The sequence below is a fragment of the Pseudomonas sp. No.21 genome (assembly GCF_054558415.1).
In genome coordinates, this window is sequence record NZ_BAAJNO010000008.1 from 281,082 (window position 1) to 337,125 (window position 56,044).

The window sequence follows — 56,044 nt, forward strand, 5'->3', positions numbered from 1 at the left end:
AAAGGGCTGCCAGCTAATGAGCGCCTCCAAGTTCGGGTTCGCCCCAACCCGGCAGTGGCGTTGACTCCCCATCTGCGCTATCGCCTGACTATCGGCTCAACGCCCTTCATGCGTAATCACTACGTTGAGGGAGAGTCGAATGCCCTTCGCATTCCATACTCCGCTCCATTGGCATATGGGCAGCGATGCATGACGACACAGGCTTATAAACAGGTGAAGTGGTCGATGTTGCTGACAGACAGCACCAACACTCCGATAAAGGGGGTCACACCCGTACTCCATCTGTTACCGCGAACGCGTCTCGGGCAGGAGCCTTATAGTTCGCATCCTGCAAAAACTGATATCAATGGATGGGCTCGTGGCACCATAAATCTGGGGGCTTGCTATGGAGACTGGAGCACGACCTTTGTCGACTACTCGGGAACTTACAGGAATACGTGGAAAACTGACTACAACTACGGCTCATGGTACCTAAGGCTTAACGAAGACCCGAGTGTAGGAGTCGGCAGTCCAGAGAATTCCGTAGTTTTAGGGCATCTATGTCAACAGACTCTTATTAAGAGCGAGCGTTAATTCTTCAGCTTTGTGCGGGCTAAGAAGCCCGCACACTCCAACTAGGCTGGCGGATGAATCCGTCGCTCGGTCCAGTGTCCATAACGTACGACACCCCATGAGACCAGATGGGCCTGAAGGCTGTTGTACTCAAGGGCTCTGACAACGCTCGAGAAATTGCTTCTGTCCAAGTGGTAACGGCCGAACCCATCGAAGTCCACGTTCATATCCGACTCGATACGCTCGATGGCCAATTCCACATAACGATTGGCGTACTGCAGCAGTTCAGTGGAAGCGTTCATTCGCGCAGACAGCCGTTTCGCCACATCATCCCTGAGTAAGCCATTGTGATTACTGACGATGATGTTGCCTGCGCTATCGACCGATATACCGACCAATCCGTCACGCATAACCGGTTCCCGCCCCGACAACTCTCTCAACATGCTGCCGTAGATCGCCTGAAACCCCGCATGCGCCAAATTGAGCTCCGCATCGATGATTTCCAGCGGACGCGCATTGTCCTTGGGCGGGCGCATCACCTGTTCGATGGCCCATATCTCAAGATCGAAACTGACCTGCGGCCCCGTTGGCAATTGCGCCAACCGGTTGTAGGTATGGCTTTCGATGACTCGATCCAGACCTTCCTGCGGCAGTGCCTCCGGCAGCGCCAGTGCTCGAGCCGACTCGCCCGCCTTGGCCACTTCGGCGACCCAGGTATCCGAGCGCGTGGGCCATAACGACAGGTTGCTCGTGATCTCCATGACGACCTCTCCTTTCTGGGGTGTTCCCTCAAGGTCGGCCGGTGCGTTTTTTAGCTGAGTGCGGCGAGCGACTGGAAAGTCCTATTCCCATGTAGGAACAAGACGCTCCAGTCGGGGCAGCCCAGGGGGGTGGTGATGCAACTCACCGGGACACGATCGCCCCGGCGGAAACAGCATCAGCCCGCCTGGCGAATCCCCTGCTCCTGGGCGCTGGCGAGCTTGACGATACGCCGGCTGCCGCAGCCGGCCTGGAGCAGCACCATGTCTTCGAACACCTGCTTGCCCAGGCGCAACACGGCGCTGGGGTCCTGGTAATCGACGAGGTTGAGCCCGGCCACGGTGAAGTGTTCATGGGTCGCCGGGTTATGCACGAAGAGGCTGAAGGTGCCGTCCGTGAGCGTCCGGCTTTCCACCCTGCAACTGGGGATGGCGCGCGCGAGCATCAGGTCCAGTTCCTTGCCAGACAGTGCAGTTTTCATCAACAGCCTCCTTGTTACGGTCATGCCGGCCGCGTGAATTCGGGCCGCGCGCAATCGGGGTCAGAGCAGGCGTACCGGGAATACCGATGCGCCGTCCACGCCCCTGATGGATGGCCGCTCGGCCATCACCTCGAAAATCGCCTTGGCCTGCCCGGGGTCCAGCGGCTCCAGTTCGATCAGCCGCGTACGGTTCCAGTTCTCCGGCGCCGCCCCCGCGAAGCTGATGCGCCCGGCGAGCCCGTTCAGCGCCGCCCAGCCCTCGAACTGCTCCAGGCCGAAGTCGAGCGTCACCGCACGCGGCTCGAGCCGCACGACGCCGTCGGCCAGCGCGGGCGAGTACAGGGTCAGGTGTGCGAGAGACGTGATCATCCTGATGCCTCCGGAAGCCGGTCGGACAGGCTCGGAAAAAGTCTTCAACCCCCAGGGGAGCACAGGCAACTAGCGATAAACATGCCAATACAGGTTTTCAGCGGTCGACCTGCACGCCCGCGCCTCCCTGCACAGGAAAAACGCCACAACCTGATATCGACACGATGGCAAACCACCCAAGAGTCCGGGGAACCCGCGCCCTTGAACGGGGTCGTGCCCATGCATTCTGCACGGGCAATCTGCACGATTCGGGCAACTTGCAATGACGCGCACAGGTGCGATGCGATGATCGGGGGCGGGCTGCGCGCTAACGGTGCGCGTCGATCCCATTCGGGCAGGCGGTCGAGCAATCGCCTGATATCAGCGCGTCATCTCGATGATATTGAAACCATTGCAGCGGACGAACGGCCTCCGTCGCCAGTGCAATAAGGCTGAACTCACACCCGCTCCCGGACTTCTCAATAACAACTCACGCGTATCCCAACTTGAGGCCCGGTCGCTGCGGCATGCGTCGGGCTTCTTTTTTGGGTGGACCCACCCGTACCTGGACGTAGCCATGGCTTTTCAACCGTCAGCCGAAGAATTGCAGCAGAGGCTGGACGCCCGGCTGGACAACCACCTGTGCGTGGTCAAGTTCCGCGACGACGACGTGGTGCTGTCGCTGCGCGACCTGCGCACCGGCCGCCTGACCATCGTCTCCGGCCTCTTCCCCCGCCACTGGGCCAGCCACGAACAGTTCGAGGCCCTCAATGGCCAGTTGATCGACGAGCTGGAGCACATGCTCGAGCAGGACCCGGGTGGAGACGACGACGCCTTCCCGGAGGGCAACTGACCGTGCCCCAAGCCCCGCAAAGCGACGCCGAGCGCCTGGCAGCGCTCGCCAGGGAGGCGTCACGCGGGCGTATCCGCCGCAAGCCCTGAAAGAACACGCAACGGCACAAAGGCGGAACCTGTCCGGCACCACCGGTTCTATAAGTCCCTGAGAGGCGCCTGGGGGCGCAAACGGCATCAAGACCGTCGACGTTGAACGAACTGGAGATCCACATGGGCTGTTATCACATTTCCCCCACGGAAAAGGGGTGGGAGTTGCGCAAGGAAGGTGCAACGCGCCCGTCCAAGACCGCCAGCGAGAAAGCCGTACTGCTCGACAGCATCGAGAGCTTCATGCAGCACCGCGCAGGCACGGTGAAGGTGCACGGGGAGGACGGCAGCGTCGAGCAGGAGCTGCGCTATCCGCCCACCCGGCGTTACTACGAGCCGTCGGGCGACTAGCCCGAAAGGCAACCCACCGAAGAAGACCTCGGAACTCAGCCGCGTGCGATGCCGGTGAGGGTGATGCCGTAGCGCTTGAGAGCTGTATCGCCGGCTCGTGGCTGGGGTCCTCGCACTCGGCGAATTCCCCGGCGGGCAGGTTGCCCTCGGCCCACGCCAGCAACTGGCGGTTGGCGTCTTCCATATCCGGTTTGCTCGCCGCCTCGATGTCCAGCTTCGAGGTGTTGTTGTCCTTTTGATAGGTGATGATCCAGTGCGCCATATCGGTTACCTCGGCGTTGGCGGGTGTATCTGAGCTGACTGGCACCACCGCCGATGAGTTCACCGCCAAACGCCCTCCCCGACTTGAACTTTCCTCCGGCCGCCTCCCTCGAATTGCCATCGGCGCCACCGCTTCGCTGCGCGCTCGGCGCCATTCACGTCGCATTCGCCACCGGAGGCCTGGTCCAGGGATGAACCCGCTGCACACCCCCTCATCGAGGAACATTCGCATCGCCACCGGCCTCCTGGCCGCATTGCTGTTGGCCGCTTGCCAGGAACAGGAGACGCCCAAGCCCGTGCAACGGGTCCTGGTGCAGAACATCGAGGAGGCCGATTTCAGCGCCGAAGTGCGCCTCACCGGCGACATCCAGGCCCGCGTCGAGGCGCAGCAGGCCTTCCGCGTGGGCGGCAAGATCATCGAGCGCCTGGTGGACGTGGGTGACCCGGTCAAGGCCCAGCAGGTACTGGCGCGCCTCGACCCGCAGGAGCAGCGCAGCAACCTCGACACCGCCAATGCGGCCGTCACCGCCCAGCGCGCGCAGCTCAAGGAGGCCGAACTGGCCTTCGAGCGCCAGCGCAAGCTGCTGCCCAAGGGCTACACCAGCCAGAGCGAGTTCGACCAGGCGCAAGCCCAGCTGCGCGCCACCCGCAGCTCCCTGGACGCCGCCGAGGCCCAGGCCGCCAACGCCCGCGACATGCTCGCCTACACCGAACTCAAGGCCTCGACCGACGGCGTGATCACCAGCCGCCACGCCGAAGTCGGCCAGGTGGTGCAGGCCACGGTGCCGATCTTCACCCTCGCCCGCGAAGGCGAGCGCGACGCCGTGTTCAACGTCTACGAATCGCTGTTCGACCAGCAACTGGAGAGCCAGGAGGTGACCGTCGCCCTCCTCGGCCAGCCGCAGGTGACCGCCAGGGGCGAGGTGCGCGAGATCACCCCGACCATCGACCCGCAGAGCGGCACCCTCAAGGTCAAGGTGGCGCTGCAGGACGTGCCGCCACAGATGAACCTGGGTGCCGTGGTCACCACCCGCCTCCGCCCGCGCAGCGGCGACGGGGTCGTGCTGCCCTGGTCGGCGCTGACCAAGGCCGGCCGCGAGCCGGCGGTGTGGCGGGTGGGTGATGACCAGCGGGTGGCGCTGCAGAAGGTCGGCGCGGTGCGCTACGCCAGCGGCGAGGTACTGGTGGGCCAGGGCCTGCAAGCGGGCCAGAAGGTGGTGATCGCCGGCGGCCAGTTGCTGCACCCCGGCCAGCAGGTGGAAATCGCCCGCGCCGAACAGGCCGCCGAACCGGACAAGGCCGCAGCGGTGCGAGAGGACCGCGCCGAGCCGGCGCCACAGCCCCAGGTCGAAGGGAGCGTGCCCCATGAATGACGCCACCCGCATCGCCTGCCTCCTGCCGCTCGGCGCCCTGCTGCTGGCCGGCTGCGGCGAGAAGGAGCGGACACCGCCCCCGCCGCGCCCGGTGCTCAGCGTGGTGGTGGAGAGCCAGCACCAGGAGAGCGTCGGCCGCTTCGCCGGCACCATCCAGGCGCGCTACGAAACCACCCTGGGCTTCCGCACCAACGGCCGCATCGCCTCGCGTGCGGTGGATGTCGGCGACAAGGTGGCCAAGGGCGCCCTGCTCGCCACCCTCGACCCCACCGACCAGCAGAACCGCCTGCGTGCCAGCGAGGGCGACCGCGCCAGCGCCGAAGCGCAGTGGATCGACGCCCAGGCCGATGCCCGCCGCCAGGAGGAACTGTTCGCCCGGGGCGTCGGTGCCAAGGCCAACCTCGACGCTGCCCGCACCCGCCTGCAGACCAGCCGCGCCAGCCTCGACCAGGCCCGCGCTGCGGTGCAGCAGGCCAGCGACCAGCTCGACTACACACACCTCACCACCGACTTCGACGGCGTCGTCACCGCCTGGCGCGCCGAGGCCGGCCAAGTGGTCGCCGCCGGCCAGGACGTGGTGACCCTGGCACGCCCCGAAGTGCGCGAGGCGGTGTTCGACCTGCCCGACGACCTCGTCGCCGCCCTGCCCGAGGACGCCACCTTCCTCGTCAGCGCCCAGCTGCAGGAGAACGCCTCCACCACCGGGCGCATCCGCGAAATGGCGCCCCAGGCCGACGCCGCCACCCGCACCCGCCGCGTGCGCCTGAGCCTGGAGCAGACCCCGGACAGCTTCCGCCTCGGCACCACGGTGCGGGTGGAACTGAGCAGCCCGGTGACCCCGCGCGCCAGCCTGCCCGCCAGCGTGCTGATGCACGCGGAGCCCGGCGCGCCGCAGGACCGTGGGCAGGTCTGGGTGGTGGACGAACAGGCCGCCGTGGTGCACCGCCGCGAGGTGCAGGTGCTGAGCCGCGAAGAGGAGCGCGTGCTGATCGGCAAGGGGCTCGCCGACGGCGAGCGGGTGGTCAGCGCCGGGGTCAACAGCCTCAAGGAAGGCCAAGCAGTGAAACTGGATGAAGGGGATCGGCCATGAGTGATGCCAAGGGCGGCTTCAACCTCTCGGAATGGGCGTTGCGCCACCAGTCGTTCGCCTGGTACCTGATGGCGGTGGCGCTGGTGATGGGCATTTTCTCCTATTTCGAACTGGGCCGCGAGGAAGACCCCGCCTTCACCATCAAGACCATGGTCATCCAGACCCGCTGGCCCGGCGCCACGGTCAACGACACCCTGGAGCAGGTCACCGACCGCATCGAGAAGAAGCTCGAGGAACTGGACAGCCTCGACTACGTGAAGAGCTACACGCGGCCGGGCGAGTCCACCGTCTTCGTCTACCTCAAGGACACCACCGACGGCGCCGAGATACCCGACATCTGGTACCAGGTGCGCAAGAAGATCGACGACATCCGCGGCCAGTTCCCCCAGGGCCTGCAGGGCCCGGCGTTCAACGACGAGTTCGGTGACGTCTACGGCAGCCTCTACGCCTTCACCGGCGACGGCCTCAGCTACCGCCAGCTGCGCGACTACGTCGAGCGCGTGCGCCTGGACATCCGCAGCGTCAAGGACCTGGGCAAGGTGCAGCTGATCGGCGAACAGGACGAGGTGTTCTACCTCAACTTCTCCACCCGCAAGCTGGCCGCCCTGGGCCTCGACCAGCGCCAGGTGATGCAGAGCCTGCAGGCGCAGAACAGCGTGACGCCCTCGGGGGTGATCGAGGCCGGCGCCGAGCGCATCTCCGTGCGCACCTCCGGCGAGTTCCGCTCCCAGGCGGACCTGGAGGCGGTCAACCTGCGCATCAACGAGCGCTTCTACCGCCTCGCCGACCTGGCCAGCATCCAGCGCAGCTACCAGGACCCGCCCACCTCGCTGTTCCGCTTCAACGGCGAGCCCGCCATCGGCCTGGCGGTGGCCATGCGTGATGGCGGCAACATCCAGACCTTCGGCGCGGCGCTGCATGCACGCATGCAGGAGGTCACCAACGAGCTGCCCATCGGCGTCGGCGTGCACCAGGTATCGAACCAGGCCGAGGTGGTGGAGAAGGCCATCGGCGGCTTCACCAGCGCGCTGTTCGAGGCGGTGATCATCGTCCTGGTGGTGAGCTTCATCAGCCTCGGCGTGCGCGCCGGCCTGGTGGTGGCCTGCTCGATTCCCCTGGTGCTGGCCCTGGTCTTCGTGTTCATGGAATACAGCGGCATCACCATGCAGCGCATCTCCCTCGGCGCCCTCATCATCGCCCTCGGCCTGCTGGTGGACGACGCCATGATCACGGTGGAGATGATGGTCACCCGCCTGGAGCTGGGCGACTCGCGGCACGACGCCGCCACCTACGCCTACACCTCCACCGCCTTCCCCATGCTCACCGGCACCCTGGTGACGGTGGCCGGCTTCGTGCCCATCGGCCTCAACGCCAGCTCGGCGGGCGAATACACCTTCACCCTGTTCGCGGTGATCGCCGTCGCCCTGCTGCTGTCGTGGGTGGTCGCGGTGCTCTTCGCCCCGGTGATCGCCGTGCATGTGCTGCCCGCCACGCTCGAGCACAAGGAAGAGAAGAAGGGCCGCATGACCCGCTTCATGGACCGCGGCCTGCGCCTGGCCATGGGGCACCGCTGGGCCACCATCCTGCTCACCGTGGCGCTGTTCGGCGGCTCGCTGTTCCTCATGCAGTTCGTCCAGCAGCAGTTCTTCCCCTCCTCCGACCGCCCCGAGCTGCTGGTGGACCTGAACCTGCCGCAGAACAGCAGCATCGCCGAGACCCGCGCGGTGATGGACCGCTTCGAGGCCAAGCTCAAGGGCGATGACGACATCCAGCGCTGGCGCTCCTACATCGGCGAAGGCGCGGTGCGCTTCTACCTGCCTCTCGACCAGCAGCTGCAGAACCCCTACTACGGCCAGTTGGTGATAGTCGCCAGGGACCTGGACGCGCGACAACGCCTCTCCGCCCGCCTCAAGCAGCGCCTGCGCGACGAGTTCGTCGGCATCAGCGGCTACGTGCAGCCCCTGGAGATGGGCCCACCGGTGGGCCGGCCGATCCAGTACCGCATCAGCGGCCCGGACATCGACAAGGTGCGCGAGTACGCCATGGACCTGGCCGCGCGGCTGGACGCCAACCCCAACGTCGGCGAGATGATCTACGACTGGAACGAGCCCGGCCGCGTGCTGAAGATCGACATCGCCCAGGACAAGGCACGCCAGCTGGGCCTCTCTTCCGAGGACGTGGCGCAGATGATGAACGGCGTGGTCACCGGCGCCACCATCACCCAGGTGCGCGACAGCATCTACCTGGTCAACCTGGTGGGCCGCTCCGAGGAAGGCGAGCGCAACTCGCCGGAAACCCTGGAGAACCTGCAGATCGTCACCCCCAACGGCACCTCCATTCCGCTCAAGGCCTTCGCCACCGTGGGCTACGAACTGGAGCAGCCACTGGTGTGGCGCCGCGATCGCAAACCCACCATCACCCTCAAGGCCAGCGTCCACGGCGACCTGCAACCCACCGACCTGATGGCCAGGCTCAAGCCCGAGGTGGACGACTTCGCCGCCGGGCTGCCCGCCTCCTACCGCATCACCCCCGGCGGCACGGTCGAGGAAAGCGGCAAGGCCCAGGGGCCCATCGGCCAGGTGGTGCCGCTGATGCTGTTCCTCATGGCGACCTTCCTGATGATCCAGCTGCAGAGCGTGCAGAAGATGTTCCTGGTGGCCAGCGTGGCGCCCCTGGGGCTGATCGGCGTGGTGCTCGCGCTGCTGCCCACCGGCACGCCGCTGGGCTTCGTGGCCATCCTCGGGGTGTTGGCGCTGATCGGCATCATCATCCGCAACTCGGTGATCCTGGTGACCCAGATCGACGAGTTCGAACGCGAGGGCGCCCATCCCTGGGATGCGGTGATCGAAGCCACCCACCACCGCACCCGGCCCATCCTCCTCACCGCCGCAGCGGCCAGCCTGGGCATGCTGCCCATCGCCCGCGAAGTGTTCTGGGGCCCCATGGCCTTCGCCATGATCGGCGGCATCATCATCGCCACCCTGCTCACCCTGTTCTTCCTGCCCGCCCTCTACGTCGCCTGGTACCGCATCCACGAACCGGACGACGACACGCCCCCGGCACGCAATGCGCAGGAGGTGTAGGGGTGAATTCAGTCGCCAGACGGTACGTAGCACCGCAGGATGGGCTGGGCGGAACTCCGCTTCAGCCCATCGATGGGGCGTACCCCGCGGCTGGCCGCTTTCGTAGGATGGTGTAGAGCGAAGCGAAACCCATGCTTTAGGCGTGCCAGGAATCCAGATGAGCCCTGAAAGCGCCGTGCTTGGGCCTTTTCGTTGAGTCCGAAACAGCTACCGCACACAGAGCCGATTCATTCGCGACGGGGCGGCGCGAAGGCGTCACCCCCAGCTGCCTGGGGGTGACGCCAATTCCGGCTCACGCGTTGCGATGCAACTCGGCCAACTTCGCTGCGGCCTCTTCGATGCGCGCCTTGAGCGCTTCGATTTCCTCGCGACGTTCGGCGATCACCCGCTTCGCCGGGCAATGCCCGGTGAGGCCACGGGCAAGCACCACGCCACCCCCGCCGGCACGCAGCCACCCGACCAGGCCACCCTGGCGCAGACCGGTACCGACCATCACCAGGCCGCCTGCGATGCACAGGAAGCGTTCCCACCCCTCGACGTTATGAGGGCGGGCAGCGTTTTCACGGGACTGGGGTTCGAAGGCGACCATGGCGTTCTCCTGGCTCTAGGGGGGTTGTAGTAACGACTGGCCAGGTGCGTTCGGGGTTCAGTGTGCTGGACGAGCGGAGCGCGGGACCACCGCGAAGGCGGCCCCGCCTGCAGCTCATGAAGGCTTGCGGCCCTGGTCGAGGCTCTGGTCCACCAGCCAGCGGCCATGGGCCAGGGAGGCGCGGCGGGCGCTGTCCTCCTCGGCGAGGAAGGCCGAGCTGGCTGGCAACGGGATGCGCCGGGTACGGCTGCCATCGGGGGCGGTGATGTGCACACCGCCGGCCCAGGGCGTGGGGATGCCCGGGTGCTCGATCAGGTGCGCGGTGATGATGTGGTCACGGTGGGTGCACTGGTTGCTGCTGTTCATGGCTCTGCCTCCAATAGGCGGGAGGAGCGGGATAAGGCGTCGGCCCTCCCTTCGAGTGGATGCCCAGCGGGCATGGACCTTCACCATAGCGCAGGCCCGCGCCACGACCGCACGGGCCGACGAGCCGCACCCCGGGAGGCGTTGACAGCGTCGGGGCGCCCCCAGCAGTATCGACGCCATGAACGCCGCCCTCCGCCGCACTACCACCACCTCCACCACCGCCATGTGCGGGGCGAGCGGGTGTGCGTAGCGGATAGCGCGAGAAGACCCAAGGCCCCGCCAGCGATGGACGGGGCCTTTTCTTTTGCCCCGGCGTCACTGGCATTCAAGGAGATATGCCATGCACGACCCGAGGAAATCCGCCCTGCTGATCATCGACATGCAGGTCGCGCTCTATGAAGGACCCGACAAGCCCTGGCAGGCCGAACTGCTGCTGACCCGGGTCAACCAGCTGATCGCCCGCGCCCGCGCCTCCGGGACACCGATCTTCGCGGCACGCTTCGCCGGCCCAGAAGGCTCGCCGGTGGCACCGGGCAGCAAGGGCTGGTCGCTGCACCCGCGCCTGGCCGTGGACCCGGCGCGCGATCGCATCCTCGACAAGAACCGCCCCAGCTGCTTCGCAGGCACCCGCCTGGACGACTGGCTGCGCGACGCCTCCATCGGCGAACTCGTGGTAGCCGGCATGAAGACCCAGTACTGCGTCGACAGCACCTGCCGCGCCGCCGCCGAGCTCGGCTACCGCGTGGTGCTGGTCGAAGACGCCCACAGCTGCATGGACACCCCGGCGCTGGATGCCTCGGCGATCATCCGCCACCACAACCTGACGCTGTCGGGACCGTTCGCCACGCTGGCGAAGACCGCCGAGGTGAGCTTCTGAGGAAAGCCGGGGCGACTGTAGGGGCGACTTCAGTCGCCAAGCGGTGCGCAGCACCGCCCTACAGCCAGCCCGGGTGGGCGTAGGGTGGGCTTCAGCCCACCGATGGGCGCTGCACAACGCTTCGCGAGCAGAGCTCGCTCCTACGGGATGTCCCGCTCCCACTTCACCCCAGCAACGACGCCACCGTGCGCTCGCCCAGCGCCGGGCCGATGCTCATGCCCAGGCCGGTGTGCATCAGCACGGCGGTGACGCCCGGGATGGCCTTGAGCACCGAGAACGGGCCGGGGCCGCGTGCGCCGTAGACGCCCTGCCAGCGCTCGAGCACCTGCAGGCGGGTGCCGAGGGTGTGTTCGGCGAGGTCGAGCATCAGGTTGTCCACCGCTTCGGCGTTGAACGGCGAGGCGTCGCGGCCGTAGTCGTGGGAGTCGCCGATGATCAGCTCGCCATAGGGCGTGGGGCTGACCAGCAGGTGGATGCCGTGCTGTTCCAGTTCGGGGGTGTGCTGCTCGATCTGGCCACGGATGGCTTCGGCTTCCGGCAGGTCGGAGAAGGCGCCGTAGTGCACGCAGCTGAGGCCGGTGAGCACGGCGTGCTGCAGGCCGATGTCCACCGCCGGGCGTGCGCGGAGCATCTGCAGGCGGCAGACGCTGGGCTGCAGCGGGGCGATCTGCTCGGCCAGCAGGGTCAGGTAGTCATGGCCGGAGCAGACGATGATCTGCTCGGCGCGGCAGCTGCCGGCGCTGGTGTGCACGCGGTTCTGCTCGACGTCGCGCACCAGGGTGGAGAAATGGAAGGTCACGCCCAGCTCGTCACGCAGGTAGTTCACCAGCGCCGGGATGGCCTCGCGGGAATACAGCTGCTGGTCGTCCAGGCCGTGCAGGGCCACGCGGTGGTGGCTGAACTGGCCCTGGTAGAGGTCGTGCAGGCGCTCGCCGCGCAGCAGTTCGACGCGGTAGCCGTGCTCGACGGCGCGGGTGGCGCAGAAGGCCTCCAGCAATTCCTCTTCCGCCTCGGTGCGGGCGAACAGCAGGGAGCCGTTGCGGCGGATATGGAAGCCGGCCACTTCGGCCAGCTCCGCCCAGATCGTCCGCGCCTCACGGGCCAGGGCGAACATCGGGCCCGGCGCCTGGCCGGTGATCAGCGCCTGGCCGAAGTTGCGCACCGAGGCGCCCAGGGGCCGGTCGCTGCGCTCGAACACGCTGACCTTGAGGCCGCGCCGGGCGGCGGCATAGGCGTGGGACAGGCCGAGGATGCCGGCGCCGACGATGGCGATATCGGTGTCGTGGAGGGGCATGGGTATCTCCTGGAATTCGATGCCCGTCCTCCCCGACCCTCTCCCCGCAGAGAGAGGGCGAAGGGAACGGGCTGGGGCTTACTGCGGCAGCTTCTCGGACTTGCCGTCGTAGCGCTTGCGCCATTCGGCGAGGATCGAATCGCGGTTCTTCGAAGCCCACGCGAAGTCGTTCTTGATCAGGCGCTGCTCGTAGTCGGCAGGCAGTTCGGTCTGCGGCTTGGCGATGCCGGGGGCGGCGAGGACGGCGAAGTTCTCCTTGTACAGGTCCATGGCGGCGGGGCTGGCGGAGAAGTCGGCGAGCTTCCTGGCGGCGTCGAGCTTGTCGGTGCCCTTGACGATGCCGGTGGCTTCGATTTCCCAGCCCAGGCCCTCCTTCGGCAGGACGATGTCCAGCGGCGCGCCCTGGCGCTTCAGCTGCACGGCCGGGTATTCGAAGGAGATGCCGATGGGGAACTCACCGGCGGCGGCCAGCTTGCACGGCTTGGAGCCGGAATGGACGTACTGGCCGATGTTCTGGTGCAGCGCATCCATGTAGGCCCAGCCCTGCTTCTCGCCGAAGGTCTGCAGCCAGGCGCTGACGTCGAGGAAGCCGGTGCCGGAGGACGCCGGGTTGGGCATGACGATCTTGCCCTTGTATTCGGGCTTGGTCAGGTCTTCCCAGCTGCCGGGCTTGGTCAGGCCCTGCTTCTCGGCTTCCACGGTGTTGAAGCAGATGGTCGCGGCCCACACGTCCATGCCCACCCAGGCCGGCGGGTTGGCGGCGTCGCGGTAGTTGCCGCCGATGCTGTCCAGGTGCTTGGGCGCGTAGTGCTCGAGCATGCCCTGGGTGTCGAGGATGGCCAGGCTGGAGGCGGCCAGGCCCCACACGGCGTCGGCCTGGGGACGTTCCTTCTCGGCCAGCAGCTTGGCGGTGATGATGCCGGTGGAGTCGCGCACCCACTTGATCTCGATGTCCGGGTTTTCCTTCTCGAAGGCCTTCTTGTAGGCTGCCAGCTGCTCGGCCTCCAGGGCGGTGTAGACGGTCAGCTCGGTGGCGGCCTGGGCCTGCAGGGCGAAGCCTGCGACAACGGCGGCAGCGAAGGCGAGACGCTTGAACATGTGAAGCTCCTTGGTTGGTGTGCTGGGGTCGGGTTTGGCTTGCTGTGGTTAGGCGTTGGCAGGGGTTTCGCCGCGCGCCAGGCGGGCGTTGATCAGGTCGATCACCTCCGGCAGGTCGGCGATGGTATCGATCAGGTAGTGCGGGCGGCTCGGCGCGAACAGCGCGTCGATGCGAGCGCGCTCCTCGGCCAGGCGCGCGGCCGGCAGGGCCTGGTAGGCGGCGAAGTCCAGCCCGAGGAAGTTGCCGGAGAAGCGCAGCGCCACGGTCCACATGCCGGCGCTGCGGCCTTCGAGGATGCCGGGCTCGGTGTCGTCCACCTTCACGCAGGCGGCGACATCGTCGAGGCCGAGGGCGATGACGTTGGCCAGCGCCTGGGCCGGGCTCGGGCGGCCCTTGGGCACCTCGTCGGTGGCGACCACATGGTCCGGGCGGTAGCCGGCCTCGGCGGCCAGTTCCACCACCTTGTCCATCACCACCCTGGGGTAGCCGGAGCAGGTGCCGATCTTCAGCCCGCGCTGGCGCAGGGCGGCGATGGCGTCCAGGGCGCCGGGGATCAGCGCCGAGTGCTCGCCGACCTTGGCGATCTGCAGCGGCATGAAGCGCTCGTAGATCGCGGTGACGTCCGCGTCCGTGGGCAATCGGCCGAAGCGGCGCTCGAAGCGCGCGGCTATGGCCGGCACGTTGCAGAGGGTGCGGATGTGGTCCCACTTGCCCATGCCCATGGGGCCGCGTGCTTCCTCCAGGCTGATCTCGACGTCGAAGCTGGCGAAGGCCTCGACGAAGATCCGCGTGGGGGCGAAGGAGCCGAAGTCGACCACGGTGCCGGCCCAGTCGAGGATGGCGGCCTGCAGGTGCGTGGGGGTCTGGTAATGCATGGGGATCTCCGTGGATCAGTGGCCGGGCGCGGTCTGGCGCCAGGCCTGGGAGCGGCGCAGCAGGCCGCGCGAGGCCCCGGCCAGCAGCAGCGAGACGGCGGCCGAGGTGAGCAGGATGAGGGTGGACATGGCGGCCGCGCCGCCGACGTTGCCGGCGTCGTCCATGTTCAGCACGGCGACGGCGGCCAGCACGCTGCTCGGGCTGTAGAGGAAGATCGCGGCGGACACGGTGGTCATGGCCGAGACGAACAGGTAGCGGACGATGTCCAGCAGCGCCGGCAGGCAGATGGGCAGCGTCACCTTCAGGTAGTGGCGGTACAGCGGCATCTTCAGCGACAGCGCGGCGGCCTCGAACTCGCCGTCGAGCTGGCGCAGCGCGGTGCTGGCGGTCATCTGCGCGGTGGTGAGGAAGTGCGCGATGGAGCACACCACCAGCAGCGTCATGCTGCCGTAGAGGCCATGCAGCGGGTTGGCCGGCAGGTTGAAGAAGAAGACGTAGCCCAGGCCCAGCACCAGCCCGGGCACCGCCATGGGCACGAAGCTGAGCAGGCGCAGCACCTGGTTCAGGGCGCGCTGGCCGTGGGTCTTCTCCATCAGCCAGGCGCCGGTGAAGATCAGCGCGCTGCCGAACAGCGCGGTGCAGGTCGCCAGGGTCAGGCTGTTGCGGTACGCCAGCCAGCCGCCGCCGGCGCCCTCCTCGAAGGCGTAGTGGCGCAGGGACAGCGACAGGTTGTAGGGCCAGAACTTCACCAGCGAGGAGTACACCGCCATGCCCAGCACCCCCAGCAGCACGGCGCAGACCAGCAGCACCAGGGCGAGGAAGCAGGCATCGCGCAGGCGCGAGGGCTTGGGCTGGTGGACCTGGGCGCGACCGCTCATGGCATCGCCCTGGCGCCGGCGCAGCCAGGCATCGACACCGAAGCTGAGCAGGGCCGGCAGCAGCAGCACCATGCCGATCAGCGCGCCACGGCCGAACTGCTGCTGCCCCACCACCGCCTTGTAGGCCTCCAGGGCCAGCACCTGATAGTCGCCGCCCACCACCACCGGCACGCCGAAGTCGGTGATGGTCAGGGTGAACACCAGGCAGAAAGCGGCGAACACGGCCTGGCGCGTGGCCGGCCAGGTGATGCTGCGGAAAGCCTTCCAGGGCCCGGCGCCCATGCTGGAGGCGGCGTCGAACAGGCGGCCGTCGGCCAGGGACAGCGCCGAGATGAGGATCATCAGCGCATGGGGGAAGGTGTAGATGGCCTCGCCCAGGACGATGCCCCAGAAGCCGTAGATGTTGTCCGGCAGCCAGCCGCGCAACAGGCCCTGGTTGCCGAACAGGTAGATCAGCGCGATCCCCGGCAGCATCGAGGGCGCCAGCAGCGGCAACAGGGAGATGCCGCGCCACAGCCCCTTGCCCGGGATCAGCGTGCGGGTCAGGGCGTAGGCGAACAAGTAGGCCACCGGCACCACCAGGGCGGCGACGCTGAGGGAGACCTTGAGGCTGTTGCCCAGCAGCCAGTGGAAGTTGGCGCTGGCCAGCAGCTCACGGGCCGCCACCAGGCCACCGCCCTGCCCGGCTTCACCGCTGAAGCCGCGCCAGAAGATGGCCGCCAGGGGCAGCACCACGGCGACGGCGAGGAAGGCCAGGAACAGGCACTTGCCGCCCTGGATGAACAGGCGGTCGCCCAGGTTGCCGGGGCGACGGCGGGCGCTCTGCGGGAGGGCCAGGGTGCGCTCCATCAGGCGAACACCTGCAGGCTGCGGGACGGCAGCGCCACCCAGATGTCCGGCCCGCCGAGGCGCGGCATCTGCGCCGGGTCCAGCTCGGCCAGCAGCGGGTGGCCGGGCAAGGCGTCCAGCTCGAAGCTCACCCGGCAGCGGTTGCCGAGGAAGGTGATCTCGCGCACCTGGGCGCGGAAGCGGTTGTCGTCGTCCTGGCCGGGCTCCACGGCGATGGCCTCGGGGCGGCAGAACAGCTGGCCACTGGCGCCCTCGCCCGCCTGTTCGGGCAGGCACAGGCGCAGGTCGCCGACCCGGGCATGGCACCCCTCGCGACCCTCGAAGGGCAGCCAGTTGCCCTGGCCGACGAAGCTGGCCACGAAAGGCGTGGCCGGGCGCCGGTAGATGGCTTCGGGGGTGTCGTACTGCTCGACCCGGCCGTGGTTCATCACCGCGATGCGGTCGGCCATGAGCATGGCCTCGTCCTGGTTGTGGGTGACCATCAGGGTGGTGATGCCCAGGCGCTTCTGCAGCTGGCGCAGCTCGGTGCACAGGTGCTCGCGCACGCGGGCGTCCAGCGCCGACATGGGCTCGTCCAGCAACAGCAGCGACGGCGACGGCGCCAGGGCGCGGGCCAGGGCCACGCGCTGCTGCTGGCCGCCGGACAGCTGGCCGGGGTACTTCTTCTCGCTGCCGGTCAGGCCCACCAGCTCGAGCATCTGCGCCACGCGCTGGCGGGCTTCTTCACGGCTGGCGCCGGTGAGGCCGTAGGCGATGTTCTGCTCGACGCTGAGGTTGGGGAACAGCGCATAGGACTGGAACAGGATGCCGTAGTCACGGGCCTGGGGCGGCAGGTGGGAGATGTCCCGCCCGCCCATGTACAGAACGCCGCTGTCCTGGCGCTCCAGCCCGGCGATGCAGCGCAGCAGCGTGGTCTTGCCACAGCCGGAGGGGCCCAGCAGGCACACCAGCTCGCCTTCGGCGATGTCCAGGGACACCCCGTCCAGGGCGGTGAAGCTGCCGAAGCGCTTGCGCACTTCGCAAGCCTGCAGATAGGGGGTGGCGGACATGACAGGACCTCGCAGAACACTGGCGCACCGCAGGAAGCGCGGTACGGCTCGACGAGGCTGATGCTAGGGAGCAAATGCGAAATCCATGTGGCGATAACCCCAAGCCCACCGATAGTGGCATTGGCGGATTTGGTATAGGCCAGCGCTCGGATAGTGCGCGCAGCAGCCTCGGGATGGGCCTGAGTGCACTTCTTCTGCTCGAAAACAATCCCCTATCCAAAGCGCACTCTGTTGCCGTGCCTGACTCAGAAGGTGATGCAGCAGATAGCGCCCCTTCAGAAGGCCGAGTGGAATCGTCGTGGAAGGGGTTGAGCGACATGGATGTCGCGAGAGCGCTGCCGGGCCAGGGATGGCCCGTCAGCGCGTGCCCCTGGAACGACGATGGAGTGAGGGGACCCGACGCAGTCGGGCCGGATGCAGGGGCAAGTTTTTTGGTTCCTTTTCAACGATTGGAAAAGGGACTCGCCCGGGAGGGCGAAACAAAAAACATCCGCTGAACTCAATAAACACCCGAGCGTTGCTGCACTCGTACAGCCCGGCCCCTGCAACAGGGACCGGGCGTGCGGGCTTAAAGCCGGTTGAGGCTGACGTTGTCCAGGTACAGCGACTGGTCGGCACGGGTGCTGAGCACCATCAGCTCCATGCGCCGGTAGGTTCCGGCCGGCACCTGGAAGCTCTGCTGCAGCTTGCCCCAGGTGCCGCCCTGGGTATTGACCACGCCCAAGGACAGCAGGCGCCCGCTGCCGGCGGTGTCTTCCAGGTAGAGGTAGGCATAGGCCAGCGCAGCCACGCTGGCGGTGCGGCTCACCATCACGTCGGCGGCGAAGCGGTAGGAAAGCCCCGGCTGCACCTTGCCGGCCAGGAGCAGGCTGGCGCCGGTGCCGTCGGCCTTGCGGGCGTAGACCTCCAGGGACTTGCCGGTGGCTGCCAGGGCGGTCAGCCGGGTGCTGCCGTAGAAGCCCGTCCACTCGCCGATGGCGCTGTCGAAGTTCCAGCCAAAAGCGGCCGCGGTCGTCGGGGTGATGGGCTTGGCGGGGGTCACTTCGCTGAGTTCCACCTCATCCAGCAGCACGGCCAGGCGGTTGACGCTGACCAGGCCCAGGTAGGTGTTGCGGATGACGCTGGCCGGCGGCTGGTAGACGAAGGTCATGTCGATGGGGGTGAACTCGCTGCTGGTCACCGACTTGATCACACCGTTGGCCGTGCTGTAGCTGATGCCGGCATTCTCTTCGTGGAGCATGCCCAGGTAGACGTTGCCGCGCACGTTGGTGCCCTTGAGCATCACCTTGGCCTTGAGGCGGTAGGTGGCGCCGACCTTCAGTGCGCCCACGGAGGTGGCCAGCACGTCGTCGCGGCCGGCCGGCAGCTCGAACTGCAGGGCGTCGTCACGGCAGGTCTTGCCGACGTTGAGGGTGCTGAGCTTGGCCACGTTGAGCAGGGCCTTCCAGCCATCCAGGGTGCGGAACTCGCCATTGGTCACCAGGCTGCTCAGCGCCGGCTTGCTGCACCAGGCCGGGGTCACCGGGGTCGTCGGCGTGGCGGGTGTGGTCGGCGTGGCAGGTGTGGCCGGCGTCGTGGGCGTCGAGGTCGGGTTGACCGTCTCCGGCACCTTGGTCGGCCGCAAGGTGGCGATCTGCGCGGCCATGTCGTTCAGTGCCCGGGCCGCGTCGGCGAAGCCGGCTCGCCCGCAGGCCTGGTTGGCGCAGGTGCTGTCCACCACTGCCGGCGTTGAGAACAGCGGCGCCTGCGCGGTGGCGTTGAACACCTGGGGGTAGGCCATGATGGTGGAGTAGCGCCCCTGCACGCCGTAGCCCCGGCCCCATTCGTAGGTGCCCTGGTGGATGCCCCGGGCCAGGTAGGTGTAGTAGCCCTCGGTCTGGTCCTGCTCGTAGGAGTGGCGCAGGCCCAGGTTGTGGCCGATCTCGTGGGCCATGGTGCTCAGGCTGCAGTCCACCCCGGTGATGCCATAGGCACTGGCCCAGGCACCGTTCTGGAAGGTGCCGCTGTTCTTCGGCCCGGAGAGCACGTAGCCGATGCCGCACACGCCGTAGCCCTGCCCCACCTGGGTGCGGCTGATCAGCTGCACCACGTCCGCGCCGTAGGTCTCGCGCAGCTGCTGCACGCGCGGGTCGGCGGCGAAGGCGGAGAGGTCCTTGTCGGAGATGGTCGGGTAGCTGGCCCAGGTCAGCGGCTGGGCGTTGACCAGGCGCAGGCGCAGGTTGACGTTGCTCTTCTTGAACGCGTTGTTGGCGTACTCGATGTAGCTGGCGATGCGGGCGTTGATGTCGCGGCCGTTGGGCAGGGCCTGGGCGTCCTTGGTGTAGAGCACCAGCAGGTCGACGGTGCGCGGTTCGGTGGCGGCCTGGGCGAACGGGGCCAGCAGGATCACGGCCAGGCAGGCGAGCAGTTTCTTCATGGTCTTCGTTCCTGTAGCGCTCAGCCGCGGGTCGGCGGCGGGAGGGGCTGCAACGGCGTGGAGTCGGGGGTGATGAGCACGTCCGGGGTGGCGCGCATCAGCAACTGGTTCTGGTCGGTCACCAGGGTGCTGCCGGTGGCGTTGTCCACCACCATGGAGAGGGTCTGCTCGCGGGTGGCGAGGGTGATGTGGGTCTCCAGCTGGCCCTGCACCACGGTGAGGGTGTCTTCCGGCTGGCCACCTTCCACCGGGCCGCTCCAGACGGCAGCGCCGCCGGTGTTGTGGGTCTCGTCCAGCGTGGCGCGCAGCGGCGCCTGGCGGCCGGGCACGCCCAGCTGCAGGGTCTTGCCGACGGCCAGCGCGCCCAGGGAGGTGGTCGCCACCTGGGTGCGGTAGAGGGTCATTTCCTGTTGTTGCTCGGGCACCAGGGACTGGCTGTCCCAGAGTTCGACCACCGTATCGCCCGCCGCCTGCACCGCAGGCGCAGCAAGGTTGCGGGGGGCCGCTACGACATTGACCGCGACCGGCGCCTGGCTGGCCGCGACAGCAGCAGCCACCCTCGCAGGCGCAGCCGGTGCTGCGTCTACAGGGGGCATTGGCACAGACGCGCGTTCGGCGACAGGAGCCGCCGACGGTGGGGAATCGCGCAGGAGGACGGCGAAGGTGACACCTGAAGTGACCAGGGCAACCGCCAGGTAGAGCAACGTACGGGGCATGACGACCTTCCCATGTTCTACCCGCATGAGCGGGTGGCAGCGAAACCACGGAGAAGCATCCCTGACGAACCGTGGAACAGGTTCGACCGTTGCGAGGGGTAACGGCCAGTTGTTCTATTTATTGACGCCAGAAAATTGATATCACAGTGCCTTCATTGCGCATAAATACGCTTTCGCTATTAGCCAGGCGTCGATTAACAGCGACGGGTTCCAAGCAAGCCGCGCCCCTTCCTGCCTTCTGGCTGCTCGCATTCACCCCGATTGAACGGCACGAGAAAGTTGAACGCGTTCAACTTCCACGGGTGAACCACGCACCACCTTAAACAGCTGCTCAATGACCATCGGGAGAATTGGGATTTCTCGCACACTGCCGGTTTGACAGCCCAGGCGCCAATCATGGGTAATGGCCAAACCCGGCGGCTTCCCGCAGCAAACTGCTGATAACAGGTCGCCATCATCGACAGAGTTGTTCGACAAATCCCTTTGATTACAAGGCGTTGTGAAACCGCTCAAATGAGCGCCACTTCACGTTCCCTTATTTCCCTTACTTGAACTTTCACACTTCCAGATCCGGGCAATCTGATGACTGAATCCAACTTTTAAACTTCAACAAACACCCCACGTCTGAATAAGTGATACGCACTTCATCACGGCGCTACTTCACCTGCTCAACCGAACATCCGACGTCATTGAATTCAATGGCCGGCCTCTGCCTGCCCGTTGATCGACCCCGCCTGCGCATCACGGACGTGCCCCGGCGGATCACCACTACCCGGCCCATGCCGGGTGCATGAAAGGAGAACCCATGCGGAAAATCTGGCTCTACCCGGCCGTCGCCCTGGTGACGGCCGGCACGACGCTCGCCGTCCTGCTCAAGGACGCGCCGGCACAAGGCGAACGGCCCCCCGTCGCCTCGTCACCGACCGCCGCAGGCAGCATCGCCCTCCCCGCCTTGCCGGGCGCAGGCGACCAGGCGCAGGGCTCGGTGCAGGCCACCGGCAAGGCTGCGCCCGCCCTACCGGCGAACGAGCACGGCGAGGCCACCCTGGCCCTGTGGGCGCCTGACGCCCTGCAGGCCGAGGAGCAGGACGGCATGACCGTCTATCACACCCGCACCTCCCCCGACCTGCTGGGCGCGCTCGCCGTGGGCCGCACCCTGCAACTGGGCGTGCCGGGCCGCCAGGAACCGCTGCGCGCCAAGCTGGAACAGACCCACAACACCGGCAGCACCGCCGTGTGGAGCGGCGTGGTGGAAGGCGGCAGCGACGCCGACACCCTGACCGTGGTGAAAGGCCGGCTGGAGACCCACATCACCCTCGCCACCCCCGAGCAGACCCTGTCCTTCGTGGTGGACAACGCCACCGGCGCCACCCAGGTGACCGACCAGAACGCGCTGCTGATGCGCGCCACGCCGGACCCGATCGTCACCCCCGACGCCAAGCAACTGCCTCCCCTGCCGCCGCCCGCCCAGGGCTGATCCAACAAGGAACGTCCCCCATGAAAAGACTCTTCATCGGCGCCCTGCTGGCCGTCGCCGTCCAGGCCGCCCATGCGGCCGAGCCGCGTACCGTCGACCTGCTGGTGCTCTACACCAAGGACGCCCAGGCGCTGCCCAACGGCCGCGACATGGACGCGCGCATCGCCAGCTACATCGAGTACGCCAACAACGCCTACAAGAAAAGCAACGTCGACCTGCGCCTGCGCCTGGTACATCGCCAACTGCTGGACTGGGCCAGCTACCCCACCGTGTCCAGCCGTGACCTCGCCGCCTTCGCCGCCGACAGCCGCGTGCAGCAGCTGCGTGAAACCTACGGCGCCGACATGGTCCACCTGATCGGCCGCACCCAGGACGGCCAGGGCTACGGCGTGTGCGGCATCGGCTACGTGCTCTCCGGGCCGAAGAACAGCGGCACCTTCAACTCCGGTTCCGCCAACAGCGCCTACGCCATCACAGGCGTGGACTGCAGCCTGAGCACCATGGCCCACGAGATCGGCCACAACATGGGCCTGCGCCACTCCTACGAGCAGGACCAGACCGAGGGCTACTACCAGTCCAGCTGGCACCAGGGCACCTTCGAGTGGAGCCGTGGCTACGGCGTGCAGGGCCAGTTCTCCACCATCATGGGCTACCCCCACGTGTTCAACGCCCGCGTCCAGGCCCCGCTGTTCTCCTCGCCGCGCGTGGTGGACAGCACCTGCGCCAACCAGGCCTGCGGCCAGGAGAACCAGGCCGACGCGGCTCGCGCGCTGAACGCCATGGCCGCGCAGATCGCCGCCCTGCGGGCGAGCAAGGTGCCGGAAACGCAGAACCCCACCAACCCGGGCACCCCCACCACCCCGCCGACCACGCCCCCGACGACACCGCCCACCACCCCGACCCCGGCCTGGTGCAACAAGCAGGCGCTCAAGGGCCTGGTGGCCAATGGCGAATTCCGCACCGAGGAAGGCTGGCAGGCCCTGCTGGGCTATGCCACGACGAGCCTGGTGAACGTCGGCAAGACCTGCCGCGACAACGCCCTGCTGCTCGACCTGGCCAAGGGGGGCAGCGACATCCTCGCCACCCCGGTCAGCGCGCTGCGCGAAGGCACCCGCTACCGCCTGCGTGCCAAGGTCATGCTCAAGGGCGCCAATGCCCGCGGCAACCTCTACCTGGGCATCCTCCACGAGGCCAACGACCGCATCAGCTACAGCGGCGCCTCGGGCGTGACCCAGTCGGTGACCAGCAGCGAGTTCACCACCCTGGAACGCACCTTCACCTACACCCGCGCCCAGACCCCGCCGCGCACCACCTACGTCGGCCTGATCAGCCGCGACGGCCTGAGCGTGCTGGTGGATGAGGTGGAGCTGACCGAGGTGACCGAGCCGAAGCCCACCACCCCGACCACCCCCACCGTCCCCTCGACGCTGGCGTGGAACTTCGAGAACGGCGCGGCCGGCTGGGCCGGCTTCCACGGCACCACCCGCCTGGTGGCCCTGGGCGGCAACACCGGCACCTCGCTGGAGAGCTACGCCCGCCTGTACGAAGGCAGCGGCGCCAGCATCCCGCTGCAGAGCAAGGTGCAGGGTGGCCTCGGCTACCGCCTGGCCGCCGACGTGATGATCGGCCGCAACGCCGCCATCAAGGGCCTCACCTACGGCTACCTGTACCTGGAGGACGCCAGCGGCCAGGGTCGCTACCTGCCCCTGGGCATGAGCGGCACCGTGGGCGGCACCTGGAGCCGCCTGCAGCAGGACGTGCAGATCCCCGCCGGCACCTACCGCCGCGTGGAGCTGCTGGTACTGGGCACCCGCAAGGACCAGCCCCTGTACCTGGACAACGTCAGCTTCAACCGGCTCTGAGCCACGGCCCCCGGCACTGCCGGGGGCTGTCCTTACAGGGGGCCCGTCAGCGGCCCTCTTCGCAGGCCTCGCGCGCCACGGCCATGAACGCGGCCGGCAGACGCGCCTGGCGGCGGTCCTTGAGGCAATACAGGTATTCGTCGATCTGCGGTGCCTGCTCCAGCTCGATGACGCAGAGCTCGGGGTTATCCGGCACTTCATGGCGGGCGATGATGCTGACGCCGATATTGCGGATCACCGCCTCGCGGATGGCTTCGCGGCTGCCGATCTCCAGCAGCGGGCCGATGTCCAGCCCGGCCTTGTCCAGCAGTGCCTCGGTGAGCTGGCGGGTGATGGAACCGCGCTCGCGCATCAGCAGGTTGTGGCCTTTCAGGGCGGCGATATCCACCGCCCGGCGCCCGGCCAGCGGGTGGCTGCGGTGCACCGCCAGCACCAGCGGGTCGCTGCCCAGCACCAGGCGCACCAGGCGCTGGTCGTCGAGCTTCTGCGACGAGGCGGCGAGGTCCACGCGGTATTCCTCCAGCGCCTCCAGCACCTGCTGGGAGTTGCCGATCTCCACCGACACGTCGATCTGCGGGTAGCGCTCGCGGAAGTCCCGCACCAGGGCGAGGATGTAATAGGGCGAGGTGGCGCCGATGCGCAGGCTGCCCTGCATCTGCCCGCTGTTGCGCAGGAAGAACTCGATGTCGGCCTCCTGCTGCAGCAGCGTCCTGACCATGGGCAGCAGGCGCGCGCCCTCCTCGCTCACCGTCAGCCGGCGGCCGCCACGGTGGAAGAGTTCGACGCTGTACCGGGCTTCGAGACTGCGGATCTGGGTGGTGACGGTCGGCTGGCTCAGGCCCAGCTTCTTGGCGGCCTGGGTGATGCTGCCCAGGCGCGCGACCATGTAGAACGCCTTGAGCTCGGCACTGAGCATGAGGGTGGGTTTCCGAATGGGGAGACGCTGCGATTATAAGCGCGACGGCGAGCCGACTTCATGCAGTACGCGGCGTCCGAGACGGTCACATAACCGTCACGAAAAACCAACAGACTGAACCAAACAAGATTCCGGTGCGTGTTGTTCGGGCTGCTGCGGCAGCCCTTTTTATTGACCTTGCGGCAGGTACCCGATGAACCACAGCCTCACCCAGGGCCATCAGGATTCCGATCTGGTCGGTCTGCTCTATGGTTTCCGCTTCCGCCCCGGTGAGCGCGGCGTGGAAGTCGACTCGGACGGCGCCCTGCAATGCCTGCGCGCGAGCGATGGCGACGAATTCCTCTGGCTCCACCTCAATCTTGCCCATGCCGCCTGCCAGCGCTGGATGAAGGCCCAGCTGGAGCTGCCGGACGCCTTCTTCGAGACCCTGCAGGAAGGCTCGCGCTCCACCCGCATCGAGCACGTCGACGACGCCCTGCTGGCGGTGGTCAACGACGTGGTGTTCAACTTCGGCCAGGTCACCACCGACATCGCCACCCTCTGGGTCTGCGCCCGCGGTCGCCTGCTGGTCAGCGCGCGCCTGCAGCCGCTGCGCTCGGTGGACAAGCTGCGCTCCTCGGTGAAACGCGGCGAAGGCTTCCGCTCGCCCCTGGAGCTGTTGGTGCACCTGCTGCGCGACCAGGGGGAGATCCTCACCCAGATCGTGCGCGAGACCAACATGCAGGTGGACCGCATCGAGGACCAACTGCTGTCCCTTCGCCTCAGCGACAACCGTGCCGAACTCGGCAGCATGCGCCGCGTGCTGGTGCGCCTGCAGCGCCTGCTGGCCCTGGAGCCGGGCGCGCTGATGCGCCTGCTGAACCGCCCTCCGGCCTGGCTCAGCGACGCCGACGTGCAGACGCTGCGCGAGTCCACCGGCGAATTCTCCCTGGTGATCAGTGACCTCACCGCCCTGGTGGAACGCATCAAGCTGCTGCAGGAGGAGATCGCCGCCAGCCTCAACGAGCAAAGCAGCCGCACCCTGTTCACCCTGACCCTGGTGACGGTGCTGGCCCTGCCGATCAACATCATCGCCGGCTTCTTCGGCATGAACGTCGGCGGCGTGCCCTTCAGCGACGACCCGGAAGGTTTCTGGATACTCGTCGTACTGGTGGCCACCTTCACCCTGCTCGCCGGCCGCTGGGCATTCCGCAAGCGAAGTGGCTACTGAGTCACGGCCACTAGCACACCCGTACTATTCAAGCTCATCGCTCCCCTCCCTAGACTGCCTGCAGGCGCTACGGCCCGCCGCCAACTCCGGGTCCACGCGGTACGTCCTGCCGCCCGCCGATAACGACACCTGCCGCCCAGCAGGCCCGGATCACGCACCAAAGGAATGCCCCGATGAAACTCCAAGGAATCGCCGCCGGTTTCGCCCTCGCCTCCACCCTGCTCACCACCGGCTGCCTCCCGCAGAACGGCCAGACCCAAGGCCTGTTCACCCCTCCGCCCGCCAACGCCGCCGCCGGCACCCAGGTCGCATCGGCCAATGCGCCCTGCACGCCCAACGCCACCGCGGACCTGATCTCCACCGGCCGCAGCCTGCTGGAAATCGGCACCAGCATCATGCAGACCAAGGCCAACATGAACAGCGCCAACAACGGCTACAACAGCTACACCATGCAGGACGTCGAGAACGCCCAGAAGATCAACAAGGGCAACGAGATCCTCAACAACGTCGAAACCATGACCGGCGGCCCCCAGGCCCCCTGCAGCTGACGCTTTCCCCCCGTCGCCTTGAGCACAGGGATGTGCGGGGCGCCGGGTTTTCACTCCCCGAGCAACGAGCCCGCCCCCTGCGGGCTCGCTCGTTTCCGGCCCCCTGTCATTCGCCCGTCACAAAAGAGTCATAACCTCCGCCGGATCGACGAACCAAGGAGGTGGCGGATGAGCATTGGCAACGACCTGCTGGCGCAGCGCATCCATCGGGAGTTGCTGGACCACAGCGACGAGGAGCTCGAACTGGAGCTGCTGGAGGACGGCCACGACCTGGACGCCTACTTCGACGACCATCTCGAGGAGAGCCCCGAGCGCCAGGCCCGGCGCAACTACTTCCAGGAGCTGTTCCGCCTGCAGGGCGAGCTGGTGAAGCTGCAGAGCTGGGTAGTCAAGACCGGGCACAAGGTGGTGATCCTCTTCGAGGGCCGCGACGCCGCCGGCAAGGGGGGCGTGATCAAGCGCATCACCCAGCGCCTCAATCCCCGGGTATGCCGCGTCGCCGCGCTGCCGGCCCCCAACGACCGCGAACGGACCCAGTGGTACTTCCAGCGCTACGTCTCGCACCTGCCGGCCGCCGGCGAGATCGTCCTCTTCGACCGCAGCTGGTACAACCGCGCCGGTGTCGAGCGGGTGATGGGGTTCTGCAACGACGAGCAGTACGAGGAGTTCTTCCGCACCGTGCCCGAGTTCGAGCGGATGCTGGTGCGCTCGGGCATCCAGCTGATCAAGTACTGGTTCTCCATCTCCGACAAGGAGCAGCACCTGCGCTTCCTGGCGCGCATCCACGACCCGCTCAAGCAGTGGAAGCTCAGCCCCATGGACCTGGAGTCCCGCCGTCGCTGGGAGGCCTACACCAAGGCCAAGGAAATCATGCTCGAACGCACCCACATCGAAGAGGCGCCCTGGTGGGTGGTACAGGCCGACGACAAGAAGAAGGCGCGGCTCAACTGCATCCACCACCTGCTCGGCCAGATGCCCTACGAGGAAGTCGAACAGCCCAGCGTCCAGTTGCCGCAGCGCCTGCGCCACGCCGACTACGTGCGCAACCCGACGCCCCGCGAACTCCTCGTCCCCGAGGTCTACTGAGCATCACTTCCGGCGTGACTCACCCGCGTGACGATGCATCGCAGACACGGAACCATCGCGGCGCCCGGCATTTTCAGCTATCAAGACCGGCGCGCTGCAACGTCGCAGCGATTCGAGGAAGCGGTGCATGTATCACGGAGAACGTTTCAACGCCTGGACCCACCTGGTCGGCGCGCTGCTGGCAGGCATCGGCGCCATCTGGCTGCTGGTCCTGGCGGCGCTGGATGGCAGCACGACGAAGATCGTCAGCGTCGCCATCTACGGCGTGACCCTGGTGATGCTCTACAGCATCTCCACCGTCTACCACAGCGTGCGCGGGCGGGCGAAGGTGATCATGCGCAAGCTCGATCACCTGTCGATCTACCTGCTGATCGCCGGCAGCTACACGCCCTTCTGCCTGGTCACCCTCGAAGGTGCCTGGGGCTGGACGCTGTTCGGCATCGTCTGGACGCTCAGCATCATCGGCATGCTGCAGGAGATCAAGCCCCGCTCCGAGGCGCGGGTCCTGTCGATCATCATCTACGCGGTGATGGGCTGGATCGTGCTCATCGCCCTCAAGCCCCTGATCGCCGCCCTGGGCACCACCGGCTTCACCTGGCTGGCCGCCGGCGGGGTGTTCTACACCGTGGGCATCATCTTCTTCGCCTTCGACAGCCGCTTCCGCCACTGGCACGGCATCTGGCACCTGTTCGTCATCGCCGGGAGCCTGCTGCACTTCGTGGCGATAGTACGATTCGTAATATAACAGTCAGTAATCATCCCTCTGCCTCCCTGTGGGAGCGCATTCATGGGCTTTGTGTGCGTTAAGTGTTGCTAGAAGGTTTCGAGCCCAGCTGATTGCCGAGCTTTGCTGATGCTTCTGGTTTCGCCCCCCCGGGCGAGTCACTTTTCGCAGTCGCTCCAAAAGTAACCAAAAGGGCTTGCCCCATCATCCGGCCCGACTGCGTCGGGTGCCCTCACTCCGTCGTCGCTCTGGGGGCCGGCGCGATGGGCCATCCATGGCCTGGCGCGCCTCTCGCGGCATCCATGCCGCTCGTCCCCCGACGCAACGACTGCGTTCGGCCTCCTGGAGGGGCGTTTCCGCTGCTCCAACGTCTTCGCCGGAATCTTCATCGGTGTGCGCTTCACGTTCGGAGCGCGGTGGCTCCTGTAGGGTGGCGTAGAGCGAAGCGAAACCCACGCGGCGGGCCTGAGGCCTCGAATCAAGCTCACGACAGCTAACGCAGACGGAGCCCATTCATTCGCGAAAGACCTGCAGCCAGCACAGCACTGAGAACACCCGCGCACCCCATCGCGAATGAATTCGCTCCTGCGGTCGTCTGGCTGGAAAGGGGCTAGTCAATCCCGGCGCGAATAGGCCCGGGGCATCAACCCGCCGGACACCAGCGCGTTGCCCATGCGCGGGGATGCGGGCCGTGCGCCCGGCGTCCGGGCCGACAGCAGCCCGGCCAGCAGTGGCGAGGAAGGCCGCTCCTGGCCGTCGCAGCCCATCAGCAGCAATTCGATCAGCGCGTGTGCGGATGCACAGTCACGAGTGTCCATGGGTGTTCTCCGGCAATGGCTCTGTCCTTACGCTACTGCCCGTCACGGAGGACGGATTGACCTGGGTCAGTTCCCTCCGCGCGGCCCCTGCGACAACCCGGCGCAGGGCACCGTCCAGCGCATGTTGACTTCGATCAATCAGGCGTCCCGCCAGGAGGGTAAACAGGAGGCACAGGCGCAATGCGCCGCCCCCTTTCCCACTACCTGGAGACAGCCATGTCCGCTCTCAACGCCGCTCTCGCAGCCAAGCCACTGCATGCATCGCCCCGGGGCGAGTACTGGATCGAGCCCCTGGAAGACGGCACCCACGTGCTGATCCGCCCGCTGCGTGCGCAGGACCGCGAGCGCGAACGTGCCTTCATCAACCGCCTGTCCCCGGAAGCCCGCCACAACCGCTTCCTGGGCGAATTCCGCGAAGTGGCCCCGTCCCTGCTCGACCAGCTGATGGACGTCGACGACAAGGACCGCGTCGCCCTCGTCGCCCTGGCTCACGTGGACGGCGAGCTGCTCGAAGTCGGCATCAGCCGCTACGCCCGGGTCGGCGAGCTCGGCCAATGCGAGTTCGCGGTCACCGTGGCCGACCAGTGGCTGCGTCGCGGCCTGGGCGGCATCCTCTTCCAGCACCTGGCCGACAGCGCCCGCCGCAACGGCTTCCGCCAGCTGTACTCCATCGACTCGGCGAGCAACGCCGGCATGCGTGGCCTGGCCCGCAAGTTCGGCCTGCAGCGCCGTCGCGACGAGGAAGACCCGACCCAGGTCATCCACCGCCTGGACCTGTAACACCCCAGCGCCCTGCGCCACCTCGTCATCCCCGCGAACGCGGGCGTCCACGTCAAGCCAGCGGGCACGGCGTTGCCCGAGGCTCCTTCCGCGCAGGCCTCTCAGCGGGCCTGCCTTCTTCCCGCCGGCAAGTGACCGGCCCCCGCCAGCGCGGCGAAACGGGGCTCGGCCAGCCGTGCCGACCAGCCCAGCCAGCCCGCCGACGAACCGGCGCCGCTACGCGCCACCTGCAGCTGCACGTGGATGTGCCCCACCATGCAGACGCTCAAGCCATCGATATTGAAATAGGTGCAGGCCTGCTGGGTGTCGCCACAGCCGGCCGATCTGTCCTGGTAGGCCGGCTCGCCCTGCTCCGCCGCATGGAATGCCAGGTCGGTGACGAATCCCTTGTGCCCGGCGCCGTTGCGCTTGCTCAGGTCCCATCCCATCTTCTTTCGTTGCCCTGAAAGCCGAAGGCCGTGTAGCGAACATCCGGCATGGCCGCCACCTTCGCCCAGAGCGGCCCCGCCTCGCTGTGATCGACGGCGCCGCTCGCGGCGAATCGTCGATGGGGTGATGAAAGCGTAGACAGCCACCCGGCGCTGACAAGCGCGAGCCGGCGAACTTCCCGGGCCTTCCGACGATCAACCGATACGCCCAACCACAACGGTAACCAGCATGAGCCAGGCCAACGACGGCAAGACGCCGGGGCTGTCCGCCCGGGAGAAGCAGGACGTCAACGAAAACCAGCCGCCCCGCGCGGCGGTACTGCACGAGATCATCCGTACCCAGGGCGACCAGGAACTGGAGCGCAACGTTGCCGCGCTCTGGTGGTCGGCGCTGGCCGCCGGGCTGACCATGGGCCTGTCGCTGATGGCCATGGGGCTGTTCAACGCGCGCCTGCCCGACGGCGAGGCGAGCAAGGTGATCGCCAGCCTCGGCTACTCGGCGGGCTTCCTCGCGGTGATCCTCGCGCGCCAGCAACTGTTCACCGAGAACACCCTCACCGCCGTGCTGCCGGTGATGAGCAAGCCCACCCTGAACAACGTCGGGCGCCTGCTGCGCCTGTGGAGCGTGGTGCTGGCGGGCAACCTGGCCGGCGCCCTGCTGGTGGCCTGGGTGATGCTGCGCCTGCCGATCTTCGACGCAGCCACCGACGCCGCCTTCCTCGACATCGGCCGCAAGGTGATGGAGAACGACGTCGGGCAGATGTTCGCCAAGGGCATCGTCTCCGGCTGGATGATCGCCACCATGGTCTGGATGATCCCCTCCCAGGAAAGCGCCAAGCTGTGGATCATCATCCTCATCACCTACCTGATGGCGCTCGGCGACTTCACCCACATCGTGGTCGGCTCGGCCGAGGTCTCCTACCTGGTGTTCGCCGGGCACCTGGACTGGCGCGAATTCTGGCTGACCTTCGCCGGCCCCACCCTGGCCGGCAATATCGTCGGCGGCAGCCTGATCTTCGCCCTGATCAGCCACGCCCAGGTGCGCAGCGACGGCGACAGCCCGCAGCCGCCGCACGAGGCCCGCGACGAAGCGCCGCCGCACGGACCGCGAAGGCACTGAGCGGGCCGTCGACGCCGATTGCGCGCGCCAAAGTGCCCGGAGCCCCGCCCCACCTGGCGCCTCCGGGGTGGCACGCGCGCCCGCGTGGCAGACCGCTGGTCGCCACCAATAAAACTGATTATCATTTGCGCCAATTTACAGTGGCCGGATGATGCAGTGACCACCTCCAACCTCGACAGCGTGTTCCTCGCCCAGCGCATGCCCCTGCTGCGCACCCTGGCCAGGATGGTGAAGAGCCCCAGCGTCGCCGAGGACCTGGTGCAGGAGACCTACCTGCGAGTCGCCCGCACCCTCGCCGAGCGGCCCATCGACCACCTCGAACCCTTCCTCTTCCAGACCGGCCGCAACCTCGCGCTGGACCACCTGCGCCGGGTGCGCATGCAGTCACGCACCCTGCTGGAGGATGTGCCGGACGCGGTGATCGAGGCCGTGGCCGCGCCGATCTCCTCCGCCGAGGACAGCCTGCACGCCGAGAAGCTCCTGCAGCGCCTGGGCAGCACCCTGTCCCAGCTCACCCAGCGCCAGCAGCGCATCTTCATCCTCAGCCGCCTGCACGGGCATGGCTATGCGGAGATCGCCGAGGAACTGGAAGTGTCCCCCAGCACGGTGCAGAAGGAACTCAAGCTGATCATGGCGATCTGCATGAACCTGCTCAGCCGCCTGGACCCGCCGACATGAAAGACTTCCGCTCGGCCCCGGGTTCGACAAGAATAGGCGCCCCCGAAACCGAGGAGCCCTCCGTGCCCCAGCCCGATCCCTTGCCGCCCGCAGCCGGTCCCGGTGCCGACGACGTGCGCCTGGGCGAAGCGCTGGACTGGCTGATCCTCCTCGAGGGCGCCGACGCCGAGTGTCGCGCCCGCTTCGATGCCTGGATGGCTGCCTCGGCGGACAACGCCCTGGCCTTCCGCCTGGCGCAGAACCTCTGGCAATCGCCGCTGCTCACCGAAGCGGCCGAGCGCCTGGAGCGCGACACCCGGCGCCGGCCACGTCGCTTCCCGTTCAAAGCCCTCGCCACTGCCGCCGCACTGCTGCTGGCGGTCGGCATCGGCCTGGAGAGCGACCTGCTGCTGCGCCTGCGCGCCGACCACCTCACCCAGGTGGGCCAGCGGCAGAACCTGGAGCTGGCCGATGGCTCGCGCATCCTGCTCAACACCGACACCGCCTTCTCCAGCCGCATCGACGACCAGCAGCGCAGCGCCCGCCTCTACCAGGGCGAGGCCTATTTCGAGGTCGCCCACGACCGCAGCCGCCCCTTCGAAGTGGAGGCCGGCCCGGTGCAGGTCTCGGTGCGCGGCACCGCCTTCGCCGTGCGCTACCTGGGCGAGGAGGCCGAGGTCAGCGTCGAACGCGGCGAAGTCGACCTGCGCTCGCGCGAGGGCAACGCCCGTATCAGCCTCGGTGCCGGCGACAGCATCCGCATCGGCCCCGACGGCTTCGGCGATCGGCGCCATGGCCGGGCCGACCCGCTGGCCTGGGTCAAGGGCCGCCTGGTGTTCGAGGACTGCCCCATGCGAGAAGTGCTGGCCGAGCTGCGCCGTTACTACCCGGGCTGGATCATCAACACCGACGAGCGCCTGGGCGAGCGCACCGTCACCGGCAACTACCGCCTGGACGATCCGCTGGGCGTGGTGCGTTCCCTCGCCCACATCACCTCGGCCAAGCTCCACGAATTCCCTGCGCTGGTGATCCTCGACTGAATGGGCGGGCCGTCCACGCCCGCCCCACTCGGTGCATGAGGGCGATCAACTGGGCGCAGGGTGGACCGCGCTTCATCGGTCCACCATTCGGGCTCGCCGGTCACCCCGTCGGTGGATGAAAAGAGCGTCATCCACCCTGTGCGGCCATGAGTTCGAGTTCACCCGGGCCAGCCCTGTTGCCGGTTCGGAGGCCCCGCCCGACACGCGCCGACGGGCCTTGTCACGCCCCGTCGGCAGCACCCCGAAATTATTTTTACGCGATTGCGATTTCTCGTTCGTCTCGTCAAAAGCTAATGACACTGATTCGCATTAGAAATGCGATCAACGGACCGAAGAGAACCGCTCCCATGACCACCCGCTCAAACCGCCCCACCCTGCGCCTGTCCGCCCCCACCGGCCTGTCGCTGCTGGCCCTGTCCATCGCCCTGGGCAGCCTGCCCGTCGGTATCGCCCAGGCCGCCGAAACCGGTGTCGCGCCGACCCAGCTGGCCAGCCAGAGCGGTTACAGCTTCGCCATCGCCCGCCAGCCCCTGGTGGAAGCGCTCAATGCCTTCAGCGCCGTGAGCGGCTGGCAGGTCGGCCTCTCTTCCGATCTCGCCGCCGGCGTGCTGTCCCCGGGCGTCAACGGCCGCCTGCCGGCCGAACAGGCCCTGCAGCGCCTGCTGGCGGGCACCGGCCTGGAATACCGCGCCGTCGGCGAGCGCAGCGTGGTGCTGGTACCCACCCCGCCGAAGGGCCTGGCCATGGAGCTGAACCCCACCACGGTCACCGCCACCCGTCGCGAGCAGAACGCCAGCGAAGTGCCCGCCAGCGTCAGCGTGCGCACCCGCGAACAGCTGGACCGCCAGAACGTCAACAGCATCAAGGACCTGGTGCGTGACGAGCCGGGCGTCACCGTCGGCGGCACCGGCCAGCGTGCCGGCATCAGCGGCTACAACATCCGTGGCATCGATGGCGACCGCGTACTGACCCAGATCGACGGCGTCGAGGTACCCAGCAGCTTCTTCAACGGCCCCTACGCCCAGACCAACCGCAACTACGTCGACCCGGAAATCGTCAAGCGCGTGGAGATCCTCCGCGGCCCGGCCTCGGCCCTGTACGGCAGCAACGCCATCGGCGGTGCGGTGAGCTACTTCACCCTGGGTGCCGACGACATCCTCAAGCCCGGCAAGGACGTCGGCGCGCGCCTGAAGACCGGCTACAGCTCGGCCGATGACAGCTGGCTCACCTCCGGCACCGTCGCCGGCCGCCACGAGCAATTCGACGCCCTGCTGCACCTGTCCCAGCGCAACGGCCACGAGACCGAGTCCTTCGGCGGCCATGGCGGCACCGGCCTGGCCCGTACCCAAGCCAACCCGGAAGACGTGCGCACCACCAACCTGCTGGCCAAGCTGGGCTGGAACTACAACGACACCGACCGCCTGCAGCTGACCTACGAGACGTACAAGGACGACCGCGACACCAACCAGCTCAGCGCCGTCGGCGGCCCCTTCAACGCCCCCACCATCGGCGTGGGCTCGGGCTACTACAGAGCGCGCAGCGGCAACGACACCATCACCCGCGAGCGCTTCGGCCTGGAACACAGCCTCGCCCTCGACAGCCTGCTGGCCGACAACCTGAAGTGGAGCCTGAACTACCAGATCGCCAAGACCGACCAGAGCACCCAGGAGCGCTATGTACCCAGCAACCCGTTCACCGGTGCGATCTCTCGTGACGTCATGCGCTATCGCGACACCTACTACAAGGACCGCCAGTGGGTCCTGGACACCCAGCTGGACAAGTCCTTCGACATCGGCGAGACCGGGCACCTGCTCACTTACGGCCTGAGCGTCAAGCACCAGGAAGTCACTGGCCAGCGCACCGGCTCGGCCTATTGCTACGCCTCGGTCGGCACCTGCACCAACCGCGTCGGCCAGGTCAGCCCCACCGCCAGCGACAGCCTGTCCCCGCAGAGCGACTTCCCCGACCCGACCATCAGGACCTACGGCCTGTTCGCCCAGGACGAGATCCGCTGGAACCAGTGGACCTTCCTGCCGGGTGTGCGCTACGACTACACCCGCCTGGACCCCGAGCTGACCAGCGAATTCCTCGCCTCCATCAGCAACAGCACCGTCAACGCCTTCAGCGACAAGAGCAAGACCTGGGACCGTGTCTCGCCCAAGTTCGGCGTGACCTACGCCTTCGACGAGCACTACACCTGGTTCGGCCAGTATGCCGAGGGCTTCCGCACCCCCACCGCCAAGGCCCTCTATGGCCGCTTCCAGAACCTGGCCGGCGGCTACAGCGTCGAGCCCAACCCGAACCTGGAGCCGGAAAAGAGCCGTGGGGTGGAAACCGGCCTGCGTGGCAGCTTCGAGGGCGGCAGCTTCGACGTGGCAGCCTTCTACAACGAATACCGCGACTTCATCGACGAGAACGCCAGCGTCCCCAGCACCGGCGTCACCTTCAAGAGCGTGAACATCCGCCATGCCAGCATCCGTGGCGTGGAAGCCAAGGGGCGCCTGGATCTGGAGCAATTCGGCGCCTTCCCGGGCCTCTACACCCAGGGGTCCATCGCCTATGCCCGTGGTCGCAACGACGAGACCGGCGCACCGCTGAACAGCGTCAACCCGCTGACCGGCGTGTTCGGCCTGGGCTACGACCAGGACGAGTACGGCGCCCTGCTGAGCTGGACCCTGAGCAAGCGCAAGACCCGCGTCGACGGCAGCACCTTCAAGGCACCGGATGGCAGCGGCAGCCAGTTCAAGACCCCGGGCTTCGGCATCCTCGACCTGACCGGCTACTACCGGCTGACCGACGACCTCACCCTCAACGCCGGCCTCTACAACCTGACCGACAAGAAATACTGGCTGTGGGATGACGTGCGCGGCTACGACGGCGTCGGCGAGGCCGGCGTGACCGCCCCGGCCAACCTCGACCGCCTGACCCAACCGGGCCGCAACTTCTCCGTCAACCTCGTCTGGGACATCTGATCGCCGCCGGCAAGGCCCCCCTCCCGCTTCGGCGTGGGGGGAGGCCGCCAGGCGCGACACCCCCTTGCGCGCATTTTTTACGCGATGGACGCCCTCGTTCGTCTCGTCAACAGAAGCCAATTACCAGGATGACTCCATGACCAGCACCCTCCGTTCCCAACGCATCAACCAGATCACCCACGCGCCCCACGCCGAGCTGGACCAGGCGGTCAAGGCCCACGACCCCTTCGCCAACCGCGAGAACTTCGCCCACTTCGTGGTCGCCCAGTACCTGTTCCAGGCCGAGCTGCAGAGCCTGTACCAGGACGCCGCGCTGGTCGAAGTCTTCCCCGACCTGCCCGCCCGCTGCCGTGCCGAGCAGGCGCGCCTGGACCTGGCCGACCTGGACACCGACGTACCCGCCCCGGTCGCCGGTGCCGTGCACAACCCCAGCTTCGCCGAAGCCCTGGGCTGGCTGTTCGTTTCCGAAGGCTCCAAGCTCGGCGCCGCCTTCCTGATCAAGCGCGTCGCCGCACTGGGCCTGACCGAAACCTTCGGTGCCCGTCACCTGGGCGAGCCGGCCGGCGGCCGCGCCGAAGGCTGGAAAAGCTTCACCCGCACCCTCGACGGCCTGGAACTGAGCGCCGAACAGGACGCCGAGGTGGACAAGGGCGCCCTCGCCGCCTTCAACCGCTTCCGTGAACTGCTGCAACACGCCTACGCCCGTGCAAGCACCCCCGCCTGAATCCCTGACCGGCGACCTTGCGGTCGCCGCGCCCGCGCCATCGCGCTCGCGCATCAGCCGCCTGCTGTTCGCCCTGCTGGCCTACACCAGCCTGGGCGTCGGCATGGTCGGCCTGGTGCTGCCGGGCCTGCCCACCACCGAATTCGTCATGCTCGCCGCCTGGGCCGCCTCGAAGAGTTCGCCGCGCCTGGCCAACTGGCTGGAGAACCACCGCCTGTTCGGCCCCATCCTCAAGAACTGGCGCAACGGCCGCGCCATCGCCCGCCATGCCAAGTTCGCCGCCAGCGCCTCGATGCTCCTGGCCCTGGCCATCATGCTCATCACCCTGCCCCACGGCGCCTGGCTCTACCTGGTCATGGCCGGCATGCTGCTCGGCAACCTGTGGATCTGGTCGCGCCCGGACCGGCGCTGATCCCTCCCCGCGTGGTTCCACGCCCGTCATCGTCGGTTCGCACACGGCCTACCCCTGCGACGGGGCTGATCCTGCAGGAGCGCTTTCAACCCGGGGTCGGCTGAAGCCCGCGTGGCGTCCTGCCCATTCCCGCCGGGTGCCTGCCGGCGACGCTCCCTGCGAGAGTCGAGTTGCGCCGCTGCGGTTTGGGCACCACAGTTCAGGCATGCGGGCCCCTCGACGGGCGCGGACAATAAACAGAAGAACCTCCCATGCGCTTGCTTTCTGCCTTCCTGATCCTGCTGCTCCCGGTGCTGGCACAGGCCGACACCCTGCGCGTGGACCTGCGCGACCGCCCGCCCGAGATGTGGAGCATCGACGGGCGCCCCACCGGCCCCCTGGTCAAGGTGCTGGAAGTGGCCACCGAGCGCGCCGGGCTGCAACTGGAGTGGCGCCATGCGCCGTTCGCCCGCAGCCTGGCGGACCTGCGCGATGGCCGCATCGACCTGGTGCCCCGGGTGCTGCCCGACCCGGAGCGCGACCACTACCTGCACTACCTGCCGAGCATCGGCACCCAGGACAAGCAGATACTCTTCACCATCCGCCCCACCCAGCGGCTGGAGCGCTACGAGGACCTGGCGCCCCTGCGCATCGGCGTCAAGCGCAGCACCCTGTACTTCCCGCGCTTCGACGCCGACAGGGCCCTGCACAAGCAGCCGGCAGTGGACGACGACATCCTGGTGCGGATGTTCCGCGCCGGTCGCATCGACACCATCGCCGTCCTGGACAAGGCCGCCATCGACACGGCCTTCGAGAACATCCGCTTCCACGACTACACCTACGCCGGGCTGCGCGAACCGATCCGCGTGGAAAACCGTTTCGCCGTCTCGAAGAAGCTCTACGAAAGCGACCGCGCGGCGATCTACGATCGTCTCGGTCGCGAACTGGAGGCCATGCGCCGCAACGGCGAGGTGGTGTCCATCTACCGCGAGCAAGGCGTCGAGCCGCCCAGCCCTTGAACCCCACCCGATGCCCACCCGATGCGTGCCGTCCCCGGCCGCGAGGCGGAGCCCCGGATGCGGCCATCCGCCCCGTGCATGCCCCGGAGCGCACCCGGTCACTGCAGCGCCGGTGGCTGGCCTGAGCAAAAACCTGCCAGCATTTCGCCACTGATCCATACTCCGTCAGTCGCATCGCACGTGATCGGGGGCGTCATGGGCCACAGCGCTGGGGGAGATATCTTTCGTCGGGCATTCGAGTCGTCGTCGGTGGGGCTGGCCCTGCTGGAGCTGGACGGCACCGTCCGTCACGTCAACCGAGCCTCGGAGGAGCTGCTCGGGCGCTCCCGGCAGACCCTGCTCGGCATACGGCTGGACAGCCTGCTGCACCCCGGGGATCGCCAGGCACTGGGCGAGGCCCTTGACCGGGCACGTCGCCAGCACGACGACCTGTCCTGCGGCGAGATGCGCTTCACCACCGCGTCCGGCGAGCACCGCTGGCTGCACCTGGGCTTGAGCATGGTCGAGGACGGTCGCAGCCAGCCCACCCATTACCTGGTGCGCCTGCAACCCCTTGCCGGGCACCGGGAGCGGGCCGAGCAGATGCACCTGCTGAGCTTCGCCCTGGACTACACCGCCGATGGCGTCCTGCTGCTCGATGGCGAGCAGAACATCCGCTACCTGAACGAAGCCGCCTGCCAACTGATCGGCCAGCCGCGCCAGCACCTCGTCGGGCAGCCGCTGGCACCGGTGCTGGCCCTGCTGACGGAGCAGTTCGCCGAACTGTTCGCCCGGGAGGATGGCCTGCAGGAAGCCTTGGACACCCAGCGCGTGCTCAGTTGCGAGCTGCACGTCCCGGGGGAGGATTTCCCGCGCTATGTGACGTTGCAGTTCAACCGCTTCCGCTACGACCAGCGCCCCTACAGCCTCGTGCTGATGCACGACTTCACCGAGCGGCGGCGCATCGCCGACGCCCTGCTGCGCAACGAGCGGCAATTCCGCGCGCTGATCGAGAACACGCCCGACGCCATCGGCCGGCTGACCCCCGACTTCCGCCTGCTCTACGCCAACCCGGCCCTGGAAGCCCTGTGCCGCCTGCCCCTGGTGGAGGCCCGTGGCCGGCCGGCACGGGAAGTCTTCGGTGACAACTCCCAGGTCGACATCATGGGCGACCTGGTGCGCGAGGTCGCCGCCACCGGCGAGTCCATGGAGGAAGAACTGATCCACGGCATCGACGGCCCCAGCGACAAGCAGATCCACTACCTCATGCAACTGGTGCCGGAGCGCAACGCCGAGGGCGAGGTGACCAGCGTCATCTCGGTGGCCCGCGACATCAGCGGCATCCGCAAGGCCGAACGCCGCCTGGCCGCCAGCAACCGCCAGCTGCGCGAGCTGTCCAGCCGCCGGGAAAGCGCCCGCGAGGAGGAGCGCAAGCTGATCGCCCGGGAGATCCACGACGAACTGGGCCAGCACCTCACCGCCCTGCGCATGGGCATATCCCTGCTGCGCCTGAAGTACGGCGAGCAGGCCCCGGGGCTCGGCGAGGACGTGGAGCGGCTCATGGCGCTGTGCGACCGCACCATCGGCGTGGTGCGTTCCATCGCCACCAGCCTGCGCCCGGCGGCCCTGAACATGGGGCTCTACCCGGCCCTGGAATGGCTGATCGACGAATTCCGCAGCCACCACACGCAGATCACCCTCGAGCTGGTGGCCCACAGCGGCGCACCGGCCCTGGACGACAGCCAGGCCACCACCGCCTTCCGCATCGTCCAGGAGGCGCTGACCAACATCGCCCGCCATTCCGGTGCCAGCCGGGCGGTGGTCAGCCTGGAGCGGCTCGATGACCGCTACGTGCTGGACATCACCGACAACGGCCACGGCTTCGACCCGGCCAAGGTCGGCAAGCGCTCCCTGGGCCTGGCCGGCATGCGCGAGCGCGGCACCAGCCTGGGCGGCGAAGTGGTGATCTTCAGCCACCCCGGCCAGGGCACCACGGTGCAGGCCACCTTCCCCATCAACGAGCCCACGGAGACGGCATGACCCGCATCCTCATCGCCGACGACCACGCCATCATGCGCGGCGGCCTCAAGCAACTCATCGAGTTCGACACTCGCCTGCAGGTGGCGGCCGAAGCGGAGAACGGCGCCCAGGTGCTGGAGCAGCTGCGGCTGGGCGAGTTCGACCTGCTGCTGCTGGACATGAGCATGCCCGGCCTCAGCGGCGAGGACCTGATCAGCCGCGTGCACGGCCGCTACCCGCGCCTGCCGATCCTGGTGCTGAGCATGCACAACGAGGCGCAGATCGCCCAACGTGCCCTGCGCGCCGGCGCCAGCGGCTACCTGACCAAGGACCACAACCCGGAGACCCTGCTGGCCGCCATCCACCGGGTGGCCGATGGGGGGCGTTACCTGGACCCGCGCATCGCCGAACAGCTCGCCTTCGCCAGCAGCAGCCCCACGGACGATGCCGCCGCCCAGCTCTCCGACCGCGAGTTCCAGATCCTCCGCCTGCTGGCCCAGGGCCTCAGCGTCAACCAGATCGCCGACCAGCTGGTGATCAGCAACAAGACCGTCAGCACCCACAAGACCCGGCTGATGGAGAAGATGGGCTTCACCTGCAACGCCGACATCATCAAGTACGCCATGACCCACGGCCTGACCGCCTGAGCCACTCGATAGGGGCCGCGGCGCGACGCAGCCCCTCGGGAAATCCCTACAAAAAAGCAGGATGTCCCGATGCCATCACCGGGATAGGACGATAGGGCCGCGCAGGCCCCGCGCTCATGCTGGACACACCCCCGCAACGTATCGCCGCTGCGGGCCCCGTGTCCTCGAGGAGCGCGACCGTGATTAGCCCGAACCCCACTTCCAGCGTCCCCTGGCTGCCCATCGCCCTCTGCGGTGCCGGTTGCGCGCTGCTGTTCTGGACGGCCAGCCAGTTCCCTTCCCCGGCCTGGGCCCTGGCCGCCGTGGCGCCCACGCTGCTGCTGTGGGTCGTCCTCGCCCAGCGCGGCGCCGTCCACGAGAAGGCACTCAAGCGGGCCCGCGACGAAGCCCTGGCCGAAGGTGCCCGGCTCGAAGCCGAGCGCCACGTGCAGGGCCTGCCGGAGCTGTGCACCAGCATCGCGCCGATCTGGTCGGCGCAGATCGAATCCGCCCGCCACCAGACCCAGACCGCCATCGAAGCCCTCTCCGAACGCTTCGCCCGCCTCGCCGGCCGCATCAGCGAGGCCGTCTCCAGCGGCATGCAGGCCGACAGCGATGCCCTGGTCACCCTGCTGGCCCAGAGCGAGGTGGAGCTCGAAGACATCGTCAGCCAGCTGCGCCTGGCGCTCTCCAGCAAGGAGAGCCTGCTGCAGGAGGTGGAGCGGCTGAACAGCTACACCGCCCAGCTGCGCACCATGGCCAAGGAAGTGGGCGATGTGGCCAAGCAGACCAACCTGCTGGCCCTGAACGCCGCCATCGAAGCCGCCCGCGCCGGTGAGGCCGGCCGCGGCTTCGCCGTGGTCGCCGACGAGGTGCGCAAGCTCTCCACCCTCTCCGAGGAAACCGGCAAGCGCATCGGCGACACCATCGAGACCGTCAGCGGCGCCATCGAGCGCACCCTGGAGGTCTCCAACGAACACGCCACCCGCGACGCCGGGACCCTGGAAAACGCCAGCCAGGTGATCCGCCAGGTGATCGCCCAGTTCCGCTCCGGCGCCACCCGCCTGGTGGAGCATGGCAACGCCCTGCGCAATGACAACGCCGCCGTCGGCGAAGAAATCTCCGAGGTGCTGGTCGCCCTGCAGTTCCAGGACCGGGTCAGCCAGATGCTCGGCCACATGCGCGACGACATCGGCCGCCTGGCCCAGCACCTGGAGCAGGACGACGCCCGCCACGTGGACGCCCGCTCCTGGCTCGACGAACTCTCCAGCACCTACACCACTCCCGAACAGCACGCCATCCACCACGGCCGCCAGGGCGGCTCGGGCATCGCGGGCGCCAGCCATTCCGCTTCCGACATCACCTTCTTCTGAGGACCCATCATGGCCAAGACCATTCTCATCGTCGACGACTCCGCCTCCATCCGCCAGGTGGTGGGCATGACCTTGAAAACCGCCGGCTACGACGTGCTCGAAGGCGTCGACGGCAAGGACGCGCTGACCCAGCTCGACGGCCGCAAGGTCCACCTGATCATCAGCGACGTGAACATGCCGAACATGGACGGCATCACCTTCCTGAAGAACGTCAAGCAGCTGGCGGCCTACAAGTTCACCCCCGTGATCATGCTCACCACCGAGGCCGGCGACGCCAAGAAAGCCGAAGGCCAGGCCGCCGGGGCCAAGGCCTGGGTGGTCAAGCCCTTCCAGCCGGCGCAGATGCTCACCGCCGTTTCCAAACTGATCCTGCCCTGACCGGGAGACCGCCATGAGCACCCTTGAATCCCTCGATGGCAGCCGCCGCCTGGCCCTGGACAGCGCGCTGACCATCTACACCGCCGCCGACACCAAGCTGCTGCTGGCCAACGCCCTGCAAGGGGCCGTGGACCTGCACCTGGACCTCAGCGCCATCGAGGAAGTGGATTGCGCCGGCCTGCAGTTGCTGCTGGCGGCCTGCCAGGAAGCCCGCCGCCAGCACGTCCACCTCAGCCTCGAAGGGGCCAGCCCGGCCATGACCGAGATCCTGCAACTGAGTGGCCTGCGTGACCTGCTCCCCATCGGAGGGCTGCACTGATGAACCTCGACAGCGTGATCGGCACCTTCATCGCCGAAAGCCGGGAGCTGCTGCAGCAGATGGAAGACGCCCTGCTGCAGATCGAGCAATCGCCGGACGATCCCGAACTGATCAACGCCATCTTCCGCGCCGCCCACACCATCAAGGGCTCCTCCGGGCTGTTCGGCTTCGACTCCATCGTCGCCTTCACCCACGTGGCCGAAAGCGTGCTGGACCGCGTCCGTGCCGGCGAGCTGCCGTTCGGTGCCGACCTCAGCGCCCTGATGCTGCTGGTGGGCGACCACCTGGTCGGCCTGGTCAACCACCTCGCCGAGGGCCGCGACCTGGCCGAGCTGCCGGAGGTCATGGGCATCCACGAAGCCGAACTGGTGCAACGCCTCAGCCAGTACCTGGACGCCACCCCGGCCGCCGCTGCCGACGCCACCGCCGCCGGGTGCACCCCGGCTCCGGCCGAAGGCGTCGCCAGCCGGCACTGGCACCTGTCCCTGCGCTTCGGTGCCGACAGCCTGCGCAACGGCATGGACCCGGTGGCCTTCCTGCGCTACCTGGCGACCTTCGGCGACCTGCTGCACATCGAGCCGGTGATCGACCACCTGCCCAGCTTCGACGCCCTCGACCCGGAGGCCTGCTACCTGGGCCTGGAAGTGGCCTTCACCACCGAAGCCGACCAGGCGGTGATCGAGGGCGCCTTCGACTTCGTCCGCGAGGACGGCCGCATCCGCATCCTGCCGCCCGGCGCCCCCCTCGCCCGCTACGCCGAGCTGCTGGCCGAGCAGGCCGACGAAGGCGACGCCCAGCGCCAGCGCCTGCTGCGTTGCGGCACCCTGAGCGAGGCCGAACTGGCCAGCCTCGATGCCCCGCAGGCCAACGAAGCCCAGGCCGACTCCAGCCCCGAGGCACCGGCCGCCACCGAACCGGGCGAGACCGCCGCAGTGGGCAAGGCCCTCAAGGAAACCGCCCGCGCCAGTGGCGAGGCCAACCTGATCCGCGTCGACGCCGGCAAGCTGGACCAACTGATCAACCTGGTGGGCGAGCTGATCATCGCCGGCGCCAACACCCGCATGCTCGCCCAGGGCTGCGGCCTGGTGGACATGAGCGAATCCGCCGAGACCCTCTCGCGCCTGGTGGAGGAAGTCCGCGACTCCGCCCTGACCCTGCGCATGGTGCAGATCGGCGCCACCTTCAACCGCTTCCAGCGGGTGGTGCGCGACGTCTCCAAGGAGCTGGGCAAGGACATCGTCCTGCACATCAGCGGTGGCGACACCGAGCTGGACAAGACCGTGGTGGAGAAGATCGGCGACCCCCTCACCCACCTGGTGCGCAACGCCATGGACCACGGCATCGAGCCGGCCGAGCAGCGTCGCGCCAGCGGCAAGCCCCTGCAGGGCGTGGTGCGCCTGAACGCCTACCACGAAGCCGGCGGCATCGTCATCGAAGTGAGCGACGACGGCGGCGGCCTCAACCCCGAGAAGATCCTCGCCAAGGCCGTACAGCGCGGCCTGGTCACCGAAGGCCAGCAGCTCTCGGACAAGGACACCTTCAACCTGATCTTCGAGCCGGGTTTCTCCACCGCCGAGCAGATCAGCAACCTCTCCGGCCGCGGCGTCGGCATGGACGTGGTCAAGCGCAACATCACCGCCCTGCGCGGCACGGTGGAACTGGACAGCCGACTGGGCGCCGGCACCTGCGTGCGCATCCGCCTGCCGCTGACCCTGGCCATCATCGACGGCTTCCTGATCGGCGTCGGCAGCTCCAGCTACGTGGTGCCCCTGGACATGGTGGAGGAATGCATCGAGCTGCCCAGCAGCGACCTGGACGACCTCGACCAGCTGGACCTGCGCGGCGACGTGCTGCCCTTCATCCGCCTGCGCAACCTGTTCGAGGAAGCCAGCCCGCGCCCGCGCCGGGAGAACGTGGTGGTGGTCAGCTACGCCGGGGTCCGCGCCGGCCTGGTGGTGGACCAGCTCCACGGCGAATTCCAGACCGTGATCAAGCCGCTGGGCAGGGTGTTCGGCCAGGTGCCGTCGCTCTCCGGCTTCACCATCCTCGGCAGCGGCGCGGTGGCGCTGATCCTCGACATCCCCGGCCTGCTCGCCCAGTTCGCGCAGCCTGGCCGCCCCGGCGCCAGCGGCGCCGCCCTCAGCCAACGGAGTAGCCTGCAATGAGTACCGCCAGCCTGCCCCTGCCGGAGTTCGTCGACGACGAGCAACGCCAGTACCTGACCTTCCGGGTCGGCCGCGACCTGTTCGGCGTCGCCACCCGCTACGTGCGGGAGATCCTCGAATTCCACGCCATCACCCAGGTGCCGATGATGCCGCCGCTGGTGCGCGGGGTGATCAACCTGCGCGGCGCCGTGGTGCCGATCATCGACCTCGCCGAGCGCTTCGGCCTCGGCAGCACCGAACTGGGCGCACGCACCTGCATCGTCATCGTCGAGCTGCAGGACGGTGACGAGGCCCAGCTGATGGGCGCCCTGGTGGACGCCGTCACCGCCGTCGCCGAGATCGAGCCGCGCGCCCTGCGCCAGGCCCCCGCCTTCGGCAGCCGCGTGCCCCCGGAATACATCGAAGACCTCGCCCGTGTGGACGAACGCTTCCTCACCCTGCTGCGCATGGAGCAGGTGCTGAACGTCGACCAGATCGCCGCGCTGGCTGGCCAGCGCAGCACCCCCCGACTGTCCCTCGTCTGATTGCGCAGACGCGCACAGGAGTCCTGAAAATGACCATCAGCAAGAAAATGATCCTCCTGGTGATGTCCGCCCTGCTCGGCATCCTCCTGCTCTCGGGGGTGTCCTACCAGCAGATGAACCAGGTCTACACCGCCGCCAACTACGCCAACATCAACTCGGTGCCGAGCATCGTGGTGATCAACACCCTGCGTAATGCGCTCAACCAGCATATCCAGCAGATCTACACCCACATCCTCACCACCGACGAGGCCGCCATGAAGGAGCTGGACAAGGGCCTGCTCGACAACGAGGGCGCCATCCAGTCCGCCATCGAGGACTACACCAAGCTGCTCTCCGACAGCGAAGACGAGCAACTGCTGGCCACTGACCGCAAGGCCATCGAGGCCTTCCTCATCGGCGTGAACAAGCTGCTGGCCCATTCCAGGGCCAATGAGAACGAGCTGGCCCGGGACGGCATGGTCGCGCTGCAGAGCCACGAGATCGCCACGCTCAACGAGGCCCTGAGCAAGCACCGTGACTACAACATCCGCATGGCCACCGAAGGCGGCCAGCGGGCCGAAGCCACCCTCGGTCAGGCCACCCTGATCTCCATCGTGGTCTCTGCCGTCACCCTGTTGGTGATCGGCCTGATCGGCGGCCTGGTCACTCGCAACCTGCTGCGCCAGCTGGGTGGCGAACCGGCCTACGCCGTGGACGTGGTCAGCCGCATCGCCGCCGGCGACCTGACCGCCACCGTCGAGACCAAGCCCGGCGACACCGGCAGCATGCTGGCGGCCATCAAGACCATGGTGGAGAAACTCAGCCAGATCATCGGCGAGGTGCGCAGCAACGCCGACTCGCTGACCAGCGCCTCGGAGCAGATCTCCGCCACCGCCCAGAGCATGAGCCAGGGCGCTTCCGAACAAGCCGCCTCGGTGGAGGAAACCAGCGCCTCGATGGAGCAGATGTCCGCCTCCATCGCGCAGAACACCGAGAACGCCAAGGTCACCGACGGCATGGCCGGCAAGGCCGCCCGTGAAGCCGACGAAGGTGGCCAGGCCGTGCGCGACACCGTGGCGGCCATGAAGACCATCGCCGAGAAGATCGGCATCGTCGACGACATCGCCTACCAGACCAACCTGCTGGCCCTCAACGCCGCCATCGAGGCCGCCCGCGCCGGCGAGCACGGCAAGGGCTTCGCGGTGGTGGCCGCCGAGGTGCGCAAGCTGGCCGAACGCAGCCAGGTGGCTGCTCTGGAGATCAGCGAAGTGGCCAAGAGCAGCGTCTCCCTGGCCGAACGCGCCGGCACCCTGCTGGACCAGATGGTGCCCTCCATCGCCAAGACCTCCGACCTGGTGCAGGAGATCGCCGCCGCCTCGGAAGAGCAGACCACCGGCGTCAGCCAGATCAACACCGCGATGAGCCAGCTCAGCGAGATCACCCAGCAGTCCGCCTCCTCCGCCGAGGAGTTGGCCGCCACCGCCGAGGAGATGAGCGGCCAGGCCGAGCAACTGCAGCAGCTGATGGATTTCTTCAAGGTCGCCAGCGCCGGCAAGGCCGGCCGTGATGCCAGTGCCAAGGGCAAGGCCGGTGCGGCCCGCAAGGCCTCCCTCAGGGTGGTGGAGGACCGTGACGACGCCTTCGACGACGCAGTACCGGCCGGCTTCGTCCGCTTCCAGCACTGACCCGACCTTTCGATACCGTGACCGGGGCACCTGCCGGTGCCCCCCAGGAGCGAAGCATGTCCAGCGTCTTCAGCCGCCCCGGCGACACCACCCAGCCGGATGCGCCCCAGCAGTACCTGACCTTCACCCTGGCCGACGAAGTGTTCGCCGTCGGCACCCGCAGCGTGCGCGAGATCATCGAGTACGGCCACCTGACCCCGGTGCCGATGATGCCGTCCTGCGTGCTGGGGGTGATCAACCTGCGCGGTGGCGTGGTGCCGATCATGGACCTGCGCCAGCGCCTCGGCGCCGGGCACACCGCCATCAGCCGGCGCAGCTGCATCGTCATCCTGGAGGTGGAGCGCGACGACCTGCGCCAGGTGATGGGCATCCTCGTCGAGGCGGTCAACGCCGTGGTCGAGATCGCCGCCCAGGACATCGAACCGGCCCCCCGCTTCGGCGCCCGCATCCGCACCGACTTCATCCGCGGCATGGCCAAGCTCGACGGCCGCCTGGTGGTGCTGCTGGACATCGGCCAGGTGCTGTCCCTGGACGACCTGCAGCGCCTGGCCGAGGTCGGCACCACTGCCGACCTGCAACAGTCGGCCTGACCGGGAGCCCGCCATGACCGATCTCAGCCTCTCCAACCGCGAGTTCCAGCAGTTCCGCGGGATGATCCACGAGATCGCCGGCATCGCCATGTCGGAAGCCAAGCGCCAGCTCATCGCCGGCCGGCTCAGCAAGCGCCTGCGCCATTTCGGCCTGGGCAGCTACGGCGACTACTACCAGTTGCTGATGAAGGACAAGGGTGAGTTGCAGATCGCCGTCGACCTCTTGACCACCAACGAGACCTACTTCTTCCGCGAGCCCAAGCACTTCGAGTTCCTGCGCGAGAAGCTCGGCACGGAGCTACGCAGCGGCAGCGGCCCGCTGCGCATCTGGAGCGCCGCCTGCTCCAGCGGCGAGGAGCCCTACACCCTGGCCCTGCTGCTGGCCGATGCCGTTGCCGCCCGCCCCTGGGAAATCCTCGCCTCGGACATCAGCACGCGCATCCTCGACAAGGCCCGGGCCGGGCTCTACCCGCTGGAAGACGCCGAAGGCATCCCCGGCAACCTACGCCAGCGCTTCTGCCTGCGGGGCACCGGGCGCAACGAAGGGCTGTTCACCCTGGACCCGGCCCTCAAGCGCCGCGTGCAGTTCCGCCAGATCAACCTCAACAACGCGCTGCCGGACGTGGGCGTGTTCGACGTGATCTTCCTGCGCAACGTGATGATCTACTTCGATGCCGACACCAAGCGCCAGGTGGTGCAGCGCCTCTGCGCACGCCTGCGCCCGGGCGGCTATTTCCTGGTCAGTCATTCGGAAAGCCTCAATGGCATCAGTGACGAGCTGCAATCGGTGCGCCCGTCGATCTACCGGAGGCCCCATGCGTAAGCCCCAGGGCGTCATCGAGGTGTTCCTGCAGCCGGGCGAGTTGTATTTCGGCGACCGCTACACCCGCTTGCGCACCCTGCTGGGCTCCTGCGTCTCCATCGTGCTCTGGCACCGCGAGGCGCTGCTGGGTGGCATGTGCCACTACATGCTGCCCACCTGCCGCCACCCGGGCCGCGAACCGGACGGGCGCTACGCCGACGAAGCCTTGCACCAGCTGCTGCAGGAGATCCGCGACAGCGGCACCCGCGCCACGGACTACCGGGTCAGCCTGTTCGGCGGTGGCAACATGTTCGGCAGCCGCGAGCGCCGGCACATCGGCCACAAGAACGTCGAGGCCGGCCTGGCCCTGCTGGCCGCCCACGGGCTCGCCTGCCACGCCCGCCACGTCGGCGGCGAGGGCTACCGCAACCTGATCTTCGACGTGTGGAGCGGCAACGTCGCGCTCCGCCACCCCAACCCGCAACAACTTGCCAGTCGGCGCTACGAGGCCTGCTCGCCATGAACAAGATCAAGGTGATGATCGTCGACGACTCCGCCGTCGTTCGGCAGGTACTGACCGGCAGCCTGTCCGGCCACAGTGGCATCGAGGTGATCGGTGCCGCCGCCGACCCGCTGTTCGCCCTGGAGCGGATGAACCGCAACTGGCCGGACGTGATCGTGCTGGACGTGGAGATGCCGCGCATGGACGGCATCTCCTTCCTGAAGAAGCTGATGGTGGAGCGACCCACGCCAGTGGTGATCTGCTCGACCCTGACCGAGAAAGGCGCGGCCACCACCATGGAGGCCCTGGCCGCCGGTGCCGTGGCCATCGTCACCAAGCCCCAGGGCAACCTGCGCCAGTTCCTCATCGAGGCCACCGAGGAGCTGGTGGGGGCCATCAAGGCCGCGTCACAGGCGCGCCTCAAGCGCTTGCCCGGCGCCCCCGCGTCCGCCACGCCGGCCGTGGCGCCCAAGCTCAGCGCCGACGCCATCCTGCCGGCCGGCGGGCCGGCCGCCATGACCCGCACCACCGAGCGCATCGTCGCCCTGGGCACCTCCACCGGCGGCACCCAGGCCCTGGAATACGTGCTCACTGCCCTGCCCCGGGTCTGCCCGGGCATCGTCATCGTCCAGCACATGCCGGAAAAATTCACCGCGGCCTTCGCCGCACGGCTGGACGGCCTCTGCCAGATCGAGGTGCGCGAGGCGCGCCACGGCGACCGGGTGATTCCCGGCCGCGCGCTGATTGCCCCCGGTGGCCGCCACATGCTGCTCAAGCGCAACGGCGCGCAATACGTGGTGGACATCGTCGACGGGCCGCCGGTGTCCCGGCACAAGCCCTCGGTGGATGTGCTATTCCGCTCCACGGCCCGCGCCGCCGGCGCCAACGCCACCGGCATCATCATGACCGGCATGGGCGATGACGGTGCCCGAGGCCTGCGGGAAATGTACGAAGCCGGCGCCTACACTTTGGGGCAGGACGAGGCCACCTGCGTGGTCTACGGCATGCCCAAGGAAGCCCGCAAGCTGGACGCGGTGCGACGCGAAATCCCCCTGGAGCAGATCCCGGCCCAGATTTTGAGGGGCGACCGCCCCTGAGTTCGTGGCCCGGCGATGCGCAGTCGGCGACTTCCCCACTCCGTCGCCGGTGCCGCTGGGCCCTTTTGAATCCGGGTGTGCGTGTAGCCCCCCCACACGCCCGACGCCACCTTGGAGCGACGTGAAATGATCCTGTTCAGTGCAGCCCTGAAAAACGAACTGGCCAGGTGCCAGGATGAACTGGCCACGGCACACGCCCTGCGCGACGCGCTGGACCGCTCCCAGGCCATCATCGAGTTCCTGCCCGACGGCACCATCGTCGCGGCCAACGACAACTTCCTGCGCACCATGGGCTACCGCCTGGACGAGATCTCCGGCCGGCACCACCGCCTGTTCTGCGAACCCGCGCTGGCCGACAGCGCCGAATACCGGCGCTTCTGGGAGCGGCTGGCCCAGGGCGAATTCATCCGCGAGCGTTTCCTGCGGCTGGACAAGCAGGGGCACGATGTGTGGCTGGAGGCCACCTACAACCCGGTACGCGACGCCAGCGGGCGGGTCACCAAGGTGATCAAGCTGGCCACCGACATCAGCGCCAACCTCATGCACGAACATGAGGAGGACGCGATCATCAATGCCCTCAACCGCTCCATGGCGGTCATCGAATTCAACCCGGCCGGCGAGGTGGTCGCCGCCAACGAGAACTTCCTCGCGGTGACGGGCTACCGCACGCAGGATGTCGTCGGCAAGCACCATCGGATCTTCTGTTCGAGGGAGGAAGCCGGCAACCCCGGCTACCAGCAGTTCTGGCAGCGCCTGAACCGGGGCGAGTACGTCAGCGGTCGCTTCGAACGGCGTAACAGCCACGGTGGCGTCATCTGGCTGGAGGCCAGCTACAACCCGGTCTTCGACACCCGCGGCAAGCTGTACAAGATCGTCAAGTTCGCCTCCGACATCACCATCGAGGTGCTCGAGCAGCAGGCCGAGTCCGAAGCGGCCCATGTGGCCTACGACACCGCGCGACAGACCGACGCCGAGGCCCAGGGCGGCGCAGAAGTGGTCAATCGCACCGTGGCGCTGGTCCAGGGCATCGCCGGGGAGCTGAACCATGCCGCCGAGCGGATCGGCGCCGTGAGCCAGCAGTCCGACGTGATCAACAGCATCGTGCAGTCCATCCGTGGCATCGCCGACCAGACCAACCTGCTGGCCCTCAACGCCGCCATCGAAGCGGCGCGCGCCGGTGAGCAAGGCCGTGGCTTCGCGGTGGTGGCGGACGAGGTGCGCAACCTCGCCGCACGCACCGCACGGGCCACCGAGGAGATAGTCGAGGTGGTCAAGCGCAACCATGAGCTGGCCCAGGAAGCCGTCGGCAGCATGCGCGAGAGCTGCGAGAAGGTGGACCAGGGTGTACGCCTGGCCAACGAGGCGGGCCGGGCCATCCAGAGCATCCAGGAGGGAGCCCAGCGGGTCGTGGACACCATCCAGCGCTTCACCCGCACGCTGCGGGGCCACTGAGCCGGCCCGGCACCCCCGGCACGGTCCAGGGGCCACCCGGCGGCACGCAGCACCGCTCTCGGGTACGAGGTGAAAAACGAAGGGCTGTCGCTGGAAGGCAATCACCCGCCCGGGCGGGCGGGTGATGCAGGCGGCGGGCTGGAGGGGCCTGCCGAGGGGTCAGGCCTTGGAGGCGCAGCTGGCCGGGGCCCAGTCACCCATGTCGGGGCTGTTGCACACGTCGCTGACCATGGTCTGGCCACGGCTGGCGACCTTCTGGCTTTCGGCGCGCTTGGCCTCGGCCTGTTGCAGGGTGCGCTCGGTGCTCACCGCCTCTTTCGGCACCGCCTTGGCGGTGGTGGTGGTCTTCTTCGGCGGGGTGGTGGTCTTGGTGGTGGTCTTGGTCGACGTCTTGGTGGTGGCCGGGGTGACCGGCGTCTCGGCGGCGACGACCTGGCTCACGTCCTTGCGCTCGACACCGACGGTCTGCAGGTCTTTCTCGTAGGCCTGGGTGTAGGTGTTGATGTTCTCGCCGGCACGACCGTCGACGGCGGCCATCAGGGCGTTGGTTTCGTTCAGGCCGCTGACGATCTCGGCCAGGCGCAGGCGGCCTTCGGTCTCGCTGACGGTCTTGGCCTTGCGCGAGGCCTGCAGGTTGGCGAATTCGCGCTGGTAGCAGTTCTGCGCGGCGCTGGCGTACTTGATGCTGCGGTCGATCTCGCCGCTGCTGCGATCGATGTCGCTGGCGTAGGAGGCAATGCGCGCGTTGTCGTCGGCGATCTGCTGCTGGCGAGCGCTGTAGTAACCCGCTGCGCCGCCCACCAGGGCACCGCCCGCTGCGCCGATCAGCGCGTTGCGGCCGGCGTGGTCACCGCCGGAAAGGCCGCCCGCCAGGGCGCCGATCACGCCGCCGGCGATGGCGCCGGTGGCGACCGACTGGGTCATCGCCTGGTCGGAGGCGCGCAGCTGGCTGACCGGCTGGTAGCACTGCGGGTAGTACTCGGCCTTGGTGCTGGCCGCGACCTTGGAGCTGGGGGCGCCCATGCCGGCGCAGCCGGTGAGCAGCACGCTGGTGCAGGTGACGGCGGTGAACAGTGCGGTGCGTACTGCGGAAAATGCGGGAATGTTGCGTGGGGTTGCCATGGTCATTGCTCTCGTTCTTGAGTGTGTCTAACAAGCCGCTGAGAAGCTATCTGCGTTGCCATCGCAGCGTTGAAAACAGTCTCGAAATGCTCATCTACAGCTCGTAGACTCCGCTTTCTCACCTGCTTTCGCCTTGCGCTGGCGGCCTCGCTTACGCTTCTCAGTGGCTTGCCAATCCATTAAGGCTTCACGGAAGCCACCTAAAACGCCGTCCTTGTCGCGTGGCCTCAGGGGCCGAGCAGTTCTTTCAGAATCGCTTCCGGGTCCGCCCTGCGCTGCTGACGATACTCGCCCACATGCTTGACGAAAAGCGTGGCGCGCGTCACGAGACTCTTGCCCAGCACCGGGTTGCGGTTGAGTTCTTCCTTGGTCCGCTGGAACTGCGCCTGGATCACCGCATCGGTATAGCGAGTACCGGTCGCCAGGTTGTCAATATAGATCGCCACGGCGCCGTCGAGTGCCGTCTTGCCGTTGGCCATCGCACTCTCGTAGAGCTTGGCCGAGGCGTCGTCCTTGGCCGCCTTGGCCTGGTCGCGGCTCTTCTTCAGGTTGGTCAGGCGGATGTTGTAGTTGTTGATGGTCTCGGCCACCAGGGCGGCGGACTGGATCAGGTTGCCGGCCGCCTCCTCGCGCTGCTTGGCGATCAGCGAGATGTTGCGCTTGAGCTCCTCGTTGACCAGCGCCAGGCGCCCCTGAAGCTCGGGGTCGGCGCTGCTGGCGATGATGCTGTCGAGCAGCTGGGTCGGGTCCTGGTCGTCGGCGATCTCGTCGGTGAGCGAGGAGGCGCGGCCCTCGGCCTTCCACTGCTCGAACAGGTCCTTGTAGCGCGAGCGCGGGGCCGACAGCGCGCCGATGGCCACGCGAAAGCCCGTGGTCTCGTTCTGCTGCTCGGTGCCGTCGGCGGCGAACAGCGGGTACTCGCGGCGCATGCCGGTGAACAGGGTCATCTCCCCTTCCAGGTAGTTGCCGCCCTTGACCACGAAGCCACCGTAGGTGCCCTGACGGCGCCCGGCATGCACCAGCTGGAAGGATTCCTGGACCATCTCGGCGGCGTTGCCGATGACGTCGAACAGGCCGATGGGGTTGGGCTTCTTCAGGCCGATGGGCAACAGGCGCGCGGCCTGGCCGGTGCCGCCGGCGACCTGGTTGTACACCGCCCAGTCACCCAGCGGGCCGTCGCCCTCGGCACCTTCCTGCTTGCGCGGGAACAGCCGTGCCTCCAGCTCCTGGCGGCTCACCGCGTGGGCGCCACGGGCGGCGAACTCCCATTCCACCTCGGTGGGCAGGCGCACGAAGCCGACGCCGCCGTCCTCGGCCTTGCCGCCCCGACCGCTGATGGGCAGCAGGTCGCGGTGGTTCTTCAGCAGCCAGGCGCTGTACACCGCGCCGAAGCGCTCGGCCTCGAAGCGCGACAGCTTGACCTTGGGCAGGCGCGAGGCCATGCCCGCCGGGGCCGGCTCGCAGGCCGGCGGCTCACCCTGGCCGGCCAGGGAAGCGGCCTGGGCCATCACCAGGTCGTACTGGCGCTGGGTCACTTCGTACTTGCCGACGAAGTACAGCATCGGCTTGAGCGGCGTGCCCTTCTCCGGCTTCGGCAGGCTGGCGGAAAGCTTGGACTGCCAGTCCTTGGACAGGTCCGAGAGGGTGAACTGGCCGTTGATGAAGTCGCGGCGGTAGCCGGAGATGAACGATTGCTGGTAGCCGGTCTCACCCTCGCTGAAGGGGTAGCCGAGGCTCACTTCGCGGTCGTCCAGGGTGCCCTTGGCCAGCACGTAGACGTAGCGGAACACCATCTCGCCTTCGCAGGGCAGCGGCAGGCTGACGTCGTCCGGCAGCGGCTTGGGGTTGTACAGCGGGTTCGGCTCGGCGTGCGCCGTGGCCACCGCCAGGGACAGTGAGAATGCGACTGTCAGCAACTTAAACATCACGTAGTCCTTCCGAAGCTTCGATTCGGGCCGCGCGCCAGCCACCGGTCGCCGCGGCCAGCGCACTGCAGGCCAGGGTCGCCAGCAACGCCAGCAGGTAATGGGAGAACAGCAGGCGGCAGGCGTATTCACCAGCCGCCGACTGGAACAATCGGTTGAGCCCGGCCTCGGCGGCGAGGTACAGCACGCCCGCCAGGGCCAGGCTGAAGGCGCCGGTATAGAGCGCCTGCAGCACCACGAAGGAGACCAGCGCGGCGGTGGAGACGCCCAGCAGGCGCAGCACCGAGAGTTCGCGGCGCTTGCGCTCCACCGCCGCCAGGGTGCTGGCGGCCATCGCCGCGAAGGCGCCGGCCAGGGCCAGCCCGGCGATGATCCAGAACACCAGGGTCAGGTTGCGGCTGAGCGAGCGCACCTGGGCGATGGCCTCGGCCTGGGTGGCGACCTCCTGGTCGCGGCCGGCGAAGTGCAGGCGCAGCGTCTCCACCGCGTCCAGATCGCGCGCGTAGAGGCGGAAGCCGGGGTAGACCCGCGCCCGCGCACCGCTGGCGGCTTCGCGGCCCGGCCAGCCGAAGCGCTCCACGGCCAGCCCGTCGCGGTAGTCCTCCACCGCCTCCAGCAGGTCCAGGCGAGCGAACAGGGCCTGGCGCTGGAAGGCTTCCAGGGGCAGCACCGCCTTCACCTTCACGCGGGTGCGCTGGTACTCGGGGGTGCCGGACACGGAACGGCCGAAAGCGGCGGTGAGCGCGTCGCCCGCCTTGACCCCCAGGCGCTCGGCGGCGCGCTGGCTGAGCACCACCTCGCCGCTGTCCTGGGGCAGTTGTGCGGGCGGCACCAGCGGGTCGCCCTCGGCGGTGGGCACCATCTCCACGGTCAGCGGCTGGCTGCCGCCGTCGGCGTGCAGGTCGACGGTGGCGGCGATCTGCCGGGTACGCGGCACCACGAAAGCCACCTCGGGGCGCGCGGCGAGCTCGGCGATGCTGGCGAGGTTGTAGCGGGCGCCGCCCAGGGGAATCACCTCGCGCACGGCGGGGTCGCGCTCCAGGCGTTCGGTGAGGGTGCTGACCAGGCCGTGCTTGAGGCCGAACAGCACCAGCAGCGGTGCGACCACGGCGACCAGCGCGAGCACCGCGCAGGCCGAGAGCCGCGCCTCGTTGCGGTAGTCGTGCCAGGCCAGTGCGGCGAGCAGGCCCTTGCGCATCAGCCGGCCTCCGCGAGGGTGGCGGTGACGCCGCCATCGACGCCCCGCTGCAGCGCCAGGGGCAAGGGGCTCAGCCCGGCGCGGGCCGCCAGGGCCTGGTCGTGGGTCGCCACCACCAGGCACAGGTCATGGAGCCGGGCCTGCTCGACCAGCAGTTGCATCACCCGCTCGGCGTTGATCGGGTCGAGGGACGCGGTGGGTTCGTCGGCCAGCAGCAGGCGTGGCCGGTGGGCCAGGGCGCGGGCGATGCCGACGCGCTGGCGCTGCCCCACCGAGAGCGCCGACGGG

General features: G+C 67.9%; 53 protein-coding genes (2 of these 53 only partly in view). 34 read left to right on the plus strand and 19 right to left on the minus strand.

Annotated features, from left to right (window positions below):
- Positions 1-573: the 3' portion of a hypothetical protein gene (locus ACYJSS_RS18690; RefSeq protein WP_236204832.1), read on the plus strand. 417 nt of this gene lie to the left of the window's left edge; only the last 573 of its 990 coding nucleotides appear in the window; its start codon lies off the left edge, out of view; it ends in the stop codon at positions 571-573.
- 41 nt (positions 574-614) lie between these two features.
- On the opposite strand, the gene ACYJSS_RS18695 is transcribed toward ACYJSS_RS18690, so the two are convergent.
- The 3 genes from ACYJSS_RS18695 to ACYJSS_RS18705 all read right to left on the minus strand — a co-directional run bounded on the left by ACYJSS_RS18695 (position 615) and on the right by ACYJSS_RS18705 (position 2,161).
- Entirely contained in the window at positions 615-1,313 is a 699-nt protein-coding gene (locus ACYJSS_RS18695; RefSeq protein WP_236204831.1) for a hypothetical protein, read from the minus strand.
- A 176-nt stretch (positions 1,314-1,489) separates the two neighbouring features.
- On the minus strand, positions 1,490-1,792 hold the full coding sequence (locus tag ACYJSS_RS18700; RefSeq protein WP_236204830.1) for a hypothetical protein: 303 nt from the start codon (positions 1,790-1,792) through the stop codon (positions 1,490-1,492).
- A gap of 60 nt (positions 1,793-1,852) precedes the next feature.
- On the minus strand, positions 1,853-2,161 hold the full coding sequence (locus ACYJSS_RS18705; RefSeq protein WP_111263600.1) for a hypothetical protein: 309 nt from the start codon (positions 2,159-2,161) through the stop codon (positions 1,853-1,855).
- Between the two features lie 556 nt (positions 2,162-2,717).
- Between ACYJSS_RS18705 and ACYJSS_RS18710 the strand changes: the two genes are divergently transcribed.
- From ACYJSS_RS18710 to ACYJSS_RS18730, 5 genes are all read left to right on the plus strand, one after another.
- Positions 2,718-2,993 carry a hypothetical protein gene (locus ACYJSS_RS18710; protein WP_146603059.1) on the plus strand — a complete coding sequence of 92 codons (276 nt, stop codon included), beginning with the start codon at positions 2,718-2,720 and terminating at the stop codon, positions 2,991-2,993.
- A 212-nt stretch (positions 2,994-3,205) separates the two neighbouring features.
- Complete coding sequence (locus ACYJSS_RS18715) at positions 3,206-3,433, plus strand: DUF2188 domain-containing protein (RefSeq protein WP_111263598.1); 228 nt, start codon at positions 3,206-3,208, stop codon at positions 3,431-3,433.
- A 452-nt stretch (positions 3,434-3,885) separates the two neighbouring features.
- Positions 3,886-5,067 carry an efflux RND transporter periplasmic adaptor subunit gene (locus ACYJSS_RS18720; protein WP_236204828.1) on the plus strand — a complete coding sequence of 394 codons (1,182 nt, stop codon included), beginning with the start codon at positions 3,886-3,888 and terminating at the stop codon, positions 5,065-5,067.
- Entirely contained in the window at positions 5,060-6,157 is a 1,098-nt protein-coding gene (locus ACYJSS_RS18725; RefSeq protein ID WP_111263595.1) for an efflux RND transporter periplasmic adaptor subunit, read from the plus strand. The genes ACYJSS_RS18720 and ACYJSS_RS18725 overlap by 8 nt, the downstream gene beginning before the upstream one ends.
- A complete protein-coding gene (locus ACYJSS_RS18730; protein ID WP_459480310.1) occupies positions 6,154-9,240 on the plus strand; it encodes an efflux RND transporter permease subunit in 3,087 nt (1,028 codons plus the stop codon). The genes ACYJSS_RS18725 and ACYJSS_RS18730 overlap by 4 nt, the downstream gene beginning before the upstream one ends.
- Positions 9,241-9,532: 292 nt before the next feature.
- Here ACYJSS_RS18730 and ACYJSS_RS18735 read toward each other — a convergent pair whose 3' ends face one another.
- Positions 9,533-9,829 (minus strand): YgaP family membrane protein, encoded by a 297-nt coding sequence (locus ACYJSS_RS18735; RefSeq protein WP_111263593.1) that lies wholly within the window; start codon positions 9,827-9,829, stop codon positions 9,533-9,535.
- 114 nt (positions 9,830-9,943) lie between these two features.
- Positions 9,944-10,195 (minus strand): hypothetical protein, encoded by a 252-nt coding sequence (locus tag ACYJSS_RS18740; RefSeq protein WP_111263592.1) that lies wholly within the window; start codon positions 10,193-10,195, stop codon positions 9,944-9,946.
- A gap of 340 nt (positions 10,196-10,535) precedes the next feature.
- On the opposite strand from ACYJSS_RS18740, the gene ACYJSS_RS18745 reads away from it, so the two are divergent.
- The gene (locus ACYJSS_RS18745; RefSeq protein ID WP_236204826.1) at positions 10,536-11,072 is read left to right on the plus strand and encodes a cysteine hydrolase family protein; all 537 of its coding nucleotides are present in this window, start codon (positions 10,536-10,538) and stop codon (positions 11,070-11,072) included.
- A gap of 163 nt (positions 11,073-11,235) precedes the next feature.
- Here the strand turns inward: ACYJSS_RS18745 and ACYJSS_RS18750 are convergent, their stop codons facing one another.
- The 7 genes from ACYJSS_RS18750 to bamI (ACYJSS_RS18780) form a co-directional block, all read right to left on the minus strand.
- Positions 11,236-12,366 carry a TIGR03364 family FAD-dependent oxidoreductase gene (locus ACYJSS_RS18750; protein ID WP_111263590.1) on the minus strand — a complete coding sequence of 377 codons (1,131 nt, stop codon included), beginning with the start codon at positions 12,364-12,366 and terminating at the stop codon, positions 11,236-11,238.
- A 78-nt stretch (positions 12,367-12,444) separates the two neighbouring features.
- Entirely contained in the window at positions 12,445-13,464 is a 1,020-nt protein-coding gene (locus ACYJSS_RS18755) for a putative 2-aminoethylphosphonate ABC transporter substrate-binding protein (RefSeq protein ID WP_236204825.1), read from the minus strand.
- Between the two features lie 48 nt (positions 13,465-13,512).
- Complete coding sequence (gene phnX, locus ACYJSS_RS18760; protein WP_236204824.1) at positions 13,513-14,340, minus strand: phosphonoacetaldehyde hydrolase; 828 nt, start codon at positions 14,338-14,340, stop codon at positions 13,513-13,515.
- 15 nt (positions 14,341-14,355) lie between these two features.
- The gene (locus tag ACYJSS_RS18765) at positions 14,356-16,068 is read right to left on the minus strand and encodes a putative 2-aminoethylphosphonate ABC transporter permease subunit (protein WP_111263588.1); all 1,713 of its coding nucleotides are present in this window, start codon (positions 16,066-16,068) and stop codon (positions 14,356-14,358) included.
- Positions 16,068-17,117 (minus strand): putative 2-aminoethylphosphonate ABC transporter ATP-binding protein, encoded by a 1,050-nt coding sequence (locus ACYJSS_RS18770; RefSeq protein WP_236204823.1) that lies wholly within the window; start codon positions 17,115-17,117, stop codon positions 16,068-16,070. The genes ACYJSS_RS18765 and ACYJSS_RS18770 overlap by 1 nt, the downstream gene beginning before the upstream one ends.
- A 568-nt stretch (positions 17,118-17,685) precedes the next feature.
- Positions 17,686-19,533, minus strand: a complete 1,848-nt coding sequence (gene mep72, locus ACYJSS_RS18775; RefSeq protein ID WP_236204822.1) for a biofilm-associated metzincin protease Mep72 — start codon at positions 19,531-19,533, stop codon at positions 17,686-17,688.
- A 20-nt stretch (positions 19,534-19,553) separates the two neighbouring features.
- Entirely contained in the window at positions 19,554-20,276 is a 723-nt protein-coding gene (gene bamI, locus ACYJSS_RS18780) for a biofilm-associated metzincin protease inhibitor BamI (protein WP_459480315.1), read from the minus strand.
- A gap of 778 nt (positions 20,277-21,054) precedes the next feature.
- Here bamI (ACYJSS_RS18780) and bamI (ACYJSS_RS18785) point away from each other — a divergent pair.
- Together bamI (ACYJSS_RS18785) and mep72 (ACYJSS_RS18790) are read left to right on the plus strand one after the other, a co-directional pair.
- Entirely contained in the window at positions 21,055-21,726 is a 672-nt protein-coding gene (gene bamI, locus ACYJSS_RS18785; protein WP_236204821.1) for a biofilm-associated metzincin protease inhibitor BamI, read from the plus strand.
- 20 nt (positions 21,727-21,746) lie between these two features.
- On the plus strand, positions 21,747-23,588 hold the full coding sequence (gene mep72, locus ACYJSS_RS18790) for a biofilm-associated metzincin protease Mep72 (RefSeq protein WP_236204820.1): 1,842 nt from the start codon (positions 21,747-21,749) through the stop codon (positions 23,586-23,588).
- Between the two features lie 46 nt (positions 23,589-23,634).
- Here the strand turns inward: mep72 (ACYJSS_RS18790) and ACYJSS_RS18795 are convergent, their stop codons facing one another.
- Positions 23,635-24,504 carry a LysR family transcriptional regulator gene (locus ACYJSS_RS18795; RefSeq protein ID WP_236204819.1) on the minus strand — a complete coding sequence of 290 codons (870 nt, stop codon included), beginning with the start codon at positions 24,502-24,504 and terminating at the stop codon, positions 23,635-23,637.
- A 193-nt stretch (positions 24,505-24,697) separates the two neighbouring features.
- On the opposite strand from ACYJSS_RS18795, the gene ACYJSS_RS18800 reads away from it, so the two are divergent.
- The 4 genes from ACYJSS_RS18800 (at position 24,698) to trhA (ending at position 28,093) form a co-directional block, all read left to right on the plus strand.
- Complete coding sequence (locus ACYJSS_RS18800) at positions 24,698-25,714, plus strand: transporter (protein ID WP_111264688.1); 1,017 nt, start codon at positions 24,698-24,700, stop codon at positions 25,712-25,714.
- Positions 25,715-25,887: 173 nt separating this feature from the next.
- Complete coding sequence (locus ACYJSS_RS18805) at positions 25,888-26,262, plus strand: hypothetical protein (RefSeq protein WP_236204818.1); 375 nt, start codon at positions 25,888-25,890, stop codon at positions 26,260-26,262.
- Positions 26,263-26,430: 168 nt separating this feature from the next.
- Entirely contained in the window at positions 26,431-27,348 is a 918-nt protein-coding gene (ppk2, locus tag ACYJSS_RS18810) for a polyphosphate kinase 2 (RefSeq protein WP_111264686.1), read from the plus strand.
- A gap of 127 nt (positions 27,349-27,475) precedes the next feature.
- A complete protein-coding gene (gene trhA, locus ACYJSS_RS18815) occupies positions 27,476-28,093 on the plus strand; it encodes a PAQR family membrane homeostasis protein TrhA (RefSeq protein ID WP_236204817.1) in 618 nt (205 codons plus the stop codon).
- Between the two features lie 593 nt (positions 28,094-28,686).
- Here trhA and ACYJSS_RS18820 read toward each other — a convergent pair.
- On the minus strand, positions 28,687-28,890 hold the full coding sequence (locus ACYJSS_RS18820; RefSeq protein ID WP_236204816.1) for a hypothetical protein: 204 nt from the start codon (positions 28,888-28,890) through the stop codon (positions 28,687-28,689).
- A 216-nt stretch (positions 28,891-29,106) separates the two neighbouring features.
- Between ACYJSS_RS18820 and ACYJSS_RS18825 the strand changes: the two genes are divergently transcribed.
- Entirely contained in the window at positions 29,107-29,670 is a 564-nt protein-coding gene (locus ACYJSS_RS18825) for a GNAT family N-acetyltransferase (protein ID WP_111264691.1), read from the plus strand.
- 101 nt (positions 29,671-29,771) lie between these two features.
- Here ACYJSS_RS18825 and ACYJSS_RS18830 read toward each other — a convergent pair whose 3' ends face one another.
- Positions 29,772-30,098 carry a hypothetical protein gene (locus ACYJSS_RS18830; protein ID WP_111264682.1) on the minus strand — a complete coding sequence of 109 codons (327 nt, stop codon included), beginning with the start codon at positions 30,096-30,098 and terminating at the stop codon, positions 29,772-29,774.
- 229 nt (positions 30,099-30,327) lie between these two features.
- Here ACYJSS_RS18830 and ACYJSS_RS18835 point away from each other — a divergent pair, with 229 nt between their 5' ends.
- The 20 genes from ACYJSS_RS18835 (at position 30,328) to ACYJSS_RS18930 (ending at position 51,511) form a co-directional block, all read left to right on the plus strand.
- A complete protein-coding gene (locus ACYJSS_RS18835; RefSeq protein WP_236204815.1) occupies positions 30,328-31,218 on the plus strand; it encodes a formate/nitrite transporter family protein in 891 nt (296 codons plus the stop codon).
- Between the two features lie 156 nt (positions 31,219-31,374).
- Positions 31,375-31,896, plus strand: coding sequence for an RNA polymerase sigma factor (locus ACYJSS_RS18840; protein ID WP_236204814.1), 522 nt, complete (start codon positions 31,375-31,377; stop codon positions 31,894-31,896).
- Positions 31,893-32,915 carry a FecR family protein gene (locus ACYJSS_RS18845; RefSeq protein ID WP_111264679.1) on the plus strand — a complete coding sequence of 341 codons (1,023 nt, stop codon included), beginning with the start codon at positions 31,893-31,895 and terminating at the stop codon, positions 32,913-32,915. The genes ACYJSS_RS18840 and ACYJSS_RS18845 overlap by 4 nt, the downstream gene beginning before the upstream one ends.
- A gap of 347 nt (positions 32,916-33,262) precedes the next feature.
- A complete protein-coding gene (locus tag ACYJSS_RS18850) occupies positions 33,263-35,887 on the plus strand; it encodes a TonB-dependent receptor (protein ID WP_236204812.1) in 2,625 nt (874 codons plus the stop codon).
- 136 nt (positions 35,888-36,023) lie between these two features.
- Positions 36,024-36,611, plus strand: coding sequence for a biliverdin-producing heme oxygenase (locus ACYJSS_RS18855; RefSeq protein ID WP_111264205.1), 588 nt, complete (start codon positions 36,024-36,026; stop codon positions 36,609-36,611).
- Positions 36,592-37,023 carry a YbaN family protein gene (locus tag ACYJSS_RS18860; protein ID WP_236204811.1) on the plus strand — a complete coding sequence of 144 codons (432 nt, stop codon included), beginning with the start codon at positions 36,592-36,594 and terminating at the stop codon, positions 37,021-37,023. Before ACYJSS_RS18855 ends, ACYJSS_RS18860 begins: the two co-directional genes overlap by 20 nt.
- Positions 37,024-37,274: 251 nt before the next feature.
- Positions 37,275-38,021: a substrate-binding periplasmic protein gene (locus ACYJSS_RS18865; RefSeq protein ID WP_111264206.1), complete on the plus strand. Its 747-nt coding sequence runs from the start codon at positions 37,275-37,277 to the stop codon at positions 38,019-38,021.
- Between the two features lie 195 nt (positions 38,022-38,216).
- On the plus strand, positions 38,217-40,040 hold the full coding sequence (locus ACYJSS_RS18870) for a PAS domain-containing sensor histidine kinase (protein ID WP_111264207.1): 1,824 nt from the start codon (positions 38,217-38,219) through the stop codon (positions 40,038-40,040).
- A complete protein-coding gene (locus tag ACYJSS_RS18875; RefSeq protein ID WP_021217481.1) occupies positions 40,037-40,666 on the plus strand; it encodes a response regulator in 630 nt (209 codons plus the stop codon). The genes ACYJSS_RS18870 and ACYJSS_RS18875 overlap by 4 nt, the downstream gene beginning before the upstream one ends.
- 578 nt (positions 40,667-41,244) lie before the next feature.
- Positions 41,245-42,018, plus strand: a complete 774-nt coding sequence (locus ACYJSS_RS18880) for a methyl-accepting chemotaxis protein (protein ID WP_371921736.1) — start codon at positions 41,245-41,247, stop codon at positions 42,016-42,018.
- Positions 42,019-42,027: 9 nt separating this feature from the next.
- Complete coding sequence (locus tag ACYJSS_RS18885; protein ID WP_021217483.1) at positions 42,028-42,396, plus strand: response regulator; 369 nt, start codon at positions 42,028-42,030, stop codon at positions 42,394-42,396.
- A 13-nt stretch (positions 42,397-42,409) separates the two neighbouring features.
- The gene (locus ACYJSS_RS18890; protein ID WP_111264209.1) at positions 42,410-42,715 is read left to right on the plus strand and encodes an STAS domain-containing protein; all 306 of its coding nucleotides are present in this window, start codon (positions 42,410-42,412) and stop codon (positions 42,713-42,715) included.
- Entirely contained in the window at positions 42,715-44,880 is a 2,166-nt protein-coding gene (locus ACYJSS_RS18895) for a chemotaxis protein CheA (RefSeq protein WP_236204810.1), read from the plus strand. The genes ACYJSS_RS18890 and ACYJSS_RS18895 overlap by 1 nt, the downstream gene beginning before the upstream one ends.
- Positions 44,877-45,404 carry a chemotaxis protein CheW gene (locus ACYJSS_RS18900; RefSeq protein ID WP_111264211.1) on the plus strand — a complete coding sequence of 176 codons (528 nt, stop codon included), beginning with the start codon at positions 44,877-44,879 and terminating at the stop codon, positions 45,402-45,404. Before ACYJSS_RS18895 ends, ACYJSS_RS18900 begins: the two co-directional genes overlap by 4 nt.
- Before the next feature lie 29 nt (positions 45,405-45,433).
- On the plus strand, positions 45,434-47,068 hold the full coding sequence (locus ACYJSS_RS18905; protein WP_236204809.1) for a methyl-accepting chemotaxis protein: 1,635 nt from the start codon (positions 45,434-45,436) through the stop codon (positions 47,066-47,068).
- 56 nt (positions 47,069-47,124) lie between these two features.
- Positions 47,125-47,658: a chemotaxis protein CheW gene (locus ACYJSS_RS18910; protein ID WP_111264213.1), complete on the plus strand. Its 534-nt coding sequence runs from the start codon at positions 47,125-47,127 to the stop codon at positions 47,656-47,658.
- A gap of 13 nt (positions 47,659-47,671) precedes the next feature.
- On the plus strand, positions 47,672-48,481 hold the full coding sequence (locus ACYJSS_RS18915; RefSeq protein ID WP_236204808.1) for a CheR family methyltransferase: 810 nt from the start codon (positions 47,672-47,674) through the stop codon (positions 48,479-48,481).
- Positions 48,474-48,983: a chemotaxis protein CheD gene (locus ACYJSS_RS18920; protein WP_111264215.1), complete on the plus strand. Its 510-nt coding sequence runs from the start codon at positions 48,474-48,476 to the stop codon at positions 48,981-48,983. Before ACYJSS_RS18915 ends, ACYJSS_RS18920 begins: the two co-directional genes overlap by 8 nt.
- Complete coding sequence (locus ACYJSS_RS18925) at positions 48,980-50,059, plus strand: protein-glutamate methylesterase/protein-glutamine glutaminase (RefSeq protein WP_021217491.1); 1,080 nt, start codon at positions 48,980-48,982, stop codon at positions 50,057-50,059. Before ACYJSS_RS18920 ends, ACYJSS_RS18925 begins: the two co-directional genes overlap by 4 nt.
- A 132-nt stretch (positions 50,060-50,191) precedes the next feature.
- Positions 50,192-51,511 (plus strand): methyl-accepting chemotaxis protein, encoded by a 1,320-nt coding sequence (locus tag ACYJSS_RS18930; RefSeq protein ID WP_459480352.1) that lies wholly within the window; start codon positions 50,192-50,194, stop codon positions 51,509-51,511.
- Positions 51,512-51,670: 159 nt separating this feature from the next.
- On the opposite strand, the gene tagQ is transcribed toward ACYJSS_RS18930, so the two are convergent.
- The 4 genes from tagQ to ACYJSS_RS18950 all read right to left on the minus strand — a co-directional run.
- Entirely contained in the window at positions 51,671-52,633 is a 963-nt protein-coding gene (gene tagQ / locus ACYJSS_RS18935) for a type VI secretion system-associated lipoprotein TagQ (protein ID WP_111264221.1), read from the minus strand.
- Positions 52,634-52,860: 227 nt separating this feature from the next.
- The gene (locus ACYJSS_RS18940; protein WP_111264217.1) at positions 52,861-54,558 is read right to left on the minus strand and encodes a formylglycine-generating enzyme family protein; all 1,698 of its coding nucleotides are present in this window, start codon (positions 54,556-54,558) and stop codon (positions 52,861-52,863) included.
- Positions 54,551-55,756 carry an FtsX-like permease family protein gene (locus ACYJSS_RS18945; protein ID WP_236204807.1) on the minus strand — a complete coding sequence of 402 codons (1,206 nt, stop codon included), beginning with the start codon at positions 55,754-55,756 and terminating at the stop codon, positions 54,551-54,553. Before ACYJSS_RS18945 ends, ACYJSS_RS18940 begins: the two co-directional genes overlap by 8 nt.
- Positions 55,756-56,044, minus strand: the 3' portion of a protein-coding gene (locus tag ACYJSS_RS18950) for an ABC transporter ATP-binding protein (RefSeq protein WP_275672213.1). 428 nt of this gene lie beyond the right edge of the window; 289 of the gene's 717 nt are visible here — the last part of the coding sequence; its start codon lies beyond the right edge, outside the window; it ends in the stop codon at positions 55,756-55,758. The genes ACYJSS_RS18945 and ACYJSS_RS18950 overlap by 1 nt, the downstream gene beginning before the upstream one ends.

Coding starts and splice junctions, on each gene's coding strand:
- ACYJSS_RS18700 (WP_236204830.1), bottom strand. CDS start 1,792: ATGAAAACTGCACTGTCTGGCAAGGAACTGGACCTGATGCTCGCGCGC.
- ACYJSS_RS18715 (WP_111263598.1), top strand. CDS start 3,206: ATGGGCTGTTATCACATTTCCCCCACGGAAAAGGGGTGGGAGTTGCGC.
- ACYJSS_RS18720 (WP_236204828.1), top strand. CDS start 3,886: ATGAACCCGCTGCACACCCCCTCATCGAGGAACATTCGCATCGCCACC.
- tagQ (WP_111264221.1), bottom strand. CDS start 52,633: ATGGCAACCCCACGCAACATTCCCGCATTTTCCGCAGTACGCACCGCA.
- ACYJSS_RS18730 (WP_459480310.1), top strand. CDS start 6,154: ATGAGTGATGCCAAGGGCGGCTTCAACCTCTCGGAATGGGCGTTGCGC.
- ACYJSS_RS18870 (WP_111264207.1), top strand. CDS start 38,217: ATGGGCCACAGCGCTGGGGGAGATATCTTTCGTCGGGCATTCGAGTCG.
- bamI (WP_236204821.1), top strand. CDS start 21,055: ATGCGGAAAATCTGGCTCTACCCGGCCGTCGCCCTGGTGACGGCCGGC.
- ACYJSS_RS18805 (WP_236204818.1), top strand. CDS start 25,888: ATGAAACTCCAAGGAATCGCCGCCGGTTTCGCCCTCGCCTCCACCCTG.
- bamI (WP_459480315.1), bottom strand. CDS start 20,276: ATGCGGGTAGAACATGGGAAGGTCGTCATGCCCCGTACGTTGCTCTAC.
- ACYJSS_RS18830 (WP_111264682.1), bottom strand. CDS start 30,098: ATGGGATGGGACCTGAGCAAGCGCAACGGCGCCGGGCACAAGGGATTC.
- ACYJSS_RS18865 (WP_111264206.1), top strand. CDS start 37,275: ATGCGCTTGCTTTCTGCCTTCCTGATCCTGCTGCTCCCGGTGCTGGCA.
- phnX (WP_236204824.1), bottom strand. CDS start 14,340: ATGCATTACCAGACCCCCACGCACCTGCAGGCCGCCATCCTCGACTGG.
- ACYJSS_RS18875 (WP_021217481.1), top strand. CDS start 40,037: ATGACCCGCATCCTCATCGCCGACGACCACGCCATCATGCGCGGCGGC.
- ACYJSS_RS18905 (WP_236204809.1), top strand. CDS start 45,434: ATGACCATCAGCAAGAAAATGATCCTCCTGGTGATGTCCGCCCTGCTC.
- ACYJSS_RS18820 (WP_236204816.1), bottom strand. CDS start 28,890: ATGGACACTCGTGACTGTGCATCCGCACACGCGCTGATCGAATTGCTG.
- ACYJSS_RS18925 (WP_021217491.1), top strand. CDS start 48,980: ATGAACAAGATCAAGGTGATGATCGTCGACGACTCCGCCGTCGTTCGG.
- ppk2 (WP_111264686.1), top strand. CDS start 26,431: ATGAGCATTGGCAACGACCTGCTGGCGCAGCGCATCCATCGGGAGTTG.
- ACYJSS_RS18750 (WP_111263590.1), bottom strand. CDS start 12,366: ATGCCCCTCCACGACACCGATATCGCCATCGTCGGCGCCGGCATCCTC.
- ACYJSS_RS18855 (WP_111264205.1), top strand. CDS start 36,024: ATGACCAGCACCCTCCGTTCCCAACGCATCAACCAGATCACCCACGCG.
- ACYJSS_RS18915 (WP_236204808.1), top strand. CDS start 47,672: ATGACCGATCTCAGCCTCTCCAACCGCGAGTTCCAGCAGTTCCGCGGG.
- trhA (WP_236204817.1), top strand. CDS start 27,476: ATGTATCACGGAGAACGTTTCAACGCCTGGACCCACCTGGTCGGCGCG.
- ACYJSS_RS18695 (WP_236204831.1), bottom strand. CDS start 1,313: ATGGAGATCACGAGCAACCTGTCGTTATGGCCCACGCGCTCGGATACC.
- ACYJSS_RS18845 (WP_111264679.1), top strand. CDS start 31,893: ATGAAAGACTTCCGCTCGGCCCCGGGTTCGACAAGAATAGGCGCCCCC.
- ACYJSS_RS18825 (WP_111264691.1), top strand. CDS start 29,107: ATGTCCGCTCTCAACGCCGCTCTCGCAGCCAAGCCACTGCATGCATCG.
- ACYJSS_RS18920 (WP_111264215.1), top strand. CDS start 48,474: ATGCGTAAGCCCCAGGGCGTCATCGAGGTGTTCCTGCAGCCGGGCGAG.
- ACYJSS_RS18835 (WP_236204815.1), top strand. CDS start 30,328: ATGAGCCAGGCCAACGACGGCAAGACGCCGGGGCTGTCCGCCCGGGAG.
- ACYJSS_RS18710 (WP_146603059.1), top strand. CDS start 2,718: ATGGCTTTTCAACCGTCAGCCGAAGAATTGCAGCAGAGGCTGGACGCC.
- ACYJSS_RS18795 (WP_236204819.1), bottom strand. CDS start 24,504: ATGCTCAGTGCCGAGCTCAAGGCGTTCTACATGGTCGCGCGCCTGGGC.
- ACYJSS_RS18900 (WP_111264211.1), top strand. CDS start 44,877: ATGAGTACCGCCAGCCTGCCCCTGCCGGAGTTCGTCGACGACGAGCAA.
- ACYJSS_RS18945 (WP_236204807.1), bottom strand. CDS start 55,756: ATGCGCAAGGGCCTGCTCGCCGCACTGGCCTGGCACGACTACCGCAAC.
- mep72 (WP_236204822.1), bottom strand. CDS start 19,533: ATGAAGAAACTGCTCGCCTGCCTGGCCGTGATCCTGCTGGCCCCGTTC.
- ACYJSS_RS18725 (WP_111263595.1), top strand. CDS start 5,060: ATGAATGACGCCACCCGCATCGCCTGCCTCCTGCCGCTCGGCGCCCTG.
- ACYJSS_RS18890 (WP_111264209.1), top strand. CDS start 42,410: ATGAGCACCCTTGAATCCCTCGATGGCAGCCGCCGCCTGGCCCTGGAC.
- ACYJSS_RS18755 (WP_236204825.1), bottom strand. CDS start 13,464: ATGTTCAAGCGTCTCGCCTTCGCTGCCGCCGTTGTCGCAGGCTTCGCC.
- ACYJSS_RS18940 (WP_111264217.1), bottom strand. CDS start 54,558: ATGTTTAAGTTGCTGACAGTCGCATTCTCACTGTCCCTGGCGGTGGCC.
- ACYJSS_RS18880 (WP_371921736.1), top strand. CDS start 41,245: ATGCAGGCCGACAGCGATGCCCTGGTCACCCTGCTGGCCCAGAGCGAG.
- ACYJSS_RS18740 (WP_111263592.1), bottom strand. CDS start 10,195: ATGAACAGCAGCAACCAGTGCACCCACCGTGACCACATCATCACCGCG.
- ACYJSS_RS18800 (WP_111264688.1), top strand. CDS start 24,698: ATGAACCACAGCCTCACCCAGGGCCATCAGGATTCCGATCTGGTCGGT.
- ACYJSS_RS18705 (WP_111263600.1), bottom strand. CDS start 2,161: ATGATCACGTCTCTCGCACACCTGACCCTGTACTCGCCCGCGCTGGCC.
- ACYJSS_RS18910 (WP_111264213.1), top strand. CDS start 47,125: ATGTCCAGCGTCTTCAGCCGCCCCGGCGACACCACCCAGCCGGATGCG.
- ACYJSS_RS18895 (WP_236204810.1), top strand. CDS start 42,715: ATGAACCTCGACAGCGTGATCGGCACCTTCATCGCCGAAAGCCGGGAG.
- ACYJSS_RS18765 (WP_111263588.1), bottom strand. CDS start 16,068: ATGGAGCGCACCCTGGCCCTCCCGCAGAGCGCCCGCCGTCGCCCCGGC.
- ACYJSS_RS18770 (WP_236204823.1), bottom strand. CDS start 17,117: ATGTCCGCCACCCCCTATCTGCAGGCTTGCGAAGTGCGCAAGCGCTTC.
- ACYJSS_RS18850 (WP_236204812.1), top strand. CDS start 33,263: ATGACCACCCGCTCAAACCGCCCCACCCTGCGCCTGTCCGCCCCCACC.
- ACYJSS_RS18735 (WP_111263593.1), bottom strand. CDS start 9,829: ATGGTCGCCTTCGAACCCCAGTCCCGTGAAAACGCTGCCCGCCCTCAT.
- mep72 (WP_236204820.1), top strand. CDS start 21,747: ATGAAAAGACTCTTCATCGGCGCCCTGCTGGCCGTCGCCGTCCAGGCC.
- ACYJSS_RS18745 (WP_236204826.1), top strand. CDS start 10,536: ATGCACGACCCGAGGAAATCCGCCCTGCTGATCATCGACATGCAGGTC.
- ACYJSS_RS18885 (WP_021217483.1), top strand. CDS start 42,028: ATGGCCAAGACCATTCTCATCGTCGACGACTCCGCCTCCATCCGCCAG.